General features: G+C 57.6%; 42 protein-coding genes and 1 tRNA gene (1 of these 43 cut by a window edge). 29 read left to right on the top strand and 14 right to left on the bottom strand.

Annotation, left to right across the window (positions count from 1 at the left end; translation table 11 throughout):
- Positions 1–314: 314 nt before the first annotated feature.
- Both CLR77_RS17130 and CLR77_RS17125 read left to right on the top strand, forming a co-directional pair.
- On the top strand, positions 315–791 hold the full coding sequence (locus CLR77_RS17130) for a DUF6231 family protein (protein WP_158227230.1): 477 nt from the start codon (positions 315–317) through the stop codon (positions 789–791).
- Positions 792–802: 11 nt separating this feature from the next.
- Positions 803–1270: a DUF1499 domain-containing protein gene (locus CLR77_RS17125; RefSeq protein WP_198962803.1), complete on the top strand. Its 468-nt coding sequence runs from the start codon at positions 803–805 to the stop codon at positions 1268–1270.
- On the opposite strand, the gene CLR77_RS17120 is transcribed toward CLR77_RS17125, so the two are convergent.
- Complete coding sequence (locus CLR77_RS17120; RefSeq protein ID WP_198962802.1) at positions 1246–1983, bottom strand: glutamine amidotransferase; 738 nt, start codon at positions 1981–1983, stop codon at positions 1246–1248. The two genes, CLR77_RS17125 and CLR77_RS17120, sit on opposite strands and share 25 nt — an antisense overlap.
- A 186-nt stretch (positions 1984–2169) precedes the next feature.
- Between CLR77_RS17120 and CLR77_RS17115 the strand changes: the two genes are divergently transcribed.
- The 3 genes from CLR77_RS17115 to CLR77_RS17105 all read left to right on the top strand — a co-directional run bounded on the left by CLR77_RS17115 (position 2170) and on the right by CLR77_RS17105 (position 3785).
- Positions 2170–2442, top strand: coding sequence for an acylphosphatase (locus CLR77_RS17115; RefSeq protein ID WP_097461894.1), 273 nt, complete (start codon positions 2170–2172; stop codon positions 2440–2442).
- A 190-nt stretch (positions 2443–2632) separates the two neighbouring features.
- Positions 2633–3241 (top strand): transcriptional repressor LexA, encoded by a 609-nt coding sequence (gene lexA, locus CLR77_RS17110; protein ID WP_097461893.1) that lies wholly within the window; start codon positions 2633–2635, stop codon positions 3239–3241.
- Positions 3242–3338: 97 nt separating this feature from the next.
- Positions 3339–3785, top strand: a complete 447-nt coding sequence (locus CLR77_RS17105) for a cell division inhibitor SulA (protein ID WP_097461892.1) — start codon at positions 3339–3341, stop codon at positions 3783–3785.
- A gap of 130 nt (positions 3786–3915) precedes the next feature.
- Here the strand turns inward: CLR77_RS17105 and CLR77_RS17100 are convergent, their stop codons facing one another.
- The 5 genes from CLR77_RS17100 to imuA all read right to left on the bottom strand — a co-directional run bounded on the left by CLR77_RS17100 (position 3916) and on the right by imuA (position 10181).
- Positions 3916–4167 (bottom strand): hypothetical protein, encoded by a 252-nt coding sequence (locus tag CLR77_RS17100; protein WP_097461891.1) that lies wholly within the window; start codon positions 4165–4167, stop codon positions 3916–3918.
- Positions 4168–4271: 104 nt separating this feature from the next.
- A complete protein-coding gene (locus CLR77_RS17095; protein ID WP_097461890.1) occupies positions 4272–4757 on the bottom strand; it encodes a DUF6586 family protein in 486 nt (161 codons plus the stop codon).
- Between the two features lie 168 nt (positions 4758–4925).
- Positions 4926–8015 carry an error-prone DNA polymerase gene (locus CLR77_RS17090; protein ID WP_097461889.1) on the bottom strand — a complete coding sequence of 1030 codons (3090 nt, stop codon included), beginning with the start codon at positions 8013–8015 and terminating at the stop codon, positions 4926–4928.
- A gap of 11 nt (positions 8016–8026) precedes the next feature.
- Positions 8027–9430, bottom strand: a complete 1404-nt coding sequence (locus CLR77_RS17085) for a Y-family DNA polymerase (protein ID WP_097461888.1) — start codon at positions 9428–9430, stop codon at positions 8027–8029.
- 4 nt (positions 9431–9434) lie between these two features.
- Entirely contained in the window at positions 9435–10181 is a 747-nt protein-coding gene (imuA, locus tag CLR77_RS17080; RefSeq protein ID WP_097461887.1) for a translesion DNA synthesis-associated protein ImuA, read from the bottom strand.
- 199 nt (positions 10182–10380) lie between these two features.
- Here imuA and CLR77_RS17075 point away from each other — a divergent pair, with 199 nt between their 5' ends.
- The 16 genes from CLR77_RS17075 (at position 10381) to CLR77_RS17000 (ending at position 27245) form a co-directional block, all read left to right on the top strand.
- Positions 10381–10749: a 4a-hydroxytetrahydrobiopterin dehydratase gene (locus tag CLR77_RS17075; protein WP_097461886.1), complete on the top strand. Its 369-nt coding sequence runs from the start codon at positions 10381–10383 to the stop codon at positions 10747–10749.
- Positions 10750–10818: 69 nt separating this feature from the next.
- Positions 10819–11673, top strand: coding sequence for a formyltetrahydrofolate deformylase (gene purU, locus CLR77_RS17070; RefSeq protein ID WP_097461885.1), 855 nt, complete (start codon positions 10819–10821; stop codon positions 11671–11673).
- Between the two features lie 193 nt (positions 11674–11866).
- The gene (gyrA, locus tag CLR77_RS17065) at positions 11867–14437 is read left to right on the top strand and encodes a DNA gyrase subunit A (protein WP_097461884.1); all 2571 of its coding nucleotides are present in this window, start codon (positions 11867–11869) and stop codon (positions 14435–14437) included.
- 76 nt (positions 14438–14513) lie between these two features.
- Positions 14514–15593, top strand: coding sequence for a 3-phosphoserine/phosphohydroxythreonine transaminase (gene serC / locus CLR77_RS17060; protein WP_097461883.1), 1080 nt, complete (start codon positions 14514–14516; stop codon positions 15591–15593).
- Between the two features lies 1 nt (position 15594).
- Positions 15595–16692: a prephenate dehydratase gene (gene pheA / locus CLR77_RS17055; RefSeq protein WP_097461882.1), complete on the top strand. Its 1098-nt coding sequence runs from the start codon at positions 15595–15597 to the stop codon at positions 16690–16692.
- A 77-nt stretch (positions 16693–16769) separates the two neighbouring features.
- Positions 16770–17909 carry a histidinol-phosphate transaminase gene (gene hisC / locus CLR77_RS17050; RefSeq protein ID WP_097461881.1) on the top strand — a complete coding sequence of 380 codons (1140 nt, stop codon included), beginning with the start codon at positions 16770–16772 and terminating at the stop codon, positions 17907–17909.
- Positions 17910–17915: 6 nt separating this feature from the next.
- A complete protein-coding gene (locus CLR77_RS17045; protein ID WP_097461880.1) occupies positions 17916–20159 on the top strand; it encodes a bifunctional prephenate dehydrogenase/3-phosphoshikimate 1-carboxyvinyltransferase in 2244 nt (747 codons plus the stop codon).
- Positions 20156–20839, top strand: coding sequence for a (d)CMP kinase (gene cmk, locus CLR77_RS17040; protein WP_097461879.1), 684 nt, complete (start codon positions 20156–20158; stop codon positions 20837–20839). Before CLR77_RS17045 ends, cmk begins: the two co-directional genes overlap by 4 nt.
- A 130-nt stretch (positions 20840–20969) precedes the next feature.
- Entirely contained in the window at positions 20970–22661 is a 1692-nt protein-coding gene (gene rpsA, locus CLR77_RS17035) for a 30S ribosomal protein S1 (protein ID WP_097461878.1), read from the top strand.
- Between the two features lie 91 nt (positions 22662–22752).
- Positions 22753–23067 carry an integration host factor subunit beta gene (locus CLR77_RS17030; RefSeq protein ID WP_264754705.1) on the top strand — a complete coding sequence of 105 codons (315 nt, stop codon included), beginning with the start codon at positions 22753–22755 and terminating at the stop codon, positions 23065–23067.
- A 179-nt stretch (positions 23068–23246) separates the two neighbouring features.
- Complete coding sequence (locus CLR77_RS17025) at positions 23247–23552, top strand: lipopolysaccharide assembly protein LapA domain-containing protein (RefSeq protein WP_227519971.1); 306 nt, start codon at positions 23247–23249, stop codon at positions 23550–23552.
- Positions 23552–24721, top strand: coding sequence for a lipopolysaccharide assembly protein LapB (lapB, locus tag CLR77_RS17020; RefSeq protein WP_097461876.1), 1170 nt, complete (start codon positions 23552–23554; stop codon positions 24719–24721). Before CLR77_RS17025 ends, lapB begins: the two co-directional genes overlap by 1 nt.
- Entirely contained in the window at positions 24718–25422 is a 705-nt protein-coding gene (gene pyrF, locus CLR77_RS17015) for an orotidine-5'-phosphate decarboxylase (protein ID WP_406564967.1), read from the top strand. Before lapB ends, pyrF begins: the two co-directional genes overlap by 4 nt.
- A 62-nt stretch (positions 25423–25484) precedes the next feature.
- Positions 25485–25676: a CPXCG motif-containing cysteine-rich protein gene (locus CLR77_RS17010; RefSeq protein ID WP_198962801.1), complete on the top strand. Its 192-nt coding sequence runs from the start codon at positions 25485–25487 to the stop codon at positions 25674–25676.
- Between the two features lie 13 nt (positions 25677–25689).
- Positions 25690–26598 (top strand): alpha/beta hydrolase, encoded by a 909-nt coding sequence (locus CLR77_RS17005; protein ID WP_097461874.1) that lies wholly within the window; start codon positions 25690–25692, stop codon positions 26596–26598.
- An 86-nt stretch (positions 26599–26684) separates the two neighbouring features.
- The gene (locus CLR77_RS17000; RefSeq protein WP_097461873.1) at positions 26685–27245 is read left to right on the top strand and encodes an LOG family protein; all 561 of its coding nucleotides are present in this window, start codon (positions 26685–26687) and stop codon (positions 27243–27245) included.
- Between the two features lie 4 nt (positions 27246–27249).
- Here CLR77_RS17000 and CLR77_RS16995 read toward each other — a convergent pair whose 3' ends face one another.
- The 3 genes from CLR77_RS16995 to CLR77_RS16985 all read right to left on the bottom strand — a co-directional run bounded on the left by CLR77_RS16995 (position 27250) and on the right by CLR77_RS16985 (position 31452).
- Entirely contained in the window at positions 27250–29832 is a 2583-nt protein-coding gene (locus tag CLR77_RS16995; protein WP_097461872.1) for a cation-translocating P-type ATPase, read from the bottom strand.
- A gap of 226 nt (positions 29833–30058) precedes the next feature.
- Positions 30059–30134 (bottom strand) — tRNA-Asn (locus CLR77_RS16990).
- Positions 30135–30261: 127 nt separating this feature from the next.
- Positions 30262–31452 carry a pyridoxal phosphate-dependent aminotransferase gene (locus tag CLR77_RS16985; protein ID WP_097461871.1) on the bottom strand — a complete coding sequence of 397 codons (1191 nt, stop codon included), beginning with the start codon at positions 31450–31452 and terminating at the stop codon, positions 30262–30264.
- 195 nt (positions 31453–31647) lie between these two features.
- On the opposite strand from CLR77_RS16985, the gene uvrB reads away from it, so the two are divergent.
- The 4 genes from uvrB to CLR77_RS16965 all read left to right on the top strand — a co-directional run bounded on the left by uvrB (position 31648) and on the right by CLR77_RS16965 (position 35548).
- Positions 31648–33660: an excinuclease ABC subunit UvrB gene (gene uvrB / locus CLR77_RS16980; protein WP_097461870.1), complete on the top strand. Its 2013-nt coding sequence runs from the start codon at positions 31648–31650 to the stop codon at positions 33658–33660.
- A 71-nt stretch (positions 33661–33731) separates the two neighbouring features.
- Complete coding sequence (corA, locus tag CLR77_RS16975; RefSeq protein WP_097461869.1) at positions 33732–34808, top strand: magnesium/cobalt transporter CorA; 1077 nt, start codon at positions 33732–33734, stop codon at positions 34806–34808.
- Between the two features lie 45 nt (positions 34809–34853).
- Positions 34854–35102, top strand: coding sequence for a TIGR02647 family protein (locus CLR77_RS16970; RefSeq protein ID WP_097461868.1), 249 nt, complete (start codon positions 34854–34856; stop codon positions 35100–35102).
- Positions 35103–35128: 26 nt separating this feature from the next.
- Positions 35129–35548: a hypothetical protein gene (locus CLR77_RS16965; protein ID WP_097461867.1), complete on the top strand. Its 420-nt coding sequence runs from the start codon at positions 35129–35131 to the stop codon at positions 35546–35548.
- A gap of 21 nt (positions 35549–35569) precedes the next feature.
- Here CLR77_RS16965 and CLR77_RS16960 read toward each other — a convergent pair whose 3' ends face one another.
- Complete coding sequence (locus CLR77_RS16960) at positions 35570–36634, bottom strand: DUF6160 family protein (RefSeq protein ID WP_227519969.1); 1065 nt, start codon at positions 36632–36634, stop codon at positions 35570–35572.
- A gap of 162 nt (positions 36635–36796) precedes the next feature.
- Positions 36797–37906, bottom strand: coding sequence for a ribosomal protein S18-alanine N-acetyltransferase (gene rimI, locus CLR77_RS16955; protein ID WP_097461866.1), 1110 nt, complete (start codon positions 37904–37906; stop codon positions 36797–36799).
- A 249-nt stretch (positions 37907–38155) separates the two neighbouring features.
- Here rimI and CLR77_RS16950 point away from each other — a divergent pair, with 249 nt between their 5' ends.
- Positions 38156–39661 (top strand): RimK family protein, encoded by a 1506-nt coding sequence (locus CLR77_RS16950; protein ID WP_097461865.1) that lies wholly within the window; start codon positions 38156–38158, stop codon positions 39659–39661.
- Positions 39662–40328: 667 nt separating this feature from the next.
- Positions 40329–41375 carry a quinone-dependent dihydroorotate dehydrogenase gene (locus tag CLR77_RS16945; RefSeq protein ID WP_097461864.1) on the top strand — a complete coding sequence of 349 codons (1047 nt, stop codon included), beginning with the start codon at positions 40329–40331 and terminating at the stop codon, positions 41373–41375.
- Between the two features lie 159 nt (positions 41376–41534).
- Here the strand turns inward: CLR77_RS16945 and rmf are convergent, their stop codons facing one another.
- Positions 41535–41744, bottom strand: a complete 210-nt coding sequence (gene rmf / locus CLR77_RS16940; RefSeq protein ID WP_097461863.1) for a ribosome modulation factor — start codon at positions 41742–41744, stop codon at positions 41535–41537.
- Between the two features lie 357 nt (positions 41745–42101).
- Between rmf and rlmKL the strand changes: the two genes are divergently transcribed.
- Positions 42102–44264, top strand: coding sequence for a bifunctional 23S rRNA (guanine(2069)-N(7))-methyltransferase RlmK/23S rRNA (guanine(2445)-N(2))-methyltransferase RlmL (gene rlmKL / locus CLR77_RS16935; RefSeq protein WP_097461862.1), 2163 nt, complete (start codon positions 42102–42104; stop codon positions 44262–44264).
- A gap of 28 nt (positions 44265–44292) precedes the next feature.
- Here the strand turns inward: rlmKL and CLR77_RS16930 are convergent, their stop codons facing one another.
- Together CLR77_RS16930 and CLR77_RS16925 are read right to left on the bottom strand one after the other, a co-directional pair.
- On the bottom strand, positions 44293–44913 hold the full coding sequence (locus tag CLR77_RS16930; RefSeq protein ID WP_097461861.1) for an outer membrane beta-barrel protein: 621 nt from the start codon (positions 44911–44913) through the stop codon (positions 44293–44295).
- A 185-nt stretch (positions 44914–45098) separates the two neighbouring features.
- Positions 45099–45584, bottom strand: coding sequence for a hypothetical protein (locus tag CLR77_RS16925; protein ID WP_097461860.1), 486 nt, complete (start codon positions 45582–45584; stop codon positions 45099–45101).
- A 168-nt stretch (positions 45585–45752) separates the two neighbouring features.
- Between CLR77_RS16925 and CLR77_RS16920 the strand changes: the two genes are divergently transcribed.
- A protein-coding gene (locus CLR77_RS16920; protein ID WP_143269435.1) for a hypothetical protein crosses the window boundary here: on the top strand, positions 45753–49648 show its 5' portion. It continues 319 nt past the right edge of the window; 3896 of the gene's 4215 nt are visible here — the first part of the coding sequence; it begins with the start codon at positions 45753–45755; its stop codon lies beyond the right edge, outside the window.

Below are 49648 nucleotides of genomic sequence, written 5' to 3'. Positions count from 1 at the left end.
GGCATATGCCCATGTGAGAGTAGGTCATCGTCAGGCTCTTAATACCAAGCCCCGACAGCGAAAGCTGCCGGGGCTTTTTTATGCGCCGGCGTTGGACGCCGCGCGGCCTCTCCTCCGGCTGAACGGCCCATTACACCGCTCTTCGGCACGTCACTGAACACCTCTCATGCAGTCGCGCTGTATGGCGCCTCCTCCCAGGCGAAGGCATGTAACGTTTTCTCTTGTCTCTATAGATCCGGCAGCGTAGGGGACGTCGTATGTTAGGATCCGCTCAGGTGTGTCGACAATACTCGGCCGGCGTGGGGGCTCTGACGATGGTGTTAGAAGATGATTTATGGATGATGGTTCAGCGTCAGCATCCGGAAAGTCTTTATGTTTGTGGTAAAACCGCAGAAAGCATTGCCGACAGATGGCAGAAAAGCTGCCCCCAGCCGGTGGCCGTAACTCGGCAAAATCCCAGTGAAATCAATTCTGATTGGGCGCCGACTGGCGTACATCGGCTAGCACTGATAACGGATACACTTGAAAACCTCAGTGAGGCTGAGGGGGCATTGTTCCTGGGACAATTCCGAAACTTTGGGGCAACCAGTCTAGCGGTGGCGATTATCGACGGTACGCCGTCCTGGGATTTCAATATCTTTATCCAGTTGGGATTTCAGCGCTTCCGTCACTATGAGATGGAGCGAATGTCGCTTTACACCTACGACATTGAAACATATAACCGAAAGCGCGATTGGAACAGTCCTGAACATTGGGCTAATCCGGAAAACTGGGGTAAATACCGCTGGTAACAAGAGCACATATGATGATGAAAAGTGTGTACCGGGTGTTCGCCTTAATGGCGATTCTCTCCATTACTGCGGGGTGCAGTACGGCGGCGCCCAATTATCTGGGGGTGCAGGCTAATGGTGTTCTGGCACCTTGTCCGAGTTCACCAAACTGCGTTTCCAGCTTCTCGGCGCAGTCTGACGAGACCCACTATATCGCGCCATTTCACGTGGATTCGCAAGGCTGGAGCGTACTCCGAAAAATCCTTGCTCAGTCGCCCCGTATGAAAATTGTCTCCAACAAGGCGAATTACTTGCGAGTGGAAGCGACGACGCTGGTTTTTCGGTTCGTTGATGATTTGGAATTTCTCTATCAGCCGAGCGAAGGCCTAATACAACTTCGCTCAGCGTCAAGGGTTGGCTACAGCGATTTGGGTAAGAATCGTCGTCGCCTGGAAGGTCTTCGCGATCAGCTGCGTCAGGCCGGAGTTTTGTCGAAGTAGCCTTCTTTAATGAGCTGAGCAAAGCGTCGTAGCACTGAAGTGGCGTGCGGCGTGTCGCGTACGGCTTTGCGAATTGCCTGCGTCGCGAGTCCTTCTTCCTCCAGCCGCTGACTTAAGCGGTCGATATAGGCATGCATGATTTCCGGGGTGAATTCGGGATGAAACTGTACTCCCCATGCGGAATGCCCGATTCGGAATGCTTGTGTTGACTCATGGTTGCTGGATGCCAACCGGGTGGCATTGGCTGGGAGCGATATCACCGACTGCATGTGAGTCAGGTGGGCACAGAAGCGGGGCGGAAGGGCGGACAAAAGGATATCCTCCCGGGCAGCGTCGGTTAACGACACCTCAAGTGTTCCTATCTCGCGCCCTTGGGGATGATAATCTATCTGTCCCCCCATCGCGTAGGCGAGCAGTTGGTGGCCGAAGCAAACACCGAGTACCGGTACTCCCTGCGAAACCTGGTTGGCAATAAACCTTGCCGCCTGCTCACTCCAGGGCGCCTTGTCGGATACCATGGCAGGTGATCCTGTGATCACTATGCCCTGATAGCGCTCGTGTGGAGATGGCCGTTGCTCGTCTACGGCGTACCAAGTCACACTGTGCATACCCAAGGGCGATATGATTCGCTGAAACCACGCTTCAAAATTTCCATGGCGGTTCTCGATTTCCGGGTATGTCGATCCGGTTTTGACGATAAGTATCGTGGCCACCTGCAGCCTCTATGGGGTAAAAGGGGGAGTCTGTATTGCAGTGTAGGAAGTCGGTCGCTCGAAGGCTAGGGCCTTGATGATTGCTTAGTATGGGCACAAAGTGAGTCCTGTGGGGACGGCACTCCGTCAACCCGGACAATTTCCGCTGGCAATCGGCAACTTGTCAGATCAAGGGGGAAGGACCGTATGTCGAAGAAGTGTATCCGGGCCTGGATTTCCGGTCGTGTACAGGGAGTGTTCTTTCGCGCTTCGGCATGTGAACGAGCGTTAGAGCTGGATATCAGAGGCTACGCCCGTAATCTCTATGATGGGCGTGTCGAAGTCCTGGCGTGTGGGAATGAAGTGTCCTTGGCGCTGTTTGTTGAGTGGCTTCATAAAGGCCCGGATGCAGCAAAAGTCATGGATGTCGAAATCCAACAGGTCAACGAAGTGCTGCCCGCGGATTTTACCATCAGGTAACGTTTTGATATCGCCCCTCACCAATAGCCTTTCCGCTTTATGTTTGACGTCACCGAATCTCCCTTTGAAGGGAAAACTGCGTTTTGTCCTCTGTCTCCATTGCTAGAAACTCTTTAGCCTCCGTTCTTTACACTGGATGAAATACTGTATATAGTGAATTCACTGTATAAACAGACAGGACTGTTGCCCCATGAAATTGACCAATCGGCAATCGGAAGTTCTCGAACTGATTCGACGTTACATTGATGAAACGGGTTATCCGCCGACGCGCGCGGAAATTGCCCAGGAACTGGGGTTTCGGTCTGCAAATGCCGCCGAGGAACATTTGAGAGCGTTGGCCCGTAAGGGCGCTATAGAAATGGTGCCAGGGGCAAGTCGGGGGATTCGTTTACCCGACGACGGCTCGGAGTCCGGGTTGCCGATCGTCGGTCAGGTCGCAGCTGGCAATCCTATTCTTGCGCAGGAACATATCGAAGAATATTGCTCACTGATGCCGGAATTCTTTCACCCAACCGCGGACTATCTGTTGCGAGTTCGGGGTATGAGTATGAAGGATATCGGCATTTTTGATGGGGACTTATTGGCCGTACACCGCACACAGGATGTGCACAATGGTCAGGTAGTGGTTGCCCGGGTTGAAGATGAAGTAACCGTTAAGCGTTTCCGGAAAGAAGGAAACAAGGTTTTGTTGCTTCCCGAGAATGACGAGTTCAAGCCTATCGAGGTGGATTTGCGAGAGCAAAACCTGTTCATCGAGGGCCTCGGTGTTGGGGTTATTCGGCGCTCGGAGCTGCACTGATTGGCGGGCAAACACCCGCACTGCAGCCCACCAACTTGAATCAAACCGTTTGAATTGTCCACAGAGTACGGCGTAACACTGCCTGAGGAGAGGATCAATGGAACAGTTAAGTTTCGCTCAAAATCTTCAGTCTCAAGAGCCTCAAGTGCCTGTTCACGAGGTGAACGATGAGGGTTCCTCTCAAGGGCCGATGGGGAATGTGACGGAAATTATTCTCCCTCCCGGGCAAGTTGAAAATTTCCAACTGTTATTGCCGATGCTCTCGCAATTAAATCAGGAGCGTCGTTGGTTGGCATGGATTGATCCGCCTCAGGGGCTGGTTTCTAAGTGGCAGCAAATGCATGGTGCCTTAACTGGTCAGATTCTAGTGCTGCGTTCGTCGGAGCAATTTCCGGCCGAAGTATTGGCTGAGCGTGCATTGCAGGCCGGGACCTGTCACGCGGTGGTTTTGTGGACGCGGAAACTGGGGCGAGCGATTTTTTCCCGACTGGAGCAGGCGTCTGCCAACGGTCTCAGTCACGGCGTGGTTTTGAGAATGCGTTAGGCTTATTCGAACGGGCGACGGCATCTTTGTTTCGCCGCCCATTCCGATCTTCATGACCGCAGCAAGGATCTGCTGCTTTCTGCTCTGCATGCCGTTTGCAATAAGCAATGGCGAGATGCCTTGGAATGACTTAATGAATTGTCCGAGGCATATGTTCGTTCTCATCCTCTTCTTCAATATCGAACTCGTTGGTCATCGCGCCTACTGCCTCAATACCTGCTGTAATCATGGCTTTGGCGACAGCGAGATCGTTGTCTTTAAGCATTTCCCGGGCCTCGCGTGAGAAAGTAATCCTCACGAGCGGCGCTCGATCATCATCTACTCGCCTCAAGGCGAATTCGCCGTTTGGTAATTCAACGATTTCAAGAAAGGATGTCGGCATAAGTACAGTCGCCTTTCAATGTGGATATCGTCTACGGTTGCCAGACGACATCACGATGAATGAGTTTGGATTGCGAGAGTCGTTATCCTGCCTCGTTGGGTTTCTCACCATTCGCTATGGCGTTCGCATAATTCAGCCAGCCAGGCTGACATGGCCTGATTGACTGCGTTAAGCGATTCAATCGTGAGTTGAGGTGCTGTCTCGATCGCGATCGCAATGATATTGTCATTGGATATGGATTTCTGTTCCTTGGGGGGATGTAGAGATCCATGTTCAAAGTGGCTTAAAAGGCTCCACCAGCTATCGGTCCGGCGAGCCAATTGCATCAAATCCTGATAGTCGGTGTTGTCATCGCCTACCTTGGACGTTAGTCCGGAAAGCGTCGTAATAATATCGGCCTTTTTCTGGTAAATGGCGGCAACGGTGGTCAAAAGCAAACTTCTTCCTTCCAGCGTTAACGCAAGGGCACCTTCCAGACAGGCTCGGTATTGCGCTGGGCTGTCATCAGTCTGCGCTTCGCCTGCCAGTGCGAGAAGTTTCCCGGAAAGAAACAACTTTTGCTTAGTGAGAGACTGCCACTTCGTCACCATAGCCATACCTTGGCAGTTTGTAATTTGCCCTTATTGTACCAGATTAACGTGTTGATGTTTGCGTAAGGGCCACCGAGCGGCCTTGATTTGAAGGTTGCCATCTTTGCCGTTCCGGTAGGATTCTGGCCTCTGATAAGGTCTTATATCTGGATATCCGGCGCGTGTATTTTATCGAAAGTCTCGTGAAGGGATTGTCAGCCCTTCTATCAAATGGGTCAGATTGGTCAGCCGTCCCGCAATAATATGAATAACCGTGTCTCGGCGCTCCATGATTCCGGATACCTGCAATAGTCGGGATGTCAGCAGAGCCTTGCGTTGTTGCTGTGCGGTGACAGCCCAAACGACGACATTTATATTGCCGGTTTCATCCTCCAGCGTGACAAAGGTGACCCCTGACGCTGAGCCTGGCCGCTGCCGCCCGGTGACCAAGCCTGCCACCTGCACAACATGGCCATGCTCCTGCGTTTGCAGCTCTTCTGCCGTTAGGATTCGCCTCAGCAGGCCTCGTTCCCGTAACAACGCCAGAGGGTGCCGTCCCAGGGATAAGCCCATACTGGTGTAATCCTCAAGGAGTGTTTCCCCTTCATTGGGCTCAGGTAATTGGATGCCGACAGCGGGCTGTGTTCGGGTTTCCGGAGGGAGCAATGGCGCAGGCTTGTCATGCCCGAGAATGTCCCAGCGCGCCTGATACCGGTGCCCGGCTATGGCGCTCAGGGCATTGGCGCTGGCCAGTGCTTCCAGGTCGGTGTTGTTTAATCCTGTTAGATACTTCAGTTGGCGTGAATCCTTGAAGCCTTCTGCAGGTCTATTGGCTTCGATCGCCTGGCTGCCTGGGATGGATAACCCTTTAACAAGGCGAAATCCCAGCCGGATAGCGGGGGACCCTTCAGGCGACTTGTCCGGCCAGGTTAGGCTGTGTTCCCGGAAACTGAGATTTACATCGACAGGAAGTACTTCGACGCCATGGCGGCGGGCATCCTGGATCAGCTGGGATGGAGAATAGAATCCCATGGGTTGGCTGTTGAGAAGGCCGCAAAAAAAGGCTGCAGGGTGGTGGTATTTTAGCCATGCCGATACATAGGCAAGCAGGGCGAAGCTGGCAGAATGAGATTCAGGGAAGCCATAGCCACCGAAACCGCGGATTTGGTTATAGATCTGCTCCGCATACTCTTGTGTGTAGCCGCGTGCGAGCATGCCATCAATCAATTTGAACCGAAAAGGCTCGAGGTCGCCTTGCCGTTTCCAGGCGGCCATTGCGCGGCGGAGCATGTCGGCCTCATCGGCGGAGAATCCAGCTGCAACCATGGCAAGGCGAATCACCTGCTCCTGAAAGATGGGAACGCCCAGAGTTCGTCCTAGTACCGGTTCCAGTTCTTTGCGAATGTCCGGCTGCTCGATTTTGTCCCGGCGCCGTAGGTAGGGATGTACCATGTCCCCTTGAATGGGGCCTGGCCGAACAATCGCGATCTGTATCACAAGGTCGTAGTACTTTTCGGGCTTCAACCGGGGCAGCATATTGATCTGGGCCCGGGATTCGACCTGGAATACGCCGATACTGTCACCCCGTTGCAGCATCTTGTAAACCGCCCTGTCTTCTTCGCCGATATCCTGAAGTGTTGCGATGCCTGGCTGGTACTGCTGAATCAGGTGTAACGTCTTGCGGATGGCGGTCAGCATACCCAGTGCCAGGATGTCGACCTTGAGCAATCCCAGCGTTTCAAGGTCGTCTTTGTCCCATTGAATGACGGTACGCCCCTGCATGGCGGCGTTTTCAACGGGGACCAGTTCGTCGATGGGGCCTGCTGAGATGACAAAGCCGCCGACATGTTGGGACAGGTGACGAGGAAAACCAATCAGGGTCTCGACCAGTGTGATGAAATAACGGCCGAGCTGCGGGTTATCCGTCAGACCTGCCTCGCGAATCTGTTCCAGCCCGACCCGGGTGCCATCCCGCCATGAAATCCCGCTGAGAACCTGCTCAATGTGGGCTAGGTCGAACCCCAGGGCTTTGCCGGCATCCCGTATAGCGCTGCGGGCGCGGTAACTGATAATCGTGGCTGCGAGTGCCGCTCGGCTTCGTCCGTATTTGCGGTAGATATACTGAATAACCTCTTCGCGTCGTTCATGCTCGAAGTCCACATCGATATCCGGTGGTTCGCCCCGATTGCGGGAGATAAAACGCTCGAAGAGCAGATCGACCTTGGTGGGGTTCACTTCCGTGATTCCCAGGCAATAGCAGATCACTGAATTGGCGGCTGAACCGCGCCCCTGGCAGAGAATATCCTGGCTCCTGGCGTAGGCCACGATGTCCTGAATGGTCAGGAAGTAGTGCTCATACTGCAGTTCCCTGATGAGAGCCAGTTCATGTTCGATTTGCTGCCGCACCCTGTCTGGCACCTTGTTGTGAAAGCGATGTTGGGCTCCTTTTTCAACGAGTGCACGGAGATAGGTAGGAGCATCGTGGCCGTTGGGTACCAGTTCGGCAGGGTATTCATAGCGCAGCTCTTCCAGGGAAAATCTGCACCGTTGAGCGATAGCAATGCTCTCTGCCAGCCATTCGGGAGGGTAGAGTCTTTCCAGCTTTGTGAGGCTTCGAATATGCCGTTCGGCATTCGAAAACAACCGGTAACCGGCATTATGAATCGTACATCCATGACGAATGGCGGTGACCAGGTCCTGTAACGGCTGGCGATTACTGCTATGCATATGAACGTCGCCGGCAGCCACTATCGGCAAGTCGAGCCGAATGGCCAGCGCTTTGAGCGCTTCCAATTCAGTTTCTTCGCCATTTTCCAAAAACCGTTCGCCGAGCAGCCAGAGGCGTTGGGGAAAGATGGCCTGTAGTAGTTCACCCTGCTGGCTTTTGGCTTCGAATGCCCCCTGAGGACGAAAGAGTGCCAGGCAGTGAGTTAAAGAAGCGGCTTGGAGGTCTTCCAGATAGAGGTGGTACTTTCCTTTAGGCGCGCGGCGGCGAGCGATGGTGATCAGCCGGCACAGTTGGCCATAAGCCTGCCGGTCGGGAGCCAGAAGAACTAGCAGAAAAGGGGCGTCTTCAAGGCAAAATTCACTACCGACAATCAGTTGTAATTGTCCTTTTGCCTCTCGGTGAGCGCGGACTACGCCAGAGACAGAACATTCATCGGTCAGGGCCAGAGCCCGGTAACCCTGCTCAATGGCGGCTTTCACCAATTCTTCCGGGTGTGATGCGCCTCGCAAGAAACTGAAATTGCTCAGGCAGTGTAGCTCTGCGTAGTCCATGGGGTGGCTCTTCAGGCAAACCAGCCATGTATGAACCAGCCGCCCTGTGGTTGCCGGAAGACCCAGGCAATGCGTCCTGTTGTGAGGCGGGCGACGTAGTAGTCTCTCAGAATGTTCTGGCCATCCCACCAGCCACCCCCAAGTCTTTCCGGGCCGCTAAGCCAGTCCTGTGGCGCTTCGAGGAGAGGCTGGGGCCTGTCCAGGAACCAGAGGGGCCTTTGTGGCCATTGCGAGGGAGGGTGGGGGAACTTCACTGGAGCTTCGCCGGCCTGCCAGGCTTTTTCGGGACGATGATCGGGTACGGCGTTCGGCCGTTTTATGTGTTTTCGGCCCAGCCGGGCCTGCAACCGGTCCAGTAGCGCCTGTTGAAGACTGTCCTGGCTGGCTGTTGATCCGAACAGGTCCGTGGCATCGGGTTGCCTTGCCAGCCAGCGGTCGACTCGAAGCTGAATGCGGACGACAGGAGCTTGCAGGATATGGTGCTCCAATTGCAGGCGACAGAGCTGGAGAAATGTCTCTGTGTTATGAGCCTGTTTGCCAGTCCGAATCTGGAAGCGGGTTGTCGAATCATAACGGTGCTCAAGATTCAGGTGCAGGGTATCCGTGGCCAGCTGGTGCTGGCGTAGAAAGTCGGCCAGTTCCTGTAAGAGCCTTTGCAAGGGAAACAGAATGGCCGTAACGGTATCCAGCTCCCTGAGCAGATCCAGATGCACCTCGAAATGCTTGGGGGGAGACCAGGCCGGCTGCGGATCGGGTTGGCGCCCGCTTAATCTGTGGATGTAGGACGTCACGTCAGTGCCCAGTCGCTTGGCGATTTCCTGCGGGGGAAGATCCATAACCTGCCCGATTTTTCGCAACCCCATGCGAGATAGCCGGTCCGTGATGCCGACCGGCAAGTCGGTGGCCTGGATGGGGAGGTTTCTCAGGGTGGCCCATTGTGTGGAGGGGTCGTCAGACAGCGCTGTATGGTTTCGCGCCAGAAGGCGTGCGGCCAGGGGAGTCGCTCCACCCGCGATCCATGCCTGATAGGCTTGCTTTTGAAATGTCTCAGCCAGTTGTCGGTACAAAGGCCGTAAGCCGCCGTGTAAGCGCAAGACGGTGCTGACTTCCAGCAGCAGTCCATCGGGCGGACAAAGTGTGATGTGCGCGGCATAGTGATAGCACCTTTGTGCCAGCCGGGAGAGGAGTTTCTCCTGAAGCGCTGTATCGTCGGGGCAGAGCTGAAGTGTGGGGGCAAGGCTGGCGGCTGTGTGAATGGATTGCTCTGGGCTGACCCCTTGCTGACGGGCTTCCTGGTTCGCCTCGCGTACACGGGGAGGCTGTCCATCGACGAGGGCGACAGGAATAGGGTGGGTATGTGCCCGCTGATAATGATCGAGCTGCAGGCTGGGGAAGTGGATATACAGCCATAACATGGAGCTATTCCTGCAATGGGTTGTTCGGAACGGGATTGTCTTCCGCTGCCCAGGGACCTTGTATCACTGTGGTGCCTGGAGTTGTGTCGGGGCTATCCTGCGGCATTGGGTGAGAGGGTATTGGCTGGCCCGTGACCGGGTCGGGTAGTCTCAGAACGTGCTCTGCGCCCGCCCAGCTTCCGCGCCGCTTGAGGATCGTGATGCTGAGCCCGTCGGGGTGGGGGCGTAACTGTAAGCGCAGGGCCGCAGGCGACGCCTGCTGGGTATCGCTTTCTTTGCGCATGATGAACGCGCTGCTGCCACCGTCAGCTGCTGCCAGTTGCAGGCGGCGAAGATCGCCTGGGCGGGGCTGGTCCGGCCAGGCCAGGACCAGTCCGCAGGCTTGGCTGCGTAATGCCTGATCCATTCCCCAGAGCTGGTCCTTGGGGTGTTTAGTGTGGACCACGAACAACTGGGAAAGCTGTATGCCGGCTCTGGCCAGGGCGGGGGCATAGGGGATATGAGGAGGGTCGAACCAGAAAATGGCTTGTCCGCTTTGACTGAGCTGTTTTAGCAAGGGAAGACAAAGGCGCAATTCCCCGATGCCGGTATGGGGCAGCAGGAGTTCTGTCAGCGCACCTTTGGGCCAGCCGCCGAGGCCGGTATCCAGTTCGGGGTAGCCGGTGCTGTACCTGTCTGTGTCAGGTCTGGGGCTTTGGGTCGCTTGCCAGACATGACCTTTTTCAAGAAGTTGGTCGAGTAACGGGTTCATGGGGCTCACAATTACACTGTTTATATATACAGTATTCTGTGACTGGGAGGAAAGCAAGGTTGTTTATCGAGAGGGGTGGGCTGCGTTGATTTTGGGGAAGGCTCTTGCCGGGAGTGTTGCATTGAATGGGATGGCTTGACGGCTCCTGGCCTCACGGCGCAGGCTCATTGTCTTGGCATAGATAAGAAAGGAGCTTCTCATGTCTGAGTTACAGCAGGAGACCTGTGAGGCCTGTAGGGCAGATGCTCCGCGGGTAACGGCGGCCGACATAGCGGTCTTGAGTCAGCAGGTCCCGAACTGGCAGATCCGGGAATGCGACGGCGTTAAACGGTTGGAGCGGGTTTTCAGCTTTGGGGATTTTGCCGATGCCCTCGCCTTCACGAACAAAATCGGTCTCCTGGCGGAGACGGCTCAGCACCACCCTGCCATCCTGACGGAGTGGGGGCGGGTGACGGTCACTTGGTGGACCCATAAGATCAAAGGACTGCACCGAAACGACTTTGTCATGGCAGCAAAAACAGATGCGCTGGCCTCTGGCGCCCCAGACAGCGTTTCGGCGGTTCCGTAGCTGACGTTGCAGGGCGTATCGGTTATGATATCGCACCGGTTTTTTTGCCCCTGATAAGAATGGCGCTTTATGGAACACACCTATCGTCTGGTGATGTCCTGCCCCGATAGGGTGGGCATCGTAGCCAAGGTCAGTAATTTTCTGGCGACATACAATGGTTGGATTGTCGAGGCGAGTCATCACTCTGACAACCAGGCCGGCTGGTTTTACATGCGCTACGAAATCAAAGCCAGCTCTCTGCCGTTTGGCCCGGAACATTTTCGTATCGCCTTCGAGCCAATTGCCCGCGAATTCGATATGAAGTGGCAGATTGCGGATTCTGCGCAGCCCAAGCGGGTTGTCCTGCTGTGCAGCAAGGAGTCCCACTGTCTAGCCGATCTCCTGCACCGCTGGCAGAGCAAGGAGCTGGATGCGGAGATCGCTGCCGTGATCTCCAATCATGACGACTTGCGCCGCATGGTGGAGTGGCATGACATTCCCTATCACCATATTCCTGTGTCCAAGGACAACAAGGTCGAGGCTTTTGCTGAAATCGGCGCCCTGTTCGAGACGTATCGGGCCGATGTGATCGTGCTGGCCCGCTATATGCAAATTCTGCCGGGCGATCTTTGTGACCGTTATGCCGGCAAGGTGATCAATATCCACCACAGTTTCCTGCCGTCCTTCGCAGGAGCGAAACCCTACCATCAGGCTTACAGTCGTGGCGTGAAGCTGATTGGGGCGACCTGCCACTATGTGACCCAGGATCTCGATGAGGGGCCGATTATTGATCAGGATGTGATCAGGGTCAGTCATAGCGATGCCATCGAAGATATGGTGCGTCTGGGTAAAGACGTGGAGAAAAGCGTGTTGGCGCGGGGTTTGCGCTACCACGTGGAGGACCGCGTCATTATCCATGAGAACAAGACGGTCGTTTTTTCCTGATCCCATGCGGCAGCGGGCCCCAGTTGAGCCTGGGGTGCGCTGTCCTGTCTCGCCGGCAACAATCACTCCCCCATGGAGTGCCCGATTGTGGTATGATCTCGCTCTTATGATCAGCCGGACGAGCACTGCCTTCCGAGACTGAAAAACCGAATAAAAACCACGACTTCCAGCAAACGCAAAGGAACCATTCTCGATGGGTGAGTTAGCCAAAGAGATCCTGCCCGTAAATATTGAAGAAGAACTCAAGCAGTCCTATCTCGATTACGCCATGAGCGTTATTGTCGGGCGGGCATTGCCGGATGTGCGCGACGGCCTGAAGCCGGTTCATCGCCGGGTCCTTTTCGCCATGTCCGAACTGGGCAATGACTGGAACAAGGCGTACAAGAAGTCGGCCCGTGTCGTGGGTGACGTCATCGGTAAATACCACCCGCATGGCGACTCCGCTGTCTATGACACCATCGTTCGTATGGCGCAGTCGTTCTCTCTGCGTTATCCACTGATCGATGGCCAGGGTAACTTCGGCTCTATCGACGGCGACAGTGCAGCCGCCATGCGTTACACCGAAGTGCGCATGAACAAGATTGCCCACTCGCTGCTGGCGGACCTGGATAAGGAAACCGTCGACTTCGTTCCCAACTACGATGGTACCGAGCAGATTCCCGAGGTTATGCCGACTCGGGTGCCGAATCTGCTGGTCAACGGTTCCTCCGGTATTGCCGTGGGCATGGCCACCAACATCCCGCCCCATAACCTGCGTGAAGTCATTGACGGCTGCCTGGCTTTGATCGACGAGCCCGATACCTCCGTCGACGACCTGATGGAAATTATTCCAGGGCCGGACTTCCCCACTTACGGCATCATTAATGGCCGGGCCGGTATCGTCGAAGCCTACCGGACCGGACGTGGCCGCATCTACATCCGCGCGCGGCATGAAATCGAGCACGACAAGAAGACCGGTCGTGACGCCATTATCATCACCGAGTTGCCTTATCAGTTGAACAAGGCCCGTTTGATCGAGAAGATCGCGGAGTTGGTGAAAGAGAAAAAACTGGAAGGGATTTCCGAGCTGCGTGACGAATCCAACAAGGAAGGGATTCGCGTCGTTATCGAACTGCGTCGTGGCGAAAACCCGGATGTGGTGATAAACAACCTGTTTGCTCAGACCCAGCTGGAAACGGTTTTCGGCATTAACATGGTGTCGCTGGTAGACGGCGAGCCACGTACGCTGAATATCAAGCAGATGCTCGAGGCCTTCGTGCGCCATCGCCGGGAAGTAGTGACCCGGAGGACGATTTTTGAATTGCGCAAGGCGCGCGAGCGTGGGCATATCCTTGAAGGCTTAACGGTTGCCCTGGCCAATATCGATCCGGTAATAGAGCTGATCAAGGCCTCTCCCAGCGCGTCGGAGGCGAAAGAGCGACTGATCGCCGCTGCCTGGGAACCGGGTAATGTCACCTCTATGCTGGAGCGGGCCGGTGAGGATGCATGCCGCCCGGATGATCTGCCGGAAATATACGGCCTGCGCGACGGCAAATATCACCTGTCCCCCGAGCAGGCCCAGGCCATTCTGGACTTGCGCTTGCACCGTCTGACAGGTCTGGAAACCGAGAAGCTGCTGGCGGAATATCAGGAAATCCTGGTTAAGATCGCCGGTCTGATCGAAATTCTCAGTAATCCGGAGCGCCTGCTGGAAGTGATCCGGACCGAGTTGCGCGACGTGCGTGACGAGTATGGCGACGATCGTCGTACCGAAATCATGAGCTCCCGTCGTGACCTGACTGTCGCTGACCTGATTCCGGAAGAGGACTTGGTCGTCACGATTTCGCACGGCGGCTATGCCAAGACCCAGCCGATCGAGGCTTATCAGGCTCAGCGTCGTGGCGGTCGCGGTAAGGCTGCGACCACAATGAAGGAAGAAGACTTCATCGAGAAGCTGCTGGTTGCAAACTCCCACGACACCATCCTGTGTTTCACCAGTCGCGGCAAGGTCTATTGGTTACGGGTGTTCGAGATCCCGCAGGCCAGCCGGACGGCACGTGGACGCCCTATGGTCAATATCCTGCCACTGGAGGATGGGGAGCGGATTACCGCCTTCCTGCCGGTCAGCGATTACCCGGAAGATCATTTTGTCTTCATGGCAACTGCCGACGGTACCGTGAAGAAAACGCCGCTGCCGAATTTCTCGCGGCCGCGTAGTAATGGCTTGATCGCGTTGTCCCTGGATGAAGGCGATACGCTGATTGGTGCCGCTATTACCACTGGCGATGTGGACATCATGCTGGTGTCCAGTGCCGGTAAAGCCGTGCGTTTCAAAGAGGCGGAAGTGCGTCCCATGGGCCGAACGGCGCGCGGTGTTCGCGGTATTCGTCTGCCGGAAGGGCATAACGTGGTCTCGCTGATCATTCCCGAACCGGAAGGCATGGTGCTGACGGCTAGTGAAAAGGGCTATGGCAAGCGTACATTGCTGGAAGAATTCCCGACATACGGCCGTGGCAGCCAGGGCGTTATTGCCATGCAATGTTCCGACCGTAACGGGCGCCTGGTAACGGCGCTGCAAGTGCTCGAAGGCGATGAGATGATGCTTATTACCGATAAGGGCACGCTGGTGCGGACGCGTACGGAAGAGGTGTCCCTGCTCAGCCGGAACACCCAGGGCGTGCGCCTGATCAAGCTGAGTCAGGAAGACGAGAAGCTGGTAGGCGTTGAGCGGATCGTCGAGAGCGGTGACGGCGAAGAGGGAGCGGAGGACGCCGAGGCCCCATAACGGTCTCGGTGGATACGTTGACCTACAGTCATCGCTGTCGGATAGGGTATCGGAGTCTTAATAGGGCTGGATCGAGATGAGCAGAGCATACAACTTTTGTGCGGGTCCGGCAGTGCTGCCGGAAGAAGTGCTGCGCCAGGCGCAGTCAGAGTTGCTCGACTGGCAGGGCAAAGGACTGTCAGTAATGGAGATGAGCCATCGTAGCGATGAGTTCGTCGGCATTGCGAGCGAGGCCGAGCGTGATCTGCGTGATCTGTTGGGGGTCTCCAGCGACTATGCTGTCCTGTTCCTGCAGGGCGGTGCCAGCAGTCAGTTCTCGATGGTGCCGCTCAATCTGCTGGGCGACAAAACCTCCGCCGACTATATCAATACCGGCATCTGGTCGAAGAAGGCGATTGCGGAAGCGCGCCGCTACGGCCAGGTGAATGTGGCTGCCAGCGCGGAAGCCTCCGGTTTTACCGCTGTGCCAGACCAGGATACCTGGTCCCAGGACCCTCAGGCGGCTTACCTGCATTACACCCCCAACGAAACCATCGGTGGACTGGAGTTCGATTTCATACCGAAATCGTCGGTTCCCCTGGTTGCGGATATGTCATCCTCGATCCTGTCGCGTCCGATAGATGTTTCCCGTTTTGGGCTGATTTATGCCGGTGCCCAGAAGAACATCGGACCTTCCGGTCTGACGCTGGTGATCGTGCGCCGTGATTTGTTGGGACGGGCACGCCCGGAAACGCCAACCATGATGAATTACGAGGTGGCGGCGGAAAACGAGTCCATGTTCAACACGCCGCCAACCTTTGCCTGGTACCTGTCCGGCCTGATTTTCAAGTGGCTCAAGAAGCAGGGCGGTTTGAGCGCCATGGAGGCGATCAACCGGTCCAAGGCGGATAAGCTGTATCAGGCGATCGATGACAGTGATTTCTATGCAAACCCGATTGAGCCACGTTTCCGCTCCTGGATGAATGTGCCCTTTACCCTGGCGGATGATGCCCTCAATAAGCCCTTCCTGCAGCAGGCGGAAGCGCGCGGATTGATCAACCTGAAAGGGCATCGTTCGGTCGGTGGCATGCGCGCCAGTATATATAACGCGATGCCGGAAGCCGGAGTGGATGCCCTGATCGATTTCATGAAGGAATTCGAAAAGGAACAGGCCTGACATGAGTGACGAGCAGACCCGCTTGGGGCAACTGCGCGAGCAGATCGATAGCATCGACCGTCAACTGATGGACCTGATCAGCGCTCGTGCTCGCTGTGCACAGGAAGTGGCCCACGTCAAAATGGCGGCACGCCCGGACGAGGATGTGTTTTTCTACCGTCCTGAGCGTGAGGCACAGGTGTTGCGGCGTATCAAGGAGCAGAATCCGGGGCCTTTGGCCAGCGAGGAAATGGCCCGACTGTTCCGCGAAATCATGTCGGCCTGCCTGGCGCTCGAGCGTCCCATGCACATTGCTTTCCTGGGCCCCGAAGGCACCTTTACCCAGGCCGCTGCGCTGAAGCATTTCGGGCATTCTGTGATCAGCGTGCCGCTGGGCTCTATCGACGAGGTCTTTCGGGAGGTGGAGTCCGGCGCCGCCCACTACGGTGTGGTGCCGGTCGAGAATTCCACGGAGGGGATGATCAACCATACACTCGACATGTTCATGTCGTCACCGCTGAAGATCTGTGGTGAAGTGCAGTTGCGGATTCATCATCATCTGCTGGCAAAGGCCGGCACCAAGCCGGAAGCCATCGAACGCATCTATTCTCATCAGCAGTCCTTTGCGCAGTGTCGCCAATGGCTGGATAGCCACTGGCGCCAGGTGGAGCGGATCGCGGTCAGCAGCAATGCTGAGGCGGCCCGTCGAGCGGCAGCGGAGGAGGGGGCGGCAGCGATCGCGGGTGACATGGCTGCTGAAATCTATGGCTTGACCCGGATTTCCCGCAATATCGAGGACCGTCCTGACAATACGACCCGTTTCCTGATTGTCGGTCGTGAGGCCGTCACGCCCAGCGGCCAGGATAAGTCGTCCATCCTCGTCTCCATGCGTAATCGGCCCGGCGCGCTTTACCATGTGCTGGAGCCCTTCCATCGTCATGAAATCAGCCTGACTCGCATCGAAACCCGTCCGTCGCCCAGCGGTACCTGGGCTTACGTCTTCTATATCGACTTCGAGGGACACTTCGAAGAGGAGGGGGTGCAGCGGGTTTTAAGGGATATCGATAAAGAGGCGGTGGAGCTGAAATACCTGGGCTCCTATCCTGTCGGCGTGCTTTGATTCAGGGTATCGTGATATGGGGACGCGGCGTTTTTTAGCGTGGGGCGCCCTGCGGACTGTAAGCGTGAGAGGTGGCAATGAGTAACGATAATAATAAAGGTGGCAGTAATCCGGTATCGGCCGTTCGCGGTGTGCAGGGACTGCAACCCTATCAGCCGGGTAAGCCTATCGACGAGCTGGCACGTGAGCTTGGCCTGGATCCGGCCACCATCATCAAGCTGGCCAGCAATGAGAATCCACTGGGCCCCAGTGCCAAGGCCTTGGCCGCCATTCAGGCCGAATTGCCAGAACTGTGTCGTTATCCCGACGGTAATGGTTATGAGCTGAAGCAGAAGCTTTCATTACGTCTGGGCGTCGATCCCGCGCAGGTAACGTTGGGCAATGGTTCCAATGATATCCTGGAGCTGGTGACGCGAGCCTTCGCAGACAGCAGTGCGGAAGTCGTCTATTCCCAGCATGCCTTTGCTGTTTATGCGATTGCCACCCAGGCTATCGGGGCGACGCATGTTCCCGTACCCGCTAAGGATTGGGGGCACGATCTCGAGGCGATGGCGGCCGCGATCAACGATAAGACGCGCGTGGTTTTTGTCGCGAACCCCAACAACCCGACCGGTACCGCTATTAGTCGCGACGCCCTTGATCGCTTTTTGAACGCGGTTCCGGCAGGTGTGATTGTGGTTCTGGACGAGGCTTACGGCGAGTACATTGAAGATCCGGATTTTCCCGACGGGCTGCAGTGGGTTGGGCGCCATCCGAATCTGGTGGTTACCCGCACCTTTTCCAAGGCCTGGGGGCTGGCGGCGTTGCGGGTGGGTTATGCAATCTCTTCACCCGAAGTGGCTGATATCCTCAATCGGGTGCGCCAGCCGTTCAATGTCAGCGCATTAGGGCTGGCTGCGGCATCGGCAGTGCTTGACGATGAGGAATACCTCCAGCGTTCCCGTGAAACGAACCGGAAGGGGATGCAGCAGTTGGAGACTGGCTTCAAGGCGTTGGGCCTGTCATTCATCCCGTCCAAGGGCAACTTCATTGCCGTCGATGTCGGTCGCGAGGCTATGCCGGTCTATCAGGGCCTGCTGCAGGAAGGTGTTATCGTCCGGCCGGTAGGTGGCTACGGCATGCCCAATCATTTGCGAGTGTCTATCGGCCTGCCGGAAGAGAATCGACGCTTCCTCGAAGCGCTGGGGCGTGTTCTTGAGCGCCTGGAACATACCTGAGCGGGTGTGAAGCGAGCCGATGTTGTGAGTTGTCAGCCTCTTTTTCAGCGAGTCGCCGTTATCGGGCTGGGCCTGATTGGCGGCTCTCTGGCGTTGGCCATCCGTTCAAATGGATTGGCTCGTCAGGTAGTGGGGGCCGATGCTCGTGCGAGTGAGCTTTCCTTGGGGCTTCAGTCCGGCGTCATAGACGAAGCTGCGGCATCTGCTGCGGATGCTGTAAAGGGGGCCGATCTGGTCGTTATTGCAGTGCCGGTGCGCGCTACGGAATCGGTTCTGCGGGATATTGCGTCGTCACTGTCCCCGGATGCCGTCCTGACGGATGTCGGTAGCACCAAGGGGAGCTTTGTAGCGGCGGTGCAGCGGGTGTTTGGCAGTCTGGGGCCGCGAGTTATCCCGGGGCATCCCATTGCCGGTTCCGAACGTAGCGGCGTTGCAGCGGCACGGGCCGATCTGTTCGAACGACACAAAACCATTCTGACACCGGGACCGGCGTGTGATGTGGATAGCCTGGCCCGACTGCGTCAGCTTTGGCAGGCTTGTGGGGCCGAAGTGTTGGAAATGCCGGTGGCGCATCACGATGAAGTGCTGGCGGCAACCAGTCACGTGCCGCACCTGATTGCCTTTTCGCTGGTGGATACACTGGCAGGAGAAGACGACAATAAGGAAATTTTCCGCTATGCGGCGGGAGGTTTTCGCGATTTTACCCGGATAGCAGCCAGCGATCCGGTCATGTGGCACGATGTTTTTCTCACCAATGCAGATGCCGTGCTGCGTGTGCTTGACCACTTTTCCGCCGATCTCGACCGTTTGCGTCAGGCGATTGCCAATCGTGACGGCCAGACGCTGTTACGGGTCTTCAGTCGTGCCAAGGCGGCGCGGGAACACTTTTCGAAAATGCTTTCAGGACAGGCTTACGTCATCAACATGACCAATAAAACTGTGACTTTCAAGGTTCGGCCGGGCGGCCAGGTGCAGGGCGATATCCGTGTGCCGGGCGACAAGTCCATTTCCCATCGTTCCATCATGCTGGGGGCGTTGGCGGAGGGGGTAACGGAGATCGAAGGCTTCCTCGAAGGAGAGGACAGCCTGGCGACCCTGCAGGCCTTCCGTGACATGGGTGTTGTTATCGAGGGGCCGGAAAAGGGATTCGTGCGCATTCATGGCGTTGGCATGCACGGGCTGCAGCCGCCGCGTGGGCCTCTCTACCTGGGGAACTCCGGTACGGCAATGCGTTTGTTCTCGGGGCTGCTTGCAGCGCAAGCGTTCGACACGGAGTTAACGGGGGACGAAAGCCTTTCCCGTCGGCCGATGGAGCGGGTGGCAGCACCGCTGCGCCTGATGGGGGCCGTCATAGAAACCGCAGAAGGCGGCCGGCCGCCGTTGCGTATTCAGGGTGGTCAAACGCTAACCGGTATTCACTACGCGATGCCGATGGCCAGTGCCCAGGTCAAATCCTGCCTGTTGCTGGCCGGCCTTTATGCGCAAGGCGAAACCTCCGTTACCGAACCTGCTCCGACCCGGGATCATACGGAGAGAATGCTGCAAGGGTTTGGTTATGCTGTGAAGCGGGAGCCTGCGACGGCCTGTGTTACTGGCGGCGGTAAGTTGACGGCGGCACATATCGACATTCCTGCCGACATCTCCTCGGCGGCCTTTTTCCTGGTTGCTGCCTCGATTACGCCGGGTGCGGACCTGATCTTGCGCCATGTTGGTATCAATCCCACCCGTACCGGGATCATCAATATCCTGCGCCTGATGGGGGCCAACATCGAATTGTTGAACGAGCGCGAAGCTGGTGGCGAGCCTGTTGCCGACCTTCGGGTGCGGTATAGCGCACTGAAGGGGATCGATATCCCTGTCGATCAGGTCCCATTGGCCATCGATGAATTTCCGGTCCTGTTCATTGCGGCGGTCTGTGCCGAAGGGCGTACGGTGTTGTCCGGCGCTGAGGAATTGCGGGTCAAGGAGAGTGACCGGATTCAGGTGATGGCCGATGGTCTGGCTGCGCTGGGCGTACAGACGGATGTCCGTCCTGATGGCATCGTGATCGAAGGTGGCGCCACCCTGGGTGGCGGCGTCGTCGACAGTCATGGTGACCACCGTATTGCGATGGCCTTTGCTGTGGCGTCCTTGCGTGCGCAAGGCGATATCGAGATTCGAGACTGTGCCAATGTGGCAACCTCATTCCCGAACTTTGTTGCGTTGGCCCAGCAGGTCGGGCTGCAGGTTGCCGTTGAGGAAGCGTCATGAAGCAGAATAAGGCGGCGCCGGTAATTGCGGTTGATGGTCCCAGCGGTGCAGGTAAGGGAACCATCACGCAGATGTTGGCGCAGCGGCTGGGTTGGCATTTGCTGGATAGCGGGGCCCTTTACCGTTTGACGGCGCTGGCGGCTGAGCGCCAGGGGGTTGATTTTACGGATGCTCGAGCATTGGCGGCAGTGGCGGCTGCGCTTGATGTTCAGTTCGAGCCCACTCCGGCCGGCGAGCCGGTCAGGGTTCTTCTGGCGGGCGATGACGTTTCACGGGAACTGCGCACAGAGCGTTGCGGCGAGAACGCGTCGCAGGTCGCGGTTCTGCCTGAAGTGCGCGAGGCCCTCTTGCAGCGGCAGCGCGACTTTCAGCAGATGCCAGGTCTTGTGGCCGATGGCCGGGATATGGGCACGGTGGTCTTTACGGAGGCTTCCTGCAAGATTTTTCTTACTGCGAGCGCTGAGGAGCGTGCTCAGCGCCGCTATCGGCAGTTGCTGGACTCCGGCGTCGATGTTAATATTGATGCCCTTTTAGAGGAGATCAGGGCGCGTGACGAGCGGGATATGAACCGTTCAACAGCGCCTCTGAAGCCAGCTATCGATGCGCAACTTATTGATACGACTGGTTTAAGTATCGACGAGGTGTTGGAGAAGGTAATGGCCGCGAGTGGCCAGGCCTGACCGCGCCTTTTTTATCATTGGCCCCGAGTGACCGTGGATTCAGCCAGCATGGCGGAAACCGGGCTTGAACAAACTGACCGTGCGAGCTGGCGTGCGGAGCGTGATTTGCGTTGATCACATAGGACACACAATGAGCGAGAGCTTTGCTGAACTTTTTGAAGAGAGCCTGAAAGAAATTGATATGCAACCGGGTGCCATCGTTCAAGGCACTGTGGTTGAGATCGATCACGACTGGGTTACCGTTAATGCGGGCCTGAAGTCGGAAGGCGTTATCCCCCTTTCTCAGTTCCTGAACGAGAAAGGCGAGTTGAACCTCAAAGTAGGGGATACCGTCGATGTGGCTCTCGATGCTGTCGAGGATGGCTTCGGTGAGACACGTCTGTCTCGTGAAAAAGCCAAGCGTGCTGAGGCCTGGAAAGACCTGGAAAAGGCTTTCGAGAAGGACGAAGTTGTCAAAGGTGTGATCAACGGCAAAGTCAAAGGTGGCTTCACTGTCGACCTGAACGGTATCCGTGCGTTCCTGCCGGGTTCCCTGGTTGACGTTCGTCCGGTTCGCGATACGGCGCACCTGGAGAACAAAGAGCTTGAATTCAAGGTTATCAAGCTCGATCAGAAGCGCAACAATGTCGTGGTTTCCCGCCGTGCTGTGCTGGAAGCCGAGAACAGTGCAGAGCGCGAAGCGCTGCTGGGTACTCTGACCGAAGGTCTGGAAATCAAGGGTATCGTCAAGAACCTGACCGATTACGGTGCTTTCGTCGATCTGGGTGGCGTAGATGGTCTGCTGCACATCACCGACATGGCTTGGAAGCGTATCAAGCATCCGAGCGAAATCGTCAATGTTGGCGATGAGATTACGGTTAAGGTTCTCAAGTTCGACCGCGAGCGCAACCGTGTTTCCCTGGGTCTGAAGCAACTGGGCGAAGATCCTTGGGTCGATATCAAGGCGCGTTATCCGGAAGGTGCCAAAGTCACCGCACGCGTCACGAATCTGACCGACTACGGCTGCTTTGCCGAGTTGGAAGAGGGTGTCGAAGGTCTGGTTCACGTGTCTGAAATGGACTGGACCAACAAGAACATCCATCCGTCGAAAGTCGTTCAGGTTGGCGACGATGTGGATGTGATGGTTCTGGATATCGACGAAGAGCGTCGTCGTATCTCCCTGGGTATCAAGCAGTGTCATCCGAACCCGTGGGAAGAGTTCTCTGCGAACTACAACAAGAGCGATCGTATTGCCGGTAAGATCAAGTCGATCACCGATTTCGGTATCTTCATCGGTCTGGACGGCGGCATCGACGGTCTGGTTCACCTGTCCGATATCAGCTGGAACGAAACGGGTGAGGAAGCTGTTCGCAAGTACAAGAAAGGCGACGAAGTCGAAACCGTCATCCTGTCTGTTGATCCCGAGCGTGAGCGTATCTCGCTGGGTATCAAGCAACTGGAAAGCGATCCGTTCGCTGAATTCGTTCAGTTGAACGACAAGGGCACTATCGTGCGCGGCACCGTTAAGTCTATCGATGCCAAGCAGGCGATTATTGCGCTGAACGAAGAAGTCGAAGCGATCCTGAAAGCGTCTGAAATCAGCCGCGACAAGATCGAAGACGCGCGTAACGTGCTGAATGAGGGCGAGGAAGTCGAAGCCAAGATCATCAGCATCGATCGCAAGAACCGCGTCATCAACCTGTCAGTCAAGTCCAAGGACGTTGACGATGAGAAGCAGGTGATGCGCGATATGCGTGACAAGACTGCAGAAACTGCAGGTCCCACCACTATCGGTGACCTGATCAAAGAGCAGATGCAGCAGCAGGGCGCTAGCAAGAATTAATCCTTGTTAGGCTTCTGAACAAAAAAACGGGCTGTAACAGCCCGTTTTTTTTGTGTTTTTTTCAGCTTTGACTAAACTAGGACCGATAAGAATCAAAAGGAATGGTCTGATGACTAAGTCTGAGCTCGTAGAAATCATCGCATCCAAGCAGACACAGCTGTCTGTGAAGGATGTCGAGCTGGCTGTCAAAACCGTTATCGAGCACATGTCGCAAGCGCTGGCGGAAGGGCAACGTATCGAGATTCGCGGTTTCGGCAGCTTTTCACTGCATTACCGGGCACCCCGTACTGGCCGTAACCCGAAGACAGGGGAGCCCGTACAGTTGCCGGCTAAATATGTGCCGCATTTCAAACCGGGCAAAGAATTGCGCGAAGAGGTCAACGATAGCCTGAAGCAGGGCTACTGATCCTATCGCGAGACTCGCTCAGTCTTGTGGCTCCTATGGACTCGTGAAGCGAAAGCTTCGCTGCGGGCTTTGTTCGACCTGAAACCGGGGAAACCGGGTTGTTTCAGTCGGAGTTGGCGCCGTCTGTGTTATTATGGCTCGCAACCTGAACCCGCCAACCCTGGAGCGGAGTGAACTGAATGCTGGCCCGCTTGCGTAAGTTTCTTATCGGCCTCGTTGTAATTCTGCTGATTTTCTTTGCCCTGGTGTTTTCACTGAATAACCAGGTCCAGGTCTCTCTGAATTTTCTTGTTTTCCGCACTCCGGCTTTCGGTGTGGCCATATGGCTGATTTCGGCCTTCGTGCTGGGTGGTGTGCTCGGTGTGGCATTGACATCGTTAGTGGCGGTACGCCAGTCGGTGGCTCGCCGTCAACTGGCCCGGCGTCTTGAAAAGACAGAACGGGCGTTGGATGTTCAACGGAGTGAGCGTACCAAGGTCCTCTGATGGAAACGATCATGCAGTGGCTGCTGCTGGCAGCTGCCGTGGCCATCGGATGGCTGCTTGGGCGCTGGCGCGGGGATCGGAAGCGAGGGGCATCGCGAATCAGCGATGAATCTGAACTCCGCGAACGGCTGCAGTTTCTCTTTACCAATTATTCCGATGAGGCCATCGAATCCTTCGTGCAAGGATTGCCGGTCAATCGCGATACCGTCAGTATGCATTTCTCCATTGGCGCCCATTTCCGCAATAAGGGGGAGGTGGATCGCGCTATCCTGATTCATCAAAACCTTCTGGCACGACCTGAATTACCCGTTCGTTACTCCAGCCAGGTCACCTACGAACTGGCGATGGATTATCTGGCGGCCGGCCTGCTGGATCGCGCCGAATCACTGTTTCACCAGCTGATGGGTAGCAAAGACTATGCGCTGCAGAGTGCCCGGCAGCTGATTGAGCTCTATCAGCAGGAGCGGGAATGGGAAAAGGCGCGGCAAGTGGCCGGTACCCTCACCAAGGGAGACTCTGACCAGCGCCTGTCCAAGCAGCTCGCCTACCTGTCGTGCGAAATTGCCAGTGAGGCCCTCAAGCAGGAAGATTTCTGGCAGGCGCGCCAGCTTCTCAAGGAGGCGCTTGAACAGGATCGGACCTGTGTCCGCGCAACATTGCTCCTGGCTGAACTGCATCGCCGTCAGTACCGTCCTCGCGAGGCGCGTGCCACCTTATTGAAGGTCTTCGAACAGAACCCCGCTTTTGGGCCGGAAGCCGTCGACCGTTTGATTCGGATGGCCCGTGAGGAGGGCAGCGAGGCACGTCTGGCGCGAAAGCTGCGCAAACTTTATGACGCCTGGCCCAGTACAAGCTTGTTGCTGGCGTATATCGACTGCCTCGAGCGATCCGAAGGCCGCGCTCCGGCAATCGCCTTTTTGCGTCAGGAGCTGGAAAGCCGACCGAGCCTGAGGGCGTTGCTGAGGTTGATCGAACTTGCCGGCTATGAAAAAGGCATGACCAGTGATGAAGGTCGCCTGGTGAGCCGAATGGGTGAGACACTTTTGAAAAATCGTCCGATTTACCGCTGTGTGCAATGTGGGTTTTCCGGGCGTCAGTTGCATTGGTTATGCCCTAGTTGCAAGACCTGGGAATCGGTACAACCCATTCAAGGGGTGGAAGGAGAATAATGTTGGATCCCAAAGTCATCGTGGCATTGGATTACCCGACCCGTGAGGCTGCTTTGGCGCTCGCCGGACAACTTGACCCGTCGCTCTGCCGCCTGAAGGTGGGCAAGGAAATGTTTACGCTGTTTGGGCCGGCATTGGTCGAGCAGTTGCAGGGGCTGGGGTTCGATGTCTTCCTTGATCTTAAATTCCACGATATTCCGAACACCACTGCACGGGCGGTGGCGGCGGCAGCCGAGCTGGGAGTCTGGATGGTCAATGTGCATGCTTCCGGTGGACGGCGGATGATGACAGCCTGTGCGGAGGTGTTGGCCAAGCGTTCCGGCCCTGTGCCGCTGCTGATTGCTGTGACCGTGTTGACCAGTCTGGAGCAGGCGGATCTGCAGGAGATTGGTCTCGATTGCGAACCGCTGGTGCAGGTGGATCGTCTTGCTCGTCTTGCCCAGGACTGTGGACTGGATGGGGTTGTCTGTTCAGCCCAGGAAGCATCGGAATTGCGGCGCAAGTTGGGGAATGACTTCGCGCTTGTAACGCCGGGTATCCGTCCGGCCTTCGCTGCGAAAGATGATCAAAAACGTATTATGACGCCTGCGGATGCCCTGCGCGCCGGCAGCAGTTACCTGGTGATCGGTCGACCGATCACCCAGGCGCAGGACCCGCTGGAAGCACTGCGACAGATTCAGGTGGAGATTGCCGCCGCCTGAGCGCCAACGGATTTTCGCTCTGATGGCTCATCGAGCATAGGATCTGAAGAGGAGGTGCGTTCATGTCCTTGTTAACGCCTTTCAGGGTTCAGTGTCCCTATTGCTGGGAGACGATCGAGGTATTGCTGGACCCCTCCGAACCGAGCCAATCCTATATCGAAGACTGCCAGGTTTGCTGCCATCCAATCCAGTTTCGGGTTGAGATCGACGAATCCGGTATAGCCCAAGTCGACGCCCAACGTGAGGATGACTGAGGAGCGCACTGCCATGTCCTTTCAGCGAAAAGATATCGAATTTCCCAGTGATGCTGTGACCTGCAGGGCCTGGCTGTATCAGCCGGTGGAGATGGTCGCAGGCGTGCGCCCCTGTATTGTGATGGCGCACGGATTGGGTGGGACCCGTGATGCGGGTCTGGAGCCCTTTGCCGAGGCCTTTGCTGAAGCCGGTTATGTGGTCTTGCTGTTTGATTACCGGCACTTCGGTAGCAGCGACGGGATGCCTCGGCAACTTCTGTCGGTGCGCCGGCAACTGCGGGACTGGCAGTCTGCGATCGATACGGCGCGAGGTCTCGAAGGTGTCGATCCGAAAAAAATTGCACTCTGGGGGTCGTCCTTTTCCGGCGGGCACGTCGTCGTGGCGGCGGCGAAAGATGCGCGTGTTGCCGCCGTTGTGGCTCAGGGGCCGATGATGGACGGGCTTGCAGCGGTGATGAATGTCGCCCGCTATGCCGGGATAAGCCAGATCCTGCGGCTAAGTGGTGTGGGTCTGCTCGATCAATTATTGGGGCTCTTCGGGCTGGGACCGGTCTATGTCCCGCTGGTCGCGGCACCGGGACAGCTTGCTGCCATGTCCAGCCAGGATGCCGAGCCCGGCTATCGGGCGATTACGCCGCCTCATTGGCGAAATGAAATGGCGGCGCGGCTGGCATTGGTATTGGCGGCCTATCGCCCGATTCGCTACGCGGATCAGGTGACCTGTCCAGCCTTGGTTCAGGTGTGTATGAACGACAGTGTTGCACCCGCGAGATCGGCCATCGCCACGGCAAAGCGTATGGGGGAGCGCTGTCAGTTGAAATGCTATGAGGGGATGGGACATTTCGACATCTATGTCGGATCGGGTTTCGAGCAGGCCGTTGGTGATCAGCTTCGGTTTTTCGACAGTGTGTTACCTGTTTGAGGACGAGATGTTTACCTGTCGTAAAATCGCCATGGTGAGGGGAATACACTGGTGGGCTGTTTCGTGGTACTGATGAGGAGGCATCGATGAAGCTGGCGATTTATTGCGGTTCGAGCGAAGGTCGCGATCCGGGGCACGTTGAGCGAACGGCGGCAGTTGGGCGGGCGCTCGCCCAGCGGGGGATCGGCATCGTTTACGGCGGCGGACGTGTTGGTTTGATGGGTACGCTTGCGGATGCAGCGCTCGCCGAGGGGGGCACGGTTATCGGTGTTATTCCCAAAGCGCTGGAGGCTCGTGAGGTAGCGCACCGCGGTCTAACGGAGCTGCATGTGGTTGCCGATATGCATGAGCGAAAGGCATTGATGGCGGAACTCTCGGACGGGTTTATAGCGTTACCGGGAGGCATCGGCACACTGGAGGAGCTCTTTGAATCCTGGACCTGGGGATTGTTGGGGTTTCACCGGAAGCCCTGTGCATTACTCAATGCGGCGGGCTACTACGATGAGTTATGCCGATTCATCGATAAGATGGTCGACGAAGGTTTTCTGCAGCCGCATTTCCGCGATATGTTGGTGATTTCGTCGGAACTCGAGATCCTGCTGAAAGCATTCGAAACCTATCAGCCGCCGGTACGCAAGGGCGGCTAAGACGTTATCGGTATCCCGGGTCATTGCGGGCTGCCCGCTGCGATAACCACTTTACGCTCTCTGCCACCACCAGAATTACCACACCCAGACCCATGCAGAGTAGAAGTTGCCGGGGCGTGGCATGCCCAAATTCGAACAATCCGGTCAGTGGCGGTAACCAAAGCGCCAGGACGAGGAGCGCTGTGGTCAGTGTCAGCACAATCCAAAGGGGGCGATTAGGCGTGCGGAGGGTGTGCAGGAGTGAGGCGGCACGGGAGCGGTTGACCAGAATCAGGGCCACGTTTCCCGCTACCAATGTCACGAAACTCAGCGTTCGCGCAACGGCGTTCGGCTCGCCGAGTTGGCGTGCACCTATCAGTGCCAGCAAGGTCGCCCCAAGCACCAGCATTCCCTGAAGCAGACTTAACAGTAGGCTTCGTCGATCGATCAGTGCCGATTTCCTGGGGCGGGGTTTTCGTTGCAGGAGGTCTGATGCTTCCTTTTCAGCCTCGAAGGCCACCGAGCAGGTTGGATCGATGACCAGCTGCAGGAAGGCGATGTGTACGGGGAGCAGGATCAGTGGCCAGCCCAGCAGCACGGGCAATAGGGATAGGCCGGCGATAGGGATGTGGACGGCAATGATGTAATTCAGCGCCCTCTGCAGGTTGTCGTAGATACGGCGTCCCAAGCGCACGGCCTGCAGGATGGAACCGAAGTCATCGTCGGTGATGACCAGGTCCGCTGCCTCCCGGGCTACATCGGTTCCCCTGCCTCCCATGGCGATACCAATGTCGGCGGCCTTGAGCGCCGGCGCATCGTTGACGCCATCACCGGTCATTCCTACGACCTCTCCCCGTTGCTGCAACAGGCGTACGATCCGTAGTTTCTGCTCTGGCTGGACCCGCGCCACAACCTGGGTATTGGCCAGGCGCTCACCAAGCTCCTTATCAGACAGCGCCTGAATCTCCTGGCCAGTCAGGCAGCCTGTGCCGGTATCCATACCTGCTTCCCGGGCTATGGCCAAAGCCGTCCCCGGATAGTCGCCCGTGATCATGAGCAGGCGGATGCCCGCATTGCGGCAGGCGGTGACGGCACCAGCGACGCTGGGGCGCAGCGGGTCCTGCAAGCCGATCAGCCCGAGATAGTGAAAGGCGTAGTCATGTTGTTTGGTCGGGGGCGGTGTTGCTGCATGGTGGCGGCTTTCCGCCTGGGCATGGGTCAAGGCGGCCTCGGCAACGCCAAGTACCCTGAGCCCCTGTTCGGATAGGGCCTGGACTTGTTGCTCCATCGCAGCGATTTGGTCCGGCGGCAGGTGGCAGAGTGCCGCGATGGCTTCCGGGGCACCCTTGGCGGCGATAGTCGGGCTGTCGCTGTCACGGGCCTGCCAGACCTGCGTCATGGCCAGAAGGTCTACCGTCAGGGGATATTGACGAACCAGTTGCCAGTCGTTGTGAAGATGTTCGGCGTCGACGAACTGTTCCAGCCCGAGCGCACGGATGGCGCGCTCCATGGGGTCAAACGGGTCGGACCTTGTGGCCAGAATGGCGAATTCCACCAGACGATGTACGGATTCCGGCAAGGGGGCATCCCGCAGCGCTGTGAGGCGACCATCGGCAGTCACCAACGTGTTTACTCGCATGCGGTTTTCGGTCAGGGTGCCGGTTTTGTCGACACAAAGCACTGTGGCGGCGCCCAATGTCTCTATGGCGGCGAGATCCCGGGTAAGCACGTGGCGGCGAGCCATACGCCAGGCGCCCAGTGCCAGGAAAATGGTCAGGATCAGAGGGAATTCTTCCGGGAGTAAGGCCATGGCCAGTGTGATGCCGGCCAGAATGCCGCCGAGGCCGTCGCCTCTGTCCAGGATCATTACCAGGCTGACCAGCAAGCTGAGAGCGACGGCAATCAGCGCGGTGGTTTTGACCAAATGGCGAATTTCACGCCGCAGGGGGCTGTCGCCGGTTTGGATACTTTCGAGGGAAAGCCCGAGGCGGCCGAAACGGGTTTCGCTGCCGGTGAATTCGACTTCCGCGACACCTTGCCCGCTGACCACCAGGGTTCCGGAAAATACGCGGTCGGTCAGTGCCTCGGTATCGGCTGTTTCCGCAGCGACCCACTTGTCGACAGGTATGGATTCTCCGGTCAGCAGGGACTCGTCGATGCGCAGGTGGCGTGCATCCCGCAGAATGGCATCCGCGGGAATGCGGTCTCCTTCGGCGAGAACGATCCAGTCGCCAGGTACCACCTCCCGGCCAGGGATGCGAATACGTTCGCCCTCCCGGATCACGAGGGCGCGAGGGCTCGACAGGTCACGCAGGGCGTCCAGTGCGCGCTCGGATTTGTGCTCCTGATAGAGTGTGATGGCGATGATGACAACGACAAAACCCAGCAATACCCACGCTTCCCGGGGTTCGCCGAGCAGCCAATAGGTCAGGCCGCAGGCGAGTAAAAGCAATAACATCGGCTCGACAAGCACGGCCCTGAGCAGCGCCAGCAAGTTTTTGCGACTGCGTTCGGGTAAAGCATTGGGGCCATGCCGACGTAACTTTTCCTGCGCTTCTGCGGCGGACAGTCCCTGCTTGTTGCCGGAGGAGGGCGCTGCGCTTTCCATGGAGTCTGCCTTGGCTGAGGTGATGTGTCTTTTATAGATCAGATACTGGAGGCAAAACGTAGAGAGAGGTCAACGATTGGGTAAATTGCCTTTCGGCGAGTTCAATCATAGAACTTGGCATTGACCAGTCACGAAGGAAGATTTTTTAACCGGTATGGTCTGCGAGAGTGATTCGGGTATTCGCGGACACAAAAAAGCCGCTACAAAGAGCGGCTTTCGAAATTCGTGGCTCCCCGAGCTGGGCTCGAACCAGCGACCCACGGATTAACAGTCCGTTGCTCTACCAACTGAGCTATCGGGGAACATCTTTAACGAGGCGCGTATGTTACGGAGGTTTTTACGTGTCGTCAACACGTTGCACTGCATTTTATAAACCGTCCCCAAAATGGGTTTTGGAGACGGTTGTACTGTGCGCCTCAGGCGGCTGAATCAGGCGCTTTTCAACACCTTGCCAATACGCTCGATCGCTTTTTCCAGGTTTTCCATGCTGGTGGCGAAGCTCAGGCGCACATGACCAGGAGTGCCGAAGGCAGAGCCGGGAACCACCGCGACGCCAGCTTCCGCAAGCAGGTATTCCGCCATTTCCACGTCATTGCTGACGCCAGGGGTTGCCTCGATAGCGGCCTGGACACTGGGGAACACATAGAAAGTGCCGTCGCCAGCTGCGCAGGACACACCGGGCAGGTCGTTCAGTGCATTGACCAGCCAGTCGTGACGCTTCCTGAAGGCCTTCACCATTTCGCCGACGCATTCCTGAGGACCGTCCAGTGCCGCCTGCGCCGCCGCCTGGGAAACCGAGCAGGGGTTGGAAGTACTCTGGGACTGGATTTTCTTCATGGCGCCAATGACCCGGGCTGGGCCTGCCGCATAGCCGATACGCCAGCCGGTCATCGAATAAGCCTTGGAAACGCCATTGAGGACGAAGGTCCGGTCATAGAGTTCCGGCGTTGCATTCAGGATGTTGGCAAAGGGTTCGCCGGTCCAGAGAATGTGTTCGTACATATCGTCAGTGGCCACCATGACATGAGGGTGGCGCATCAGGACGGTGCCCAATGCTTTCAGCTCATCCAGCGAGTAGGCCATGCCGCTCGGATTGGAGGGGCTATTGAGCACGACCAGTCGCGTTTTCGGTGTGATGGCCGCTTCCAACTGCTCGGCTGTAATCTTGAAACGGGACGCCTGGGTGGTCTCGATAATGACGGGCTTTCCTTCGGCCACCAGTACCATATCAGGGTAAGACACCCAGTAAGGCGCGGGAATAATGACTTCATCGCCGGCATTGATCAGGGCCAGAGAGAGGTTGAAGAAGCTCTGTTTGCCCCCAGATGACACCAGAATCTGGTTTGGTTCGTAGCTGAGCCCGTTGTCGCGGCGGAATTTTTCGATAATGGCCTTTTTCAGCGCCGGAGTGCCATCGACCGCCGTATACTTGGTCTGACCGTTACGAATGGCCTGAATCGCAGCGTCCTTGATGTGCTCAGGGGTATCGAAATCGGGCTCGCCGGCGCCCAGTCCGATAATATCCTTGCCCGCCGCCCGGAGTTCGGCGGCCTTGTTGGTGACTGCCAGGGTGGGAGAAGGCTTGATCTGTTGTACGCGATTCGAGAGTTGAACGTCCAAACTAGCGCTCCTTGATGGTAGCAGGCCTGTGATTGTGGAAGGAAAAACGCTGGTCGGCTCCAGCGGCAGTCCCACCGTGACAATGTTACCATGACGCAGTTTGGGCGATAAGTAATCGTCCTTCCTTGTTGGCCGAAAGGATGAGCTGACAGGAGGATAAATCGCCAACGCCGATTCCGAGAGGTAGAACCGTCGATGTTCAAGGTGAATTCCGGGTACGCGCCCGCCGGTGATCAGCCAACGGCGATCGCCGAACTGGTCGAGGGTCTGGAGTCCGGCCTGGCCCACCAAACGCTGCTGGGGGTGACCGGGTCCGGTAAGACCTTCACCATTGCCAATGTGATTCAGGCCATGCAGCGGCCGACGATCGTCATGGCCCATAACAAGACGCTGGCCGCGCAGCTTTACGGGGAGTTCAAGGAGTTCTTCCCCGATAATGCGGTGGAGTATTTCGTTTCCTATTACGATTATTACCAGCCGGAAGCCTATGTGCCCTCGTCGGATACCTTCATCGAGAAGGACGCGTCCATCAATGAACACATAGAACAGATGCGGCTCTCTGCGACCAAGGCCCTGCTGGAACGCCGCGATGCCATTATTGTGGCGACCGTTTCCTCCATTTACGGCCTGGGTGACCCCCAGTCCTACCTGAAGATGATGCTGCACCTGGACCGCGGCGACCAGATCGATCAGCGTTTTATCCTGAAGCGTCTTGCTGAGTTGCAGTACACGCGAAATGACGTGGAGTTGCACCGTGCGACCTATCGCGTTCGTGGCGATGTTATAGACGTTTTCCCGGCGGAATCGGATAGGGAAGCCATTCGCATCGAGCTGTTCGACGATGAAGTCGAAAACCTCAGTCATTTTGACCCGCTAACCGGCGAGGTTTCGCGGCGTGTGCCGCGGGTGACGATCTATCCCAAGAGCCACTATGTCACTCCGCGCCAGACGATTCTGGATGCGACCGAAAACATCAAGGCTGAGCTGGCGGAACGGCTGGAAACACTCAGGGCCAACAATAAACTGGTTGAGGCTCAGCGGCTGGAAGAGCGGACCCGCTACGATGTGGAGATGATGCTGGAACTGGGGTACTGCAACGGCATCGAAAACTACTCCCGCTACCTGTCTGGCCGTAAGCCGGGCGAACCGCCGCCCACGCTGTTCGATTACCTGCCGCCGGATGCCCTGTTGGTGGTGGACGAATCCCATGTCACCATCCCGCAGATCGGTGCTATGTACCGGGGTGACCGTTCGCGTAAGGAAACGCTGGTGGAATACGGTTTCCGCCTGCCGTCGGCACTGGATAACCGTCCCATGCGCTTCGATGAATGGGAAGCCATTGCGCCGCAGATGATCTTTGTGTCGGCCACGCCGGGTCCCTACGAGGCGGAACATGCCGGGCAGGTGGTTGAGCAGGTGGTACGGCCTACCGGTTTGCTCGATCCCACGATCGAAGTGCGCCCGGCAACGACCCAGGTGGACGACTTGCTGTCGGAAATCCACAAACGGGTCGAGGTCAACGAACGGGTTTTGGTGACCACCCTGACCAAGCGGATGGCAGAAGACCTCACCGACTTCCTGCAGGAGCACAACATCCGTGTGCGCTACCTGCATTCCGATATCGATACTGTCGAGCGCGTGGAAATTATTCGCGATCTGCGGCGGGGGGAGTTCGACGTACTGGTCGGTATCAACCTGCTGCGGGAAGGCCTGGATATGCCCGAAGTATCGCTGGTGGCCATTCTCGATGCCGACAAGGAAGGCTTCCTGCGCTCCGAGCGTTCGCTGATCCAGACCATCGGCCGGGCAGCCCGTAATATCAACGGGATGGCGATCCTTTATGGCGACAAGATTACCGGCTCCATGCAGCGTGCCCTGGATGAAACCGAACGGCGCCGGGCTCGCCAGATGGAGCACAATATCAAGCATGGCATTACGCCAACGGGGCTGGTCAAGAAAGTCACGGATATCATGGAAGGGGCCATCCCGGGCCGCCGGCGCTCCGAGCGGGCGCAACAGCGGGTCGCGGAACCCGCAAGCGGCTATGGTGTCGTTACCGAGGGGAGGTCGCCGCAGGAGATGCTGAAGGATATCGAACGTCTGGAGGACGAGATGTATCAGGCCGCCTCCAACCTCGAATTCGAGAAGGCGGCACGATTGCGTGACGATATTATCGCCCTGAAGGAAGCGACTTTGCGGGCAGGTTGATCACCGGGCCGGGAGTATGTCAGGCCTGCAGTATTCTGCATGTTCAAGATAACAAGGAGAAATCTGTCCCTATGGCGTACTTCGGTAAGAGCTATCATCCGCCTGGTACCGCGCCCGGCACCCTGAGTGTGCCGGCAGAGACAGCCCATCAACCCCTGAGCATTCGTCTGATCGACTATACGGACGAAACCTTCGAAGAGCGGGAACTGGTCAGTGTGGCGGACTGTTGCCGGTTTCTGGGCAGGGAATCGAGAACCTGGATCCAGGTCAATGGCACACCAGACCCCGAGATGCTGAAAAGTCTCGGGGCCCAGTTTCAACTCCATGACCTGGCGCTGGAAGATGTGCTCAACACCGGGCAACGTCCCAAGGTCGATACCTTTGGCGATCAGTTGTTCGTGATCATGACCCTGCCGGTGTATAGAGATCGCATCGTCAGGACCCAGCAGATGAGCTTCTTTGTCGGTGACAACTACATCATCTGCTTCTGCCCCAGCGATACCGACCCGTTCGAGCCGGTGCGCAGGCGTTTGCGCTTGTCGGGTAGTGGGCGGCTTCGTAGCCGGGGTGTGGATTATCTGCTCTACGCGCTTCTGGATCTGGTGATCGATGAGGCATTCCCGGTGTTGGAAGCCTTCGGTGACGAGATCGAGGACCTTGAGGAGGAACTGCTGGTCAAGCCGGATCAGGGCACCCTGTCCTGGATTCATGGGGTCAAGCGGGAGCTGTTGTTGCTGCGGCGAATGCTGTGGCCGCAACGGGAGGTAATCAACGCCTTGCTACGCCTTGAGGATAGCGTGATCCATGAAGATACCCACGTTTATCTCAGAGACTGCTACGATCACTGCATCCAGATCATGGATCTGCTGGAATCCTTTCGCGACATGGCAACCAGCATGCTGGACGTCTACCTTTCCAGTATCAGCAATCGCACAAACGATATTATGCGGGTGTTGACCATTATTGCGACCATCTTTATCCCGTTGACCTTTATCGTTGGGGTGTACGGGATGAATTTCAGTAACGACAAGAGCCCCTGGGCGATGCCGGAATTACATTGGTATTACGGCTATCCTCTGGTTTGGGGCCTGATGTTGCTGATTACCGCCGGCCTGTTGTGGTACTTCCGCAGACAGCGCTGGATTTGACGGGGCATAGCCCCGTTTTGCCGACCTTTTACAGGATGCTGCCCTATGATGCTATCTTCCGATCTGGTAGACGAACTGCACATGCTGCTGTTGTTCGATCCCGCCAATACCCAGGAAGGCCTTAAAGTCCACTCTACCGCCGAACCCTCATCGGTGTCGGCAGCGCAACGCCTTTTCGAAAAAGGGCTCATAACCCAGCCGGATGGGGGGTATCTCACCGGGCTCGGACAAGATGCCGCCGAGCATGCACAGGCCCTGATCACCATCCTGACGTCTGGAGGCACTGAGCCCTGAGGTCTTCAGCGGGTAAAGGTGTTCTGATGGGGGCGCTGACCGGTATCGTTGCCAGCAACCTGCTGTCGATGCCGCTGGTGTCCTACGTGATCGCTTCCCACCACCTTGAAACGGTAGCACCGGACCGCCTGAACGACGCCGTTCAGGCGGCTATCGGATCGAGTGCAGTGCTGCTGGTGTTGCAGTGCGGCCTTGGGTGGCTGGCCCCGGTTCTCGGTGGATTCGTCGCCGCCCTCCTGGCGCCAGGTCGCGAATGGCTCAGCGGCGCGCTCTCATCGTTTCTCTATATCATTATCGGGATCTATACGTTGATGCATGGCGCCCAGGCAGAGGGCGCCAGCAGCGTCAGCTTGCTGATACTCTTTTCCAGTCCGTTGGCGGGATTTGCGGGGGGCGCGCTAAGAGGTCTGCAGATGAAGCGGCGCCATGGAGAAGGGGTTGGATAACCGCTCCCTCTATCCTCATACCTAGTGGCCGTAAACGACCAAATTGGTGTTGTCGACGACGAAGTCGGTGAAATTGACGCTGCCAATATTGACGCCGCCGACCCGGAAGACGGGCATGCTGATATCCGCCCGGAAATTGGCATCGTAAATCGCCAGGGCATTCTGGCCGGCGGCTGTCGTCGCACGCGCGACCTTCATGCTGGCGCTGGCAAAGCCGAAACTGCCGGCCGTATCGTTGCCGCGGGAGTTGTCGATGGTCATGCCTTCGATACCGACGTTGGCCAGGTTGAAAACCAGCAGGACATCGGAATGATCCCAGTTCAGGCTCATGTCGGTGATCTTGAAGTGGGTGTCGAATTCAACGTTGGAGTCACCCAGCTTGGTGCCGTTGGGCAGTGAAGCGTGCTCCCCGTCACCGTTGTTGTGGACGATAATGTCGGTTGGCCCAAGGTAGCCCTTGATGTTGATGTTCGAGAACAGGTTGGTGCCGCTGTTGGTAAAGGCGCCCTGACCCTGGCTGCTGACCGTGATGGAGCCGATACTCAGGCCAAAGTCGATCGCGGTCAGGTAGTCGTTGACGTTTGTCGGGTCGCCGATATTGGTCGGATCGATACGGATGGCCAGGTCGCCACCGTTGAGCTGTTTCCCGTACCCTATCACGTTGCCGCTGGAGTCCGTTACAGCCGTTTGCTGCATGGCGGCGGCGACGTCGGGGTTACTGGCGCTGAGCGTCCCCTGAGAGCCTAAATAGGCAAGATCGGAAAAGCCATAGGGCAGGATTTCCCCCTGGCCGGCAATATCAAGCTTGAGCCGCACGTTATCCAGCGGACCGCCATTCATTCCCGATAGGTGCACATTGTTGATCGAGAGATAGCCCTGATCCTGATAGGCGAGCTTTCCCATACTGAGTTCGGTCTGCAGTTCGACGGTGATACCGGCCTGGCCGGTCATGCCCCGCAAGGCTGCATCGTCCAGTGGCCGGAACTCGGCGCGCGCCACAGAACTCACTGCCGTCATGCTTACTGCAAGACACAGCACTTTCAGGCCTTTCATCGTTGTTCCCTTGGACAGGATCTTGTGTCCCATCTCTTTGTTTTCGTTATAGTATTTTATTTTTTATAGAATCGAATTACGGTTCGGCTTTCCGGGTTGAAGATTTCCTCCCAAGAGGTTAACAAACAGTAATCTTCAGTTGGCATCCGGTCCGAGACGGGCGTCACAAAATGCCAAGGGCGCTGCCGGTTTGGGTCAGCGTTTTTCACCGACGATCACCGCGGCCTGCAGGGTTTGCTGTCCATAACGGGCCATGCGTTCGAAGACGGCGCGATCTATCGGCAGGTATTGCTTGTCAGCAATGGTTTCGCCTTCCTCGACGTCGACTTCGGGATCGTGCAGATAGATGAACTGGCTGTCGATGGCGCAGACCGTCACCCAGTGGGGGACCCGGCTTCGGTTCAACTGCCAGGTGCTGATCAGAATGACGGGTATCCGCCCCTCAATAAGCGCCTTCTCGATGATTTCCAGCGTCACGGGGTTGTATTGGACCTGGACGCCGGTTTCGCTCAGCTCTGCCAGGAATTCCTGGTGGACGAGTTCCAGCACGCGCTTCTTGTTTTCGGCGCGGACGGTATCGAGAAACAGTGGGCCGTCCTGGGAAACATGCATTGTGACCCGGAAGCCACGGTGCCAGGCTGCCAGCGCGAGTCCATGGGGGCCGCAGCCGCCGTGGCCCGACAGCATGAAAATCGTGGTGGCTTCCCGCCAGATGCGCAATTCCTCCAGCGTCGAAAGGTTGCGGTCATCACAGAGTGCGGCCATGGCCATCATGAGCGCCGCCGGTCCACAGGTGAAGTCGGTCGTCTGCGGGTAGTAGGGCACATTGGGAAAGCGGTCGGTCGGCGCGTAGAACAGAATGCGCTTTTCAAATCGCAGCGCGTCTTCATGGTCGGCATAGTAGTCGCGGTAGGTACCGAACTGGCGGTAGCCCAGGCGACGGTAAAGGGCAATGGCGCTGGCATTGTCGCGACGCACTTCCAGTCGCATGACAATGCGACCGGCTTCGGCGGCGTTGTGTTCGCTTTCGCGGAGCAGGCGCTCACCGAGGCCCTGACCGCGGCATTCGGGGTCGATCGCAATGGAATAGATGCGAGCCAGTCGTGTAGCGTTGTGCATGAACACCAGGCAGTAGCCGACAAGGCGCTCAGCGTCGAGCGCAACAATCAATAGGTCCCGAGGCATTTCGATGAAACGGCGGAAACTGCGGCGAGAAATCCGGTCCTCGCTGAAACAGGTGTTTTCCAGTTTCACCAAGGCATCGATGTCGGCCGGTTCGGCGGATCGGAAACTGATGTTGCTCATGCGGAATGGGTATCCTGAAATACGTTATTTGCCTGTTTTCAACACTTCACAGGACTCTCGCAGAAGCGCACGCTATGCTGGGTTAAACTGGCGCTGAAGGCGGCGCTCATTATGGCTCCGGGCCGGAGAACCGCCAGGGTTTTCAGATGCGTAGAATCCGCAACCATGTGAGCATTGTGTGGGGTGCGATGCAAGCGTATGTTGCGCTTCGTTTGCTCCGATGATTATCAAGGACAGGTAGGCTGAGTCATGTCTCGACTGTTGATTGTGGTGGATCGTGTCAAGGATTGGGCGCCTTATTACCCGAGCGAGGATGTTCTGACGTTCGAGGACTACGTGCAGTTTGCCAGCTCGCCCGGTAGTCGCGTGCGAGTGATCAATCTTTGCCAGTGTGCCCGTTACCTGAGTAAGGGGTATTACTGCTCTTTGCTGGCGGAAGCCCGAGGCCACCACGTGGTGCCATCGGTGATGACGCTGAATGACCTGCGACGAAAAGGATTGTTTTCACTGCAACTGGAAGACCTGGAAAAGGACGTCGTGGCCTGGCTGGACCAAGCTGCCTCCTCCGGGGATTTTGCCGGTGAGGGGCATGGCGAGCATGATCAGGTTCGGGTGCGCTCCTTCTTTGGCACCACAGCCTATGCGGAACTCAAACCGGTTGCTCGTGCGCTCTTCGAGCATTTTCCGTCTCCGATCCTCGAAGTTGTCTTCCAGCGCCGTAAAACCTGGCAGATCGAATCGCTGAAACCGATTTCACCGGCGGATCTGAGCGAAAAGGAACAAGACCTTTTTGCCTCATCGCTCGATCGCTTCAGTCGTATCGTCTGGCGCAAACCGCGGTCGCGCCGTCGTTATCGTTATGACCTCGCGATGCTTGTCGATCCACAGGAGGCGTTGCCGCCGAGTGATCGGGTGGCGCTGGGGCGTTTCGTCCGGGCGGGCCGCAAGCTGGGCATCGATGTCGACATTATCACCCGCAAGGACTACGTGCGGTTGCCGGAATACGATGGTCTCTTCATTCGCGAAACCACGGCCATCGATCATCATACCTACCGTTTCGCCCGCAAGGCAGAAGCGGAAGGTCTGGTGGTCATCGACGATCCCGTTTCTATTTTGCGCTGCACCAATAAGGTGTTCCTGGCGGACCTGCTGAAGAACAACAAGGTACCGACGCCCAGGACATTGATTCTGTCCAAGGACCACAAACATGCGGCTAGGGAGGCTGCAGAGGCGCTCGGTTTCCCTGTGGTGGTCAAGATTCCGGACGGTTCCTTTTCCCGGGGTGTGGTCAAGGCCGAAAATGAGGAGCAGCTCAAGGCTGCGCTCAAGGAGTTGTTCAAGCAGTCGGCCCTGGTGCTGGCCCAGGAATATCTGTACACGGATTATGACTGGCGAATCGGCGTCCTCGGGGGGCGGGCCATTTTCGCCTGCAAATACTATATGGCGCAGAATCACTGGCAGATCTATCACCACGAGGAAAACAAGACCGAGAGTGGGACCTTCGATACGCTGCCAACCTACGAGGTGCCGCGTAATGTTCTGCAGGCTGCGCTTAACGCGACTCGCCTGATCGGCAACAGTCTGTATGGTGTCGATATCAAGCAGGCGGGAAACCGGGTCGCGGTCATCGAGGTTAACGACAACCCCAATGTGGATGCCGGTGTCGAAGACCGGTTCCTGGGGGGTGAGCTGTATACCCTGATCATGCAGGAATTCCTTTCCCGTATGGAAGCCAAGCGCAAAGGCGAGGGCTGATCGTCCGGCGGCTGTTCAGTCGGACTGCTCGGCATCCCATACCCGGACCTGCCCCGCCAGGGCAGGTCTGAAGCCTTGTGGCGCCGCTGTGTCGCAAGGGCGGCATCATTGGGCGCTAAGCTTGCCCAATATCCATCCTATCCCGCTAATCTTGATCGCTTGACGGCACTTCTCCGGGCCGATGAGGGTTGTGCTTTGCTTATAACCCTCAATCATCGAGCATTACCTGCGATGGGAGCTTCATGAAGGTCCGCCCGCTGCCATGAAAGGCCAACCCTTGGGGAGTAGCGGTATAAAACTGCGGCGCTAACATGAAAGCAGGATGACTATCCACTGTTTTGTGACACTTTTTCGTGCCTCTTATGCACAATGACGGTGCCTTTTGCTTTTCACGTTAATTTTCTGGCGCGAGGATGAAAGATCATTGATCTAAATTTAATTAATTGAAAATAAAGGAATTTTTTGTTGATCAAAAAATGATCAATTTGTAGGGTGGCCGGTCTCCCAAGGGGTGGAGGGATTTGCCACGATTTTTTCAACAGAGTTATCCACAGATTCCGTGGAAAAGGTTCTAATGCCTTCTAGGGACAGCTATTTAGCGTCCTACGCAGGTCATCCGGTATAATGCACCATCTTGTTTTTAGCCGTCTGGATATAACTAAACGTGATGTACAACCTGGCTCGAGCCTTGCTTTTCAAAATGGATCCGGAGTCCGCCCACCATCTGACCCTGAAAGGGTTGAGTGTTGCAGAGCGTCTGGGACTTATCCGCTTGCTGGCCGCCCGGCCGGTGGACGATCCTGTCGAGATTATGGGGTTGCGCTTCCCCAATCCGGTCGGCTTGGCGGCGGGGCTGGATAAGAATGGCGATCATATCGATGCCCTGGGGGCTTTGGGGTTTGGCTTTATCGAAGTGGGCACGGTAACGCCGCGCGCGCAACAAGGTAACCCCAAGCCCCGGTTGTTCCGGTTGCCCGAGTACGAAGCCATCATCAATCGCATGGGGTTCAACAACGAAGGCCTGAGCCATCTTCTGGAAAAAGTCCGTAGCCGCCGGTATGAAGGCATATTGGGTATCAACGTCGGCAAGAATTTCGATACGCCGGTGGAGCAGGCGGAAGTCGATTATCGTAAAGGCATTGCTGCGGTTTATGCCTGTGCCGACTACATCACGGTAAACGTGTCGTCGCCGAATACGCCGGGTTTGCGGGATCTTCAATTTGGGGATCAGCTTAAGCGCCTGCTTCAGGGGGTAAAGGAGGAGCAGCGCGTTCAGGCCGAGCGGGTAGGCCGCTATGTCCCGATTGCGGTTAAAATCGCCCCTGACATGGATGACGAAGCCATTCGGTTCATTGCTTCAACATTGCTCGAAACCGGTATGGATGCGGTTATTGCCACCAATACAACCATCGACCGACAGGCGATCGCCGGCCATGCCTTGGTTGGGGAGGCGGGTGGCCTTAGCGGCAAGCCTCTGCGCAAGGCTTCGACCAAGGTCATCCGTCATCTCAGCGAGGCACTGTCTGGGCGTCTGCCGATCATCGGTGTCGGCGGTATTACCGACGGCGCGTCCGCCGCGGAGAAAATCCAGGCCGGCGCCAGTCTGGTGCAGATCTATACCGGGTTTATCTATCGGGGGCCGGCGTTGGTTCGAGAGGCCGCACAGGCTATCGCTGCACTACCGGGGCGGCAGTCAGGTTCTAGCGAAAGATGAATTGGCCACGCAGAATATGGTAGGGCCCGCTGAGCGGGCCCTGGCGGGGAACGAACCCCGTAGCGTGGTCTTTTGTGATGGTGAGGGTTGATTGAACCCTCAGGGGAATTCTGTTGATGGAGTGTCGGGTCGGCCGGCCCGAACCGGCCGACCCGCGAGTCAAGCCGTAATATTGGGTAACTTGTGGATGCCGGAGACGCCTACAAGACCGTCCCAGTTATCGGTGCGTCCCTCTCGCCATCCATTTAACCATTCCTGACGCATATCGGGGTGTTCTGCAGGACAGGTGTCCTTGGACTTTCCTGCAACGCCGGCCAGGTAGCCGCGTTTGAAGGCACGAGCAAACATGTCTCTTTTCTGTCTCTTCATGCTGTCCTCACCTCATGGGGATTACTAACTCATGCAAAGCATGTGCATGTCACCGCTGACCGTAGCGCACACTTCGGACGTTTCGGTGAAGCAGGCCAACCGGCACCACTCGTTACACCGAACCCCTCGTTGGCGCTTTGCCAGGATGTTGGGCCCATGTGGATTCGACTCGCTTGGCGAGAGAACCCTTAAAAAGACGCGTCTATCTTTGAGTAAAGCGTATCCGATTCCCAATGTACACAATTTATTTCACATAGATGATGCTCTCTTTATGGTTGTGTGAAATATGCGCCCTTTAGTATCCATGAATGCGACAATAAGGCATGAGACGGTAGTCGGATGTCGGCGGAGCTTTGAATGAAACACGTTTTTTTTGTGACCTGCCCGAAGAATATTGAAGATTTGCTGGCGCAGGAGCTGGTGGCTTTAGGGTTGGAAAAACAGCGCCTGGCGCCCGCTGGAGCCTGGGTGAGCGGGACGTTGGAGCAGGCATACCGGGCTTGCCTGTGGTCGCGGCTGGCCAATCGGATCATTCTGGATTTGGGCGCTGTCGATGCCCGTGACGCCGATACGCTCTATGCGGGCATCCGTTCCTTGCCCTGGTCGGACCACCTGGACGTCCGGGGCCGGTTCCGAGTGCATTTCACCGGCCGTAATGACGCCTTCCGCAACACAGCCTTTGGTGCCCAGCGCGTGAAGGACGGCATCGTCGACTGCCTGCGCGATGACAGTGGCCAGCGGCCCGATGTGGATTTGCGGAACCCGGACCTGTCTATTCATGTGCGCCTGCAGCATGACCGGGCTCATGTGGGTATCGACCTCGCCGGAGACAGCCTGCACCGACGGGGATATCGCACCGAAAGCGGTGAAGCGCCGATGAAGGAAAACCTGGCTGCAGCCATGCTGTACCGGATGGACTGGCCGACATTGGCGGCTGCGGGAGGCGATCTGGTCGACCCACTCTGCGGCTCGGGCACCATTTTGGTTGAGGCGGCTTTAATGGCGACGGATGCGGCGCCGGGGTTGCTGCGCGAGGCCTTTGGGTTCGAGCGCTGGAAAGGTCATGACGATGCTGTTTGGCAGTCATTGAAACAGGAAGCACAGGAGCGCAGACGGGCTGGACGTCAGGGCAATCGCAGCCGCTTCTGGGGTTTTGACCAGGATAAGAACGTCATTGCCACCGCCTGGCGCAATATCGAACGGGCGGGGGTGCGCGATATCGTCCATGTCGAGCGCCAGGTGCTGGCGGATTTCCAAAAACCGGGGCACGCCGACAATGGGTTGATGCTGACGAATCCACCCTATGGTGAGCGCCTCAGCGAAAGAGCGGCGCTGGATAGTCTTTATCTGAAACTGGGGCAGGTGGCGCGTGAACAGTTACCGGGCTGGCGGCTGGGTGTCCTGACCTCGGTGCCGGAGCTGGGGCACGCCATCGGTCTGCGTTGCGATAAGCGCTACCGTCTTTTCAACGGCAAACTGCCGGTACAGCTCCTGGCTTTCGAGATCAGCGACGAAAAGAGCGTGAGGCCGAGAGTCGCCGACGACCCCTCTCAGCCGCCGGCGCCGCGCATTGCCCAGCCGGCAAGAGCCGAGATGTTTGCCAACCGGATGCGTAAGAACCTGAAGACGCTGGGCAGTTGGGCCCGTAAACAGGGTATCGAATGCTACCGGCTTTATGATGCGGATATGCCGGAATACGCGCTGGCTGTGGACTGCTACGCCGACTGGCTGCATGTGCAGGAATACGCTGCGCCGAAGTCTATCGACGAGCGGGCAGCGCGTGAGCGCCTGGCAGAAGCCCTGGCAGTATTGCCCGACGTCACAGGAATTCCGGCGGAGCGTATCGTCTGCAAGCAGCGGCGCCGGCAGGCGGGCACACGCCAGTATGAGAAACAGGCAACCACGGCCCATGAGCTGGATGTGACGGAAGGCGATTGCCGGCTGAGGGTCAATCTCAGGGATTATCTGGATACCGGACTCTTTCTCGATCATCGCCCGGTACGCCGCTGGATTCACGAAAATGCTGCCGGCAAGCGTTTCCTGAACCTGTTTTGCTATACCGGCGCGGCCACGGTGCAGGCGGCTAACGGTGGGGCGCTGTCCAGTCTGAGTGTCGATATGTCGAAAACCTACCTGGACTGGACCCAATCCAACCTGCGACTGAACCGGTTGGACTTGAAGCGTCACCGGGTCGAACGGGCGGACTGCCTGAAATGGCTGGATGCCCCGGCCCAGGAAACCTTCGACCTGATCTTTCTTGATCCTCCGACGTTTTCGAACTCAGCGCGTATGGAGGATGTTCTGGATGTCCAGCGCGACCATGTCGCTCTGGTCGATAACGCCATGCGGCGGTTGGCGCCTGGCGGTGTCCTGATCTTCTCCAATAACTACCGGCGGTTCAAGTTGGATCCTGCGCTTGAGACCCGTTACCGGGTGACGGATATCACGTCGCAGACCATCGATCGGGATTTTGCCCGTAATCCGAAAATTCACGTGTGCTGGCGGTTCGAGTGGCCTTGAGGCCACTCCGATCGGGGATGCCCGGGCTTCAGAACTCGTAGCGCAGGCCGAGGTTGTACTGATAAGTGTCGATGTTGGTCCTGGTGTCCTGATGCAGCTTACCGCCCTCGATAAACAGGTAGGTATTGTGCGTGAGACTGACGTCGGTGCCGACCAGCCAGCTGGGGCTGAAGGAGGCGCCGAACAGGTCTGAATGGAGTTTGGGATAGTTCGCCGTATTGCTGCCCAGGTCTGCGTGCCCCATCACGGTGGAGAAACCGTACTGGGCGTAGATATTTGAGAAGTCTGTCCAGGGGTATTGCAGGCCGATATACCAATTGACGTACCAGTCCAATCCCAGCTTCAGGTTGCTGGACGCCGTGCCGTCCTTGATGCCGCGACCGTAGCGCATTTCGATTTTGAACATATCCGTCAGATAGGTGCCCAGGGCGACGGCTACCGCGGTGGTGGTGGCTTGTTCCGAGTCATTTCCAATATTCCGGTTGTTCTGGCTGGCGTACATGATGGAAACGTAGTCCAGGCCAGCTTTTCCGGTTGGTTGCTCCGCCTGCTCGGGCATTTCGGTTGTCGTTTTGTCATCGGCATGAACCCAGGGAGCGAAAAGACTGGACAGGGTTATGGTTAGCAGAAGGGGCTTGAAAGCTCGCATGGATAGGCTGTCCCTGGAAATGGCGTCGCGCTGGTTTTTGGTATTGGTGATTGGCGTTCGTAAGGTGTCGGAAACCGGCGACGGGGCCGGCTGAAGCAAACGCCCTCTGGGGATTGTGCCGTTTGTAACTGATTGTTTCGTCGAATCAGGTCACAAAAGCCGACAGGGCGCTGCCGTGGAAAATCTCACTCCTCGTCGATCAGGCCCTTGTCCCTTGCCAGTAACAGGAGCGCATAAACGCCATTCTCCGCCTGGGTGGCATCCAACTGGTTTTCGTAGAGGATGCGACGGCGTTCTTCTTCAAGGTCGGCAGCGGATTCGTCGCTCAACAGTTCGCTGATGGGCGCCACTTCGAAGGGGGTGTCCTGGTTGATGGTCTGGTATAGGGTATCGACCAGCGCTTCGTCGGGATCCAGCCCGTCGCTGTAAACGGTACGATCTGCAAGATCGTGCTCCATCTCGCGGATAACTTCCAGAACCGGGACGCCTGTTTCGTAGAGCCAGCGAAGATCGACGCTGGGGTCTTCGGCGAGCTGCGGCAGCCAGTCGTCATCCGGCGACAGCACCACGGCCTTGATCCGGCCGTCGGCGAGGGACCAGGCCACGGCTGTCGGGTAGCTGTGGCTGTCGGTGTCGCAATATTCGATGTCGATGAATTGCGGTAGCGTCATGGGGCTTCCGGTCAGTGACTGAAGGCTCCATTATAGGGCAATGTCGGGATTACTGAAGCCGCTCCAGATCAAGATTGGCGGGGCTGTTCAAGGACGTTGTCCGTGCTGTCAGGCTTTGGCTATGCTGGATGCAAAGTTCTGTTTTCAGCGCTGTTGCAGGGAAAAACAATGCGAAACAAGGATTGCTCGTCACGGGAGCGGTTGATCGTGGCTGGATGTCGGTATGTTGCCTCTTCGGGCATTCGTGCGGGGTTGATGGTGCTGCTCCTGCTTTTCATTGGCGTGCCGGTTGTCAACGCCGCCGAAGGTCCGCACGTCGGGTCCGCCCAGCCGGACGCTATTCCGCCGTCGCTGGTTCCCTGGATTCCCTGGGTGCTGAAGGGGGCCGAGCAGACCCAGTGTCCCCGGGTGATGGGACTCAAGGCGGTATTCCAGTGTCAGTGGCCCGGACGTTTGCGATTGGTGATGAATGCGGATGGCATGGGATTTTCGCAGCACTGGACACTGTATCAGGCCGATTGGGTGCCGCTGCCGGGAAGCCGTGAGCTATGGCCGGAACAGGTTCGGGTGGACGGCCAGGACGCGTCGTTGATCGATCGCGACGGTGTGCCGTCGTTGCGGCTTGGGAAGGGGGAGCACGATGTCGAGGGGCAACTGAGCTGGCAGAATCAGCCCCAGATGATCCAGTTGCCCGCGTTACATGGCCTGATTCAGCTGCAAGGCGCTTCCGACGACACCGCTTCGGTTGTTCAACTGGATGCAAAGAATCGCCTGTGGCTGCAACGGAGCGATGAAGCCCAGGCCTCTGGTCAGGCGGAGCATTTGCAGGTCCAGGTCTTCCGAAAACTCGACGATGACATTCCCTTACGGCTGGCGACCCACATCCGTCTGGTCGTGTCCGGCGGCGATCGTGAGGTCCGGTTGGGGCGAGCCTTGCCCGCGGGCTTTGAGCTGCTTTCCTTCGAGTCCCCGTTGCCCGCCCGTATCGACGATGACGGTGTTCTCCGCGTTCAGGTCAAGCCCGGTGACTGGCTGCTGACCTTTAATGCCAGAGCCGTCACTGACCAGCCTTTTCTTGGGCCGAAACCGGTGACTCCCAATTGGCCGGAGGCCGAAATCTGGAGTTTTGCCGCCCATCCCTCGTTGCGTTCTGTGACCCTCCAGGGCGGTAAGGTGCTCGACCCGTCTCAAGTACCGGTACCAACGGCCTGGATGAGTCTGCCCGCCTACCAGTTGACTCAGGGCGACCGTTTAACCCTCACGCCGATGGTGCGGGCCAAGGTGCTGCAGCAGGATCGTCTGCATTTGAAACGCACGGTATGGCTGGATTTCTCGGGGGAGGGGGCAACCTTTAACGATCACCTGATGGGAACCCTGCACGGTTCCCGTCGGTTGGAATTGTCTGATGTCGTGAGGCCGGGTCGTATTGATCTGGACGGCAAGCCTCAGTTGATCACCCGCCAGGATGGAGAGCGTGCCGCTGGAGTGGAGGTTCGTCGCCAGCGACTGGACCTGGATGCCGTGTCGCGCCTGGATTCCGGGCCGCAGGGGTGGGAATGGCAATTGCCGGCCAATGGCTGGTTGTCGACGCTGGATAATGCGCAAGTGCGTGTCGAGCTGCCGCCGGGATGGCGTTTACTGGGTGTCAGCGGTGCAGGGAGCAGCTCTGGTGATTGGTTGGGGCAATGGCGTATCTGGGACATCTTTGTCGTGATGTTACTGGGAGTGGTGGCTTGGCGCGTATTGGGAATCTCCTGGGGCTTTGTTGCGCTGGTGACCGGCATGCTGGTCTATCCGGAGCGTCCTGATGCCGTCGGTATCCTGTTAACTGCCATATTGGCTTCCGCCCTGGCGCGGGAGGTACCCCACGGCAGGACGGGTGTGTTTCTGCGGGGGCTACGATGGCTGGCCTTGGCTGCGCTGGCGGCGGTGACCCTGGTCACGGTTGTGCATCAGGTTCGGTTGGCGATCTATCCCCAGTTGGGGGGCTGGTTGACAGCAAGGCCGGTCTCCGCGGAAATGGCAGGCGCTCCCCGGGCCAAATTGAAAGCGGCGGCAGACAGCACACAGCAGATGTTCTCGAGGAGCGCCGTCGGGCCGGCTGTCGCGGGGGCTGAGCCGCAACCGTTGCCTGACTGGGACCCGGATGCCAAGGTGCAAACCGGCCCTGGAATCCCGACCTGGGCCTGGCAATCGGCCAGCCTCGGCTGGCGGGGACCGGTCGACCCCGCCCAAGTCGTGACGCTCTATGTGCTGGGGCCTGTCGCCACCGCCCTGATGCGGTTTGTCATGAGCTTTGGATTGCTGTTGCTCCTGCTGGCCTGCTTGCTCGACAGGCGTCGTTCCACCGGCGGCTCAGGGCCTCGTCGCGGACATCGCCGTCGCGAGGAGGCTGGAGACGAATCCTGGGACAGCGAGCCCACCTCGGATGGAGTTGGCGTGGCTGGAGGAATGGCCCGGCATGCCGCTGGAATGGGGTTGCTACTACTGGCCCTGATGGCTGTGCCGGGTTGGGCGTCGGCGCAGGCTTTCCCGGATCAATCCCTGCTGGATCAACTGCGGGAGCGGGTACTGGCTCCTCCATTATGCGAACCGCACTGTGCCAGTGAACGGCAGACGCAGGTGGTATTGGACGGTTTTGACCTGACGGTGACAGAGGAGGTCAGTGCCCTTGCACGGGTGGCCTGGCCGCTGCCAGCGTCGAGGGATGCCTGGCAGCCGGATGCGGTGTATGTCGATGGTACACGCCAGGGAGCCCTTCGCTTTAACGATGCAGGGTATCTGGAGCTGGTGCTGGCGCCGGGCAATCATGAAATCGTGTTGGAAGGTAAGGTTGCGGAAAAGGATGCCCTGACGCTGGCATTCCCCGAACAGCCTCACCGGTTTTCAATGAAGGTCAGGGACTGGCTACCCCTGGGGCTGGTCGATGGACGACCCGCATCCAAGACCCTGCGTTTCGAACGGCAGAAAATTTCCGAGCGACGTGCGGAGCGACGGACCACACTGTTTCAACCACCGCCGCCGCCTTTTGTCAGGATTGATCGAACGCTGACGCTGGGGCAGCACTGGACGCTGACCACTCGGGTTGAGCGGGTGGCACCCGCGGTGGGGGGAATCGACCTGCCAGTGACATTGATGAAAGGGGAGCAGGTGATCTCGCCGGGTATCGAGGTGGGCAAGGACGATACCGTGCAGGTCGTGATGGGACCGCACGATCAGGTCGTGACCTGGCAATCCCGTCTCACACCGGTGAGTCGACTCCAATGGGCCGCCAGTCAGGACAGCGACCGTGTCGATGTCTGGCATTTGCGCGCCGGGCCTCAGTGGCATGTAGAAACGGAAGGGGTGGCGCCGAGTCAGACCTACGATGCCAGTGGAGCGCTGGCGCCAGTCTGGCACCCTCGGCCCGGGGAGGCGCTGGTTATGACGTTGTCCCGGCCATCCGCCATCCTGGGCGAAACCCAAACGGTGGATCAGTTGGAGCTGCAGTGGCAACCCGTCGATAAGGGCGCTCGGTTACTCCTTCAGATGACGGTGCGGACATCTCTGGGCGGGGCCCTGCAATGGACATTGCCCAAAGGCATGCAGATCAGGGAACTCAGCGTCGACGGCCATGAGCGTCCACTGTCTGCGCAATCCAATCTGCTGGACGTTACCCTGAAGCCCGGCACTCATCGACTGGCCGCTCGTGTCGACGGCGCTCCGGACCTGTCGACGTTGTGGCAAACGCCGCAACTTGCGCTTCCCTGGTCGGTTACCAATTTGAACAGCCGCGTGCAGCTCCCGGCCGGTCGCTGGTTGTTATGGGCCGGCGGAGCGGGTGTTGGTCCCGCTGTACTCTACTGGGGAATCCTTCCGGTCCTGATTGTGCTCGCGCTCGTATTGGGGCGCCACAGCGGCAATCCTTTGGGCGTTGGGAGCTGGCTGTTGTTGGGCGTGGGGCTGAGTTTTGCCAGCCCCTGGACCGCTTTGGCGTTGATGGCATGGTTCTATGCGCTGGGCTGGCGGTCGAGGCACCCCGACCTGCAGCCGTATTGGCAGTTCAATTTGCGCCAGGTGGCGTT

Source organism: Mangrovitalea sediminis, assembly GCF_002514725.1.
Classification (GTDB): Bacteria; Pseudomonadota; Gammaproteobacteria; order Pseudomonadales; family Oleiphilaceae; genus Mangrovitalea; species Mangrovitalea sediminis.
The sequence above is the reverse complement of the archived record's forward strand: the minus strand, read 5'-3'. Positions and strand labels throughout refer to the sequence as shown.

Coding starts and splice junctions, on each gene's coding strand:
- CLR77_RS17075 (WP_097461886.1), top strand. CDS start 10,381: ATGTCTGAGTTACAGCAGGAGACCTGTGAGGCCTGTAGGGCAGATGCT.
- rpsA (WP_097461878.1), top strand. CDS start 20,970: ATGAGCGAGAGCTTTGCTGAACTTTTTGAAGAGAGCCTGAAAGAAATT.
- corA (WP_097461869.1), top strand. CDS start 33,732: ATGGCGTACTTCGGTAAGAGCTATCATCCGCCTGGTACCGCGCCCGGC.
- rmf (WP_097461863.1), bottom strand. CDS start 41,744: ATGAAGAGACAGAAAAGAGACATGTTTGCTCGTGCCTTCAAACGCGGC.
- lapB (WP_097461876.1), top strand. CDS start 23,552: ATGGAAACGATCATGCAGTGGCTGCTGCTGGCAGCTGCCGTGGCCATC.
- CLR77_RS17115 (WP_097461894.1), top strand. CDS start 2,170: ATGTCGAAGAAGTGTATCCGGGCCTGGATTTCCGGTCGTGTACAGGGA.
- CLR77_RS17025 (WP_227519971.1), top strand. CDS start 23,247: ATGCTGGCCCGCTTGCGTAAGTTTCTTATCGGCCTCGTTGTAATTCTG.
- CLR77_RS17010 (WP_198962801.1), top strand. CDS start 25,485: ATGTCCTTGTTAACGCCTTTCAGGGTTCAGTGTCCCTATTGCTGGGAG.
- CLR77_RS17125 (WP_198962803.1), top strand. CDS start 803: ATGATGATGAAAAGTGTGTACCGGGTGTTCGCCTTAATGGCGATTCTC.
- gyrA (WP_097461884.1), top strand. CDS start 11,867: ATGGGTGAGTTAGCCAAAGAGATCCTGCCCGTAAATATTGAAGAAGAA.
- CLR77_RS17090 (WP_097461889.1), bottom strand. CDS start 8,015: ATGGACTACGCAGAGCTACACTGCCTGAGCAATTTCAGTTTCTTGCGA.
- CLR77_RS17085 (WP_097461888.1), bottom strand. CDS start 9,430: ATGTTATGGCTGTATATCCACTTCCCCAGCCTGCAGCTCGATCATTAT.
- CLR77_RS16995 (WP_097461872.1), bottom strand. CDS start 29,832: ATGGAAAGCGCAGCGCCCTCCTCCGGCAACAAGCAGGGACTGTCCGCC.
- CLR77_RS16925 (WP_097461860.1), bottom strand. CDS start 45,584: ATGACGCTACCGCAATTCATCGACATCGAATATTGCGACACCGACAGC.
- CLR77_RS16945 (WP_097461864.1), top strand. CDS start 40,329: ATGTACAACCTGGCTCGAGCCTTGCTTTTCAAAATGGATCCGGAGTCC.
- uvrB (WP_097461870.1), top strand. CDS start 31,648: ATGTTCAAGGTGAATTCCGGGTACGCGCCCGCCGGTGATCAGCCAACG.
- pheA (WP_097461882.1), top strand. CDS start 15,595: ATGAGTGACGAGCAGACCCGCTTGGGGCAACTGCGCGAGCAGATCGAT.
- CLR77_RS16950 (WP_097461865.1), top strand. CDS start 38,156: ATGTCTCGACTGTTGATTGTGGTGGATCGTGTCAAGGATTGGGCGCCT.
- CLR77_RS16965 (WP_097461867.1), top strand. CDS start 35,129: ATGGGGGCGCTGACCGGTATCGTTGCCAGCAACCTGCTGTCGATGCCG.
- imuA (WP_097461887.1), bottom strand. CDS start 10,181: ATGAACCCGTTACTCGACCAACTTCTTGAAAAAGGTCATGTCTGGCAA.
- CLR77_RS16930 (WP_097461861.1), bottom strand. CDS start 44,913: ATGCGAGCTTTCAAGCCCCTTCTGCTAACCATAACCCTGTCCAGTCTT.
- cmk (WP_097461879.1), top strand. CDS start 20,156: ATGAAGCAGAATAAGGCGGCGCCGGTAATTGCGGTTGATGGTCCCAGC.
- lexA (WP_097461893.1), top strand. CDS start 2,633: ATGAAATTGACCAATCGGCAATCGGAAGTTCTCGAACTGATTCGACGT.
- CLR77_RS17000 (WP_097461873.1), top strand. CDS start 26,685: ATGAAGCTGGCGATTTATTGCGGTTCGAGCGAAGGTCGCGATCCGGGG.
- rimI (WP_097461866.1), bottom strand. CDS start 37,906: ATGAGCAACATCAGTTTCCGATCCGCCGAACCGGCCGACATCGATGCC.
- CLR77_RS17095 (WP_097461890.1), bottom strand. CDS start 4,757: ATGGTGACGAAGTGGCAGTCTCTCACTAAGCAAAAGTTGTTTCTTTCC.
- hisC (WP_097461881.1), top strand. CDS start 16,770: ATGAGTAACGATAATAATAAAGGTGGCAGTAATCCGGTATCGGCCGTT.
- CLR77_RS17130 (WP_158227230.1), top strand. CDS start 315: ATGGTGTTAGAAGATGATTTATGGATGATGGTTCAGCGTCAGCATCCG.
- CLR77_RS17005 (WP_097461874.1), top strand. CDS start 25,690: ATGTCCTTTCAGCGAAAAGATATCGAATTTCCCAGTGATGCTGTGACC.
- CLR77_RS17100 (WP_097461891.1), bottom strand. CDS start 4,167: ATGCCGACATCCTTTCTTGAAATCGTTGAATTACCAAACGGCGAATTC.
- rlmKL (WP_097461862.1), top strand. CDS start 42,102: ATGAAACACGTTTTTTTTGTGACCTGCCCGAAGAATATTGAAGATTTG.
- CLR77_RS16960 (WP_227519969.1), bottom strand. CDS start 36,634: ATGGGACACAAGATCCTGTCCAAGGGAACAACGATGAAAGGCCTGAAA.
- CLR77_RS16970 (WP_097461868.1), top strand. CDS start 34,854: ATGATGCTATCTTCCGATCTGGTAGACGAACTGCACATGCTGCTGTTG.
- purU (WP_097461885.1), top strand. CDS start 10,819: ATGGAACACACCTATCGTCTGGTGATGTCCTGCCCCGATAGGGTGGGC.
- CLR77_RS17105 (WP_097461892.1), top strand. CDS start 3,339: ATGGAACAGTTAAGTTTCGCTCAAAATCTTCAGTCTCAAGAGCCTCAA.
- serC (WP_097461883.1), top strand. CDS start 14,514: ATGAGCAGAGCATACAACTTTTGTGCGGGTCCGGCAGTGCTGCCGGAA.